At 70.7% G+C, this 57,671-nt stretch carries 50 protein-coding genes and 1 pseudogene (2 of these 51 cut by a window edge); 18 read left to right on the top strand and 33 right to left on the bottom strand.

Annotation, left to right across the window (positions count from 1 at the left end; all coding sequences use genetic code 11):
- Positions 1-301, top strand: the final stretch of a protein-coding gene (locus tag AB0B55_RS27025) for a class F sortase (protein WP_357174636.1). It extends 389 nt beyond the left edge of the window; only the last 301 of its 690 coding nucleotides appear in the window; its start codon lies beyond the left edge, outside the window; it ends in the stop codon at positions 299-301.
- Between the two features lie 71 nt (positions 302-372).
- Here AB0B55_RS27025 and AB0B55_RS27020 read toward each other — a convergent pair whose 3' ends face one another.
- Positions 373-5,454, bottom strand: a complete 5,082-nt coding sequence (locus AB0B55_RS27020; protein ID WP_357174634.1) for an NAD-glutamate dehydrogenase — start codon at positions 5,452-5,454, stop codon at positions 373-375.
- Positions 5,455-5,740: 286 nt separating this feature from the next.
- On the opposite strand from AB0B55_RS27020, the gene AB0B55_RS27015 reads away from it, so the two are divergent.
- Positions 5,741-7,705 (top strand): penicillin-binding transpeptidase domain-containing protein, encoded by a 1,965-nt coding sequence (locus AB0B55_RS27015; RefSeq protein ID WP_357134207.1) that lies wholly within the window; start codon positions 5,741-5,743, stop codon positions 7,703-7,705.
- A 491-nt stretch (positions 7,706-8,196) separates the two neighbouring features.
- Here the strand turns inward: AB0B55_RS27015 and AB0B55_RS27010 are convergent.
- The 6 genes and pseudogenes from AB0B55_RS27010 to AB0B55_RS26985 all read right to left on the bottom strand — a co-directional run.
- Positions 8,197-9,366, bottom strand: a pseudogene (locus AB0B55_RS27010) (arginase family protein); the annotation flags it as partial.
- Between the two features lie 83 nt (positions 9,367-9,449).
- Complete coding sequence (locus AB0B55_RS27005; RefSeq protein ID WP_357174632.1) at positions 9,450-10,370, bottom strand: tetratricopeptide repeat protein; 921 nt, start codon at positions 10,368-10,370, stop codon at positions 9,450-9,452.
- A 202-nt stretch (positions 10,371-10,572) separates the two neighbouring features.
- Positions 10,573-12,261: a methylmalonyl-CoA mutase family protein gene (locus AB0B55_RS27000; RefSeq protein ID WP_357174630.1), complete on the bottom strand. Its 1,689-nt coding sequence runs from the start codon at positions 12,259-12,261 to the stop codon at positions 10,573-10,575.
- A 106-nt stretch (positions 12,262-12,367) separates the two neighbouring features.
- A complete protein-coding gene (locus AB0B55_RS26995) occupies positions 12,368-12,781 on the bottom strand; it encodes an Asp23/Gls24 family envelope stress response protein (RefSeq protein ID WP_357134201.1) in 414 nt (137 codons plus the stop codon).
- Positions 12,782-12,927: 146 nt separating this feature from the next.
- Positions 12,928-13,932 (bottom strand): methylmalonyl Co-A mutase-associated GTPase MeaB, encoded by a 1,005-nt coding sequence (gene meaB / locus AB0B55_RS26990; RefSeq protein ID WP_357134200.1) that lies wholly within the window; start codon positions 13,930-13,932, stop codon positions 12,928-12,930.
- Positions 13,929-15,113, bottom strand: coding sequence for an acetyl-CoA C-acetyltransferase (locus AB0B55_RS26985; protein ID WP_357134198.1), 1,185 nt, complete (start codon positions 15,111-15,113; stop codon positions 13,929-13,931). Before AB0B55_RS26985 ends, meaB begins: the two co-directional genes overlap by 4 nt.
- 63 nt (positions 15,114-15,176) lie before the next feature.
- Between AB0B55_RS26985 and mce the strand changes: the two genes are divergently transcribed.
- The 5 genes from mce (at position 15,177) to AB0B55_RS26960 (ending at position 22,923) form a co-directional block, all read left to right on the top strand.
- The gene (mce, locus tag AB0B55_RS26980) at positions 15,177-15,650 is read left to right on the top strand and encodes a methylmalonyl-CoA epimerase (protein ID WP_357134195.1); all 474 of its coding nucleotides are present in this window, start codon (positions 15,177-15,179) and stop codon (positions 15,648-15,650) included.
- 308 nt (positions 15,651-15,958) lie between these two features.
- On the top strand, positions 15,959-17,314 hold the full coding sequence (gene ccrA, locus AB0B55_RS26975) for a crotonyl-CoA carboxylase/reductase (protein WP_357134257.1): 1,356 nt from the start codon (positions 15,959-15,961) through the stop codon (positions 17,312-17,314).
- A 310-nt stretch (positions 17,315-17,624) separates the two neighbouring features.
- On the top strand, positions 17,625-18,890 hold the full coding sequence (locus AB0B55_RS26970) for a cell division protein DivIVA (protein WP_357134193.1): 1,266 nt from the start codon (positions 17,625-17,627) through the stop codon (positions 18,888-18,890).
- Positions 18,891-19,067: 177 nt separating this feature from the next.
- On the top strand, positions 19,068-21,311 hold the full coding sequence (locus AB0B55_RS26965) for a hypothetical protein (protein ID WP_357174627.1): 2,244 nt from the start codon (positions 19,068-19,070) through the stop codon (positions 21,309-21,311).
- A gap of 505 nt (positions 21,312-21,816) precedes the next feature.
- Positions 21,817-22,923 carry an AI-2E family transporter gene (locus tag AB0B55_RS26960; RefSeq protein ID WP_357174624.1) on the top strand — a complete coding sequence of 369 codons (1,107 nt, stop codon included), beginning with the start codon at positions 21,817-21,819 and terminating at the stop codon, positions 22,921-22,923.
- Between the two features lie 116 nt (positions 22,924-23,039).
- Here the strand turns inward: AB0B55_RS26960 and AB0B55_RS26955 are convergent, their stop codons facing one another.
- The 7 genes from AB0B55_RS26955 to AB0B55_RS26925 all read right to left on the bottom strand — a co-directional run bounded on the left by AB0B55_RS26955 (position 23,040) and on the right by AB0B55_RS26925 (position 29,397).
- Positions 23,040-23,837 (bottom strand): alpha/beta hydrolase, encoded by a 798-nt coding sequence (locus tag AB0B55_RS26955; protein ID WP_357174621.1) that lies wholly within the window; start codon positions 23,835-23,837, stop codon positions 23,040-23,042.
- 66 nt (positions 23,838-23,903) lie between these two features.
- Entirely contained in the window at positions 23,904-24,227 is a 324-nt protein-coding gene (locus tag AB0B55_RS26950) for a hypothetical protein (RefSeq protein ID WP_237747203.1), read from the bottom strand.
- 16 nt (positions 24,228-24,243) lie between these two features.
- Positions 24,244-25,395, bottom strand: coding sequence for a hypothetical protein (locus tag AB0B55_RS26945; protein ID WP_357174618.1), 1,152 nt, complete (start codon positions 25,393-25,395; stop codon positions 24,244-24,246).
- Positions 25,392-25,886: a SigE family RNA polymerase sigma factor gene (locus AB0B55_RS26940; protein WP_357134182.1), complete on the bottom strand. Its 495-nt coding sequence runs from the start codon at positions 25,884-25,886 to the stop codon at positions 25,392-25,394. Before AB0B55_RS26940 ends, AB0B55_RS26945 begins: the two co-directional genes overlap by 4 nt.
- Positions 25,887-25,926: 40 nt before the next feature.
- On the bottom strand, positions 25,927-27,717 hold the full coding sequence (locus tag AB0B55_RS26935) for a 3-hydroxybutyryl-CoA dehydrogenase (RefSeq protein ID WP_357134179.1): 1,791 nt from the start codon (positions 27,715-27,717) through the stop codon (positions 25,927-25,929).
- Positions 27,718-27,836: 119 nt separating this feature from the next.
- Complete coding sequence (locus AB0B55_RS26930) at positions 27,837-28,937, bottom strand: alpha/beta hydrolase (RefSeq protein ID WP_357174616.1); 1,101 nt, start codon at positions 28,935-28,937, stop codon at positions 27,837-27,839.
- 94 nt (positions 28,938-29,031) lie between these two features.
- Positions 29,032-29,397, bottom strand: a complete 366-nt coding sequence (locus AB0B55_RS26925; RefSeq protein ID WP_357174613.1) for an FHA domain-containing protein — start codon at positions 29,395-29,397, stop codon at positions 29,032-29,034.
- Between the two features lie 307 nt (positions 29,398-29,704).
- Here AB0B55_RS26925 and AB0B55_RS26920 point away from each other — a divergent pair, with 307 nt between their 5' ends.
- Both AB0B55_RS26920 and AB0B55_RS26915 read left to right on the top strand, forming a co-directional pair.
- Entirely contained in the window at positions 29,705-31,201 is a 1,497-nt protein-coding gene (locus AB0B55_RS26920; RefSeq protein ID WP_357174608.1) for an aldehyde dehydrogenase family protein, read from the top strand.
- 79 nt (positions 31,202-31,280) lie between these two features.
- Positions 31,281-31,940: a class I SAM-dependent methyltransferase gene (locus AB0B55_RS26915; RefSeq protein WP_357134171.1), complete on the top strand. Its 660-nt coding sequence runs from the start codon at positions 31,281-31,283 to the stop codon at positions 31,938-31,940.
- A gap of 6 nt (positions 31,941-31,946) precedes the next feature.
- Here the strand turns inward: AB0B55_RS26915 and nucS are convergent, their stop codons facing one another.
- Positions 31,947-32,606: an endonuclease NucS gene (nucS, locus tag AB0B55_RS26910; protein ID WP_357134169.1), complete on the bottom strand. Its 660-nt coding sequence runs from the start codon at positions 32,604-32,606 to the stop codon at positions 31,947-31,949.
- 71 nt (positions 32,607-32,677) lie between these two features.
- Here nucS and AB0B55_RS26905 point away from each other — a divergent pair, with 71 nt between their 5' ends.
- Positions 32,678-33,295: a DUF4126 domain-containing protein gene (locus AB0B55_RS26905; protein WP_357134167.1), complete on the top strand. Its 618-nt coding sequence runs from the start codon at positions 32,678-32,680 to the stop codon at positions 33,293-33,295.
- Between the two features lie 64 nt (positions 33,296-33,359).
- Here the strand turns inward: AB0B55_RS26905 and AB0B55_RS26900 are convergent, their stop codons facing one another.
- The gene (locus AB0B55_RS26900; RefSeq protein WP_357174605.1) at positions 33,360-33,920 is read right to left on the bottom strand and encodes a hypothetical protein; all 561 of its coding nucleotides are present in this window, start codon (positions 33,918-33,920) and stop codon (positions 33,360-33,362) included.
- A gap of 938 nt (positions 33,921-34,858) precedes the next feature.
- On the opposite strand from AB0B55_RS26900, the gene AB0B55_RS26895 reads away from it, so the two are divergent.
- Entirely contained in the window at positions 34,859-35,155 is a 297-nt protein-coding gene (locus AB0B55_RS26895; protein WP_355052875.1) for a DUF1540 domain-containing protein, read from the top strand.
- A gap of 16 nt (positions 35,156-35,171) precedes the next feature.
- On the opposite strand, the gene AB0B55_RS26890 is transcribed toward AB0B55_RS26895, so the two are convergent.
- Complete coding sequence (locus tag AB0B55_RS26890) at positions 35,172-37,172, bottom strand: protein meaA (protein ID WP_357174602.1); 2,001 nt, start codon at positions 37,170-37,172, stop codon at positions 35,172-35,174.
- A 150-nt stretch (positions 37,173-37,322) separates the two neighbouring features.
- Between AB0B55_RS26890 and AB0B55_RS26885 the strand changes: the two genes are divergently transcribed.
- A complete protein-coding gene (locus AB0B55_RS26885) occupies positions 37,323-38,174 on the top strand; it encodes an ABC transporter ATP-binding protein (RefSeq protein WP_357174599.1) in 852 nt (283 codons plus the stop codon).
- Positions 38,171-39,016: an ABC transporter permease gene (locus tag AB0B55_RS26880; RefSeq protein ID WP_357134019.1), complete on the top strand. Its 846-nt coding sequence runs from the start codon at positions 38,171-38,173 to the stop codon at positions 39,014-39,016. The genes AB0B55_RS26885 and AB0B55_RS26880 overlap by 4 nt, the downstream gene beginning before the upstream one ends.
- 44 nt (positions 39,017-39,060) lie before the next feature.
- Here AB0B55_RS26880 and AB0B55_RS26875 read toward each other — a convergent pair whose 3' ends face one another.
- The gene (locus AB0B55_RS26875) at positions 39,061-39,909 is read right to left on the bottom strand and encodes a 3-hydroxyacyl-CoA dehydrogenase family protein (protein WP_357134017.1); all 849 of its coding nucleotides are present in this window, start codon (positions 39,907-39,909) and stop codon (positions 39,061-39,063) included.
- 165 nt (positions 39,910-40,074) lie between these two features.
- Between AB0B55_RS26875 and AB0B55_RS26870 the strand changes: the two genes are divergently transcribed.
- Complete coding sequence (locus AB0B55_RS26870; protein WP_357174595.1) at positions 40,075-40,719, top strand: hypothetical protein; 645 nt, start codon at positions 40,075-40,077, stop codon at positions 40,717-40,719.
- Here the strand turns inward: AB0B55_RS26870 and AB0B55_RS26865 are convergent.
- Positions 40,710-42,155 carry a serine/threonine-protein kinase gene (locus tag AB0B55_RS26865; protein WP_357174592.1) on the bottom strand — a complete coding sequence of 482 codons (1,446 nt, stop codon included), beginning with the start codon at positions 42,153-42,155 and terminating at the stop codon, positions 40,710-40,712. The two genes, AB0B55_RS26870 and AB0B55_RS26865, sit on opposite strands and share 10 nt — an antisense overlap.
- A 44-nt stretch (positions 42,156-42,199) precedes the next feature.
- Between AB0B55_RS26865 and AB0B55_RS26860 the strand changes: the two genes are divergently transcribed.
- Positions 42,200-42,748 carry an RNA polymerase sigma factor gene (locus tag AB0B55_RS26860; protein WP_357174589.1) on the top strand — a complete coding sequence of 183 codons (549 nt, stop codon included), beginning with the start codon at positions 42,200-42,202 and terminating at the stop codon, positions 42,746-42,748.
- Between the two features lie 24 nt (positions 42,749-42,772).
- Here AB0B55_RS26860 and murA read toward each other — a convergent pair whose 3' ends face one another.
- The gene (gene murA / locus AB0B55_RS26855; RefSeq protein ID WP_357174585.1) at positions 42,773-44,215 is read right to left on the bottom strand and encodes a UDP-N-acetylglucosamine 1-carboxyvinyltransferase; all 1,443 of its coding nucleotides are present in this window, start codon (positions 44,213-44,215) and stop codon (positions 42,773-42,775) included.
- On the opposite strand from murA, the gene AB0B55_RS26850 reads away from it, so the two are divergent.
- Together AB0B55_RS26850 and AB0B55_RS26845 are read left to right on the top strand one after the other, a co-directional pair.
- A complete protein-coding gene (locus AB0B55_RS26850; protein ID WP_357133999.1) occupies positions 44,214-44,786 on the top strand; it encodes a cob(I)yrinic acid a,c-diamide adenosyltransferase in 573 nt (190 codons plus the stop codon). The genes murA and AB0B55_RS26850 overlap by 2 nt on opposite strands.
- 302 nt (positions 44,787-45,088) lie before the next feature.
- Positions 45,089-45,472, top strand: a complete 384-nt coding sequence (locus tag AB0B55_RS26845) for a peptidase inhibitor family I36 protein (protein WP_357174583.1) — start codon at positions 45,089-45,091, stop codon at positions 45,470-45,472.
- 89 nt (positions 45,473-45,561) lie between these two features.
- Here AB0B55_RS26845 and AB0B55_RS26840 read toward each other — a convergent pair whose 3' ends face one another.
- The 13 genes from AB0B55_RS26840 to glyA form a co-directional block, all read right to left on the bottom strand.
- On the bottom strand, positions 45,562-46,017 hold the full coding sequence (locus AB0B55_RS26840; RefSeq protein WP_357133993.1) for a DUF2550 domain-containing protein: 456 nt from the start codon (positions 46,015-46,017) through the stop codon (positions 45,562-45,564).
- 12 nt (positions 46,018-46,029) lie between these two features.
- Positions 46,030-46,311 carry a F0F1 ATP synthase subunit epsilon gene (locus tag AB0B55_RS26835; RefSeq protein WP_355052864.1) on the bottom strand — a complete coding sequence of 94 codons (282 nt, stop codon included), beginning with the start codon at positions 46,309-46,311 and terminating at the stop codon, positions 46,030-46,032.
- Between the two features lie 89 nt (positions 46,312-46,400).
- Positions 46,401-47,543, bottom strand: coding sequence for an LCP family protein (locus AB0B55_RS26830; RefSeq protein ID WP_357133989.1), 1,143 nt, complete (start codon positions 47,541-47,543; stop codon positions 46,401-46,403).
- A gap of 223 nt (positions 47,544-47,766) precedes the next feature.
- Positions 47,767-49,203, bottom strand: coding sequence for a F0F1 ATP synthase subunit beta (atpD, locus tag AB0B55_RS26825; RefSeq protein WP_357133986.1), 1,437 nt, complete (start codon positions 49,201-49,203; stop codon positions 47,767-47,769).
- Entirely contained in the window at positions 49,203-50,132 is a 930-nt protein-coding gene (locus tag AB0B55_RS26820) for a F0F1 ATP synthase subunit gamma (RefSeq protein WP_357133983.1), read from the bottom strand. Before AB0B55_RS26820 ends, atpD begins: the two co-directional genes overlap by 1 nt.
- Positions 50,133-50,136: 4 nt before the next feature.
- Complete coding sequence (gene atpA, locus AB0B55_RS26815; protein ID WP_357133980.1) at positions 50,137-51,789, bottom strand: F0F1 ATP synthase subunit alpha; 1,653 nt, start codon at positions 51,787-51,789, stop codon at positions 50,137-50,139.
- A gap of 141 nt (positions 51,790-51,930) precedes the next feature.
- The gene (locus tag AB0B55_RS26810; RefSeq protein WP_357133977.1) at positions 51,931-52,752 is read right to left on the bottom strand and encodes a F0F1 ATP synthase subunit delta; all 822 of its coding nucleotides are present in this window, start codon (positions 52,750-52,752) and stop codon (positions 51,931-51,933) included.
- Positions 52,752-53,291 (bottom strand): F0F1 ATP synthase subunit B, encoded by a 540-nt coding sequence (locus AB0B55_RS26805; protein WP_112584053.1) that lies wholly within the window; start codon positions 53,289-53,291, stop codon positions 52,752-52,754. The genes AB0B55_RS26810 and AB0B55_RS26805 overlap by 1 nt, the downstream gene beginning before the upstream one ends.
- A 33-nt stretch (positions 53,292-53,324) precedes the next feature.
- Positions 53,325-53,558 (bottom strand): ATP synthase F0 subunit C, encoded by a 234-nt coding sequence (locus AB0B55_RS26800; RefSeq protein ID WP_357133974.1) that lies wholly within the window; start codon positions 53,556-53,558, stop codon positions 53,325-53,327.
- A gap of 65 nt (positions 53,559-53,623) precedes the next feature.
- A complete protein-coding gene (gene atpB, locus AB0B55_RS26795; protein ID WP_357133971.1) occupies positions 53,624-54,421 on the bottom strand; it encodes a F0F1 ATP synthase subunit A in 798 nt (265 codons plus the stop codon).
- Between the two features lie 11 nt (positions 54,422-54,432).
- Complete coding sequence (locus tag AB0B55_RS26790) at positions 54,433-54,669, bottom strand: hypothetical protein (protein WP_355052858.1); 237 nt, start codon at positions 54,667-54,669, stop codon at positions 54,433-54,435.
- A 190-nt stretch (positions 54,670-54,859) separates the two neighbouring features.
- Entirely contained in the window at positions 54,860-55,282 is a 423-nt protein-coding gene (locus AB0B55_RS26785) for a hypothetical protein (protein ID WP_357133967.1), read from the bottom strand.
- Positions 55,275-56,564, bottom strand: a complete 1,290-nt coding sequence (glyA, locus tag AB0B55_RS26780) for a serine hydroxymethyltransferase (RefSeq protein WP_357133964.1) — start codon at positions 56,562-56,564, stop codon at positions 55,275-55,277. The genes AB0B55_RS26785 and glyA overlap by 8 nt, the downstream gene beginning before the upstream one ends.
- Positions 56,565-56,648: 84 nt before the next feature.
- Here glyA and AB0B55_RS26775 point away from each other — a divergent pair, with 84 nt between their 5' ends.
- A protein-coding gene (locus AB0B55_RS26775) for an SDR family oxidoreductase (RefSeq protein WP_357174580.1) crosses the window boundary here: on the top strand, positions 56,649-57,671 show its 5' portion. It continues 441 nt past the right edge of the window; only the first 1,023 of its 1,464 coding nucleotides appear in the window; it begins with the start codon at positions 56,649-56,651; its stop codon lies off the right edge, out of view.

Genomic DNA, 57,671 nt, shown 5'->3' with positions numbered 1-57,671 from the left:
GACCGGTAACGCGGTCATCGTCGGGCACGTGGACTCGGCGAAGCTCGGCCCGGCCGTCTTCTTCGATCTTGGCGCGCTCGTGCCCGGTGACACGATCACCGTGCGGCGGGCGGATGGCCGGCCGGCGACGTTCCGGGTCGACTCGGTGAAGTCGTACCCGAAGACGTCCTTCCCCACCGAGTTGGTCTACGGGCCGAACGACCGGCCCGGCCTGCGGGTGGTGACGTGCGGCGGCCAGTTCGACGAGACCGTGCGCAGCTACCCCGACAACGTGGTCGTCTTCGCCACCCTGGCGGCGTGACCAACCCGTACACGAAGCGGTCCGGCCGGTCGGGTCACCCCGACCGGCCGGACCGCGTCCGGCGTAGTGACTCAGGCGGCGGCGGAGGTCCGCACCAGGGTGCGGATCTGGCGCAGCAGCACGGACAGGGCAGCGAGATCCGCCCGCGACTCGTCGAACTCCCCCATCGCCTGGCGGGCCCGGTGGATCGACGTGGCGTTCGACTGCTCCCACTGCTGCACCCGCTCGTGCGGCGGCAACTCGTCCCCGGTGGAGTCGAGCACCTCGGCGGTGAGCGCGGCCAACGCCGCGTACAGGTCGTACCGCAGCGCCATCCGCGCGAGGGTCTGCCAGCGGTCCTCCCGCGGCAGCAGGGAGATCTTCGACAGCAGCGAGTCCACCCGGAACAGGTCGGAGAGCACGAAGTAGACCGAGGCCACCTCGCTGACGTCCCGCCCGCTGGCGTTCGCGGTCTCCACCACGTCCATCAGACCGAAGCTGTACATCAGCCGGGTCGCCCGCTCGGCCAGCTCGCGGGGCAGCCCGCGCTCGGTCATCGAGTCGATGTGCGCCGCGATGGCCTGCCGCTCGCCGCCGTAGAACAGCTCCTCCAGACCCGGCAGCAGCCGGGTGACCCCGTCGCGCAGTCGGGCGATCTCGACCGGCACGTCGATGGGCGAGCGCCGGTTGGAGACCAGCCAACGCACCGCCCGGTCGAGCAACCGGCGGGTGTCCAGGTAGACGCTGGTCTGCAACTCCGGCGCAACCTTGTTGTCCAGCGCCTCGACCGCGTCCCACAGGTCGCGCAGGCCGAACACCTCACTGACCACCACGTACGCACGGATCACGTCCGCGGCGCTGGCCGCCGTCTCCTCGACCACCCGGAAGATGAACGAGATGCCACCCCGGTTGATCGCCTCGTTGACCAGCACGGTGGTGACGATGTCCCGGCGCAGCCGGTGCCGGCCCATCCGGTCGGCGAACCGCTCACGCATGGGCGTCGGGAAGTAGTTGACCAGAACGTCGGTCGTCCACTCCTCGTCGGCCAGCCCCTCGGTGAGGATCTCCCGCTCAAGGACGATTTTCACGTACGCGAGCAGCACCGCGAACTCCGGCGCGGTCAGGCCGGATTCGCTCCGGACCGCCAACTCCTCGTCCGGCGGCAGCGCCTCCAACGCGCGGTCCAACCCGCCCGAACGTTCCAACTCGTTGATCATCCGGCGGTGCACCGGGAGCAGCGAGGCGGCCTGGGCCTGGGCGTTGTTGATCGCCCGAGCCTGGTCGTAGTTGTCGCGCAGCACCAGTTCGGCGACCTCGTCGGTCATCCCGGCCAACAGATCGTCCCGCTCGGCGGTGGTCAGCTCGCCGTCGGCCACCGCGGTGTTCAGCAGGATCTTGATGTTCACCTCGTGGTCGGAGGTGTCCACACCGGCCGCGTTGTCGATGAAGTCGGTGTAGATCCGGCCACCGGTCAACGCGTACTCGATCCGGCCGAGCTGGGTCCAGCCCAGGTTGCCGCCCTCGCCCGCCACCCGGCAGCGCAGGCTGCGCCCGTCCACCCGGATCGCGTCGTTGGACTTGTCGCCCACCTCCGCGTTGGTCTGGGTGGAGGCCTTGACGTACGTGCCGATGCCGCCGTTCCAGAACAGGTCCACCGGAGCGGTGACGATCGCCTTCATCAGCTCCTGTGGCGAGATCTGCGTGACGTCGTCGTCGAGGCCGATCGCCGCCCGGACCTGCGGCGTGATCGGAATCGACTTCGCGGTACGCGAGAAGATGCCGCCCCCGGCCGAGATCAGCTCCTCGTTGTAGTCCTCCCAGGAGGAGCGGGGCAGGTCGAACAGCCGCCGACGCTCCGCGTACGAGGTGGCGGCGTCCGGGTCCGGGTCCAGGAAGATGTGCCGGTGGTCGAACGCGGCCACCAGCCGGATGTGCTCGGAGAGCAGCATCCCGTTGCCGAACACGTCGCCGGACATGTCGCCGACGCCGACCACCGTGAAGTCCTGGGTCTGGGTGTCCAGGCCCAGCTCCCGGAAGTGCCGCTTCACGGACTCCCAGGCGCCACGGGCGGTGATGCCCATCTTCTTGTGGTCGTACCCGGCCGAACCGCCGGAGGCGAACGCGTCGCCCATCCAGAAGTTGTGCGCCAGCGAGATCTCGTTGGCGATGTCCGAGAACGTGGCCGTGCCCTTGTCCGCGGCGACCACCAGGTAGGGGTCGTCGCCGTCGTGCCGGACCACGTCGTCCGGCGGCACGATCTGCCCGCTGACGATGTTGTCGGTGACGTCGAGCATCGCGCCGACGAACTCCTGGTAGCAGGCGACCGCCTCGTCCCGGTCCCCCGGCTTCTGCTTCAGCACGAAGCCGCCCTTGGCGCCCACCGGCACGATCACCGTGTTCTTCACCATCTGCGCCTTGACCAGGCCCAGCACCTCGGTGCGGAAGTCCTCCCGACGGTCGGACCAGCGCAACCCGCCCCGGGCCACCGGCCCAAACCGCAGGTGCACACCCTCGAACCGGGGCGAGTACACGAAGATCTCGAACTTCGGCCGGGGCGCCGGCAGGTCCGGAATGGCCTGCGGGTCCAGCTTGAACGCCACGTACGCCTTCGGCCGCCCGCCGACCGGCTTCTGGTAGAAGCTGGTCCGCAGGGTCGCCTCGATCAGCGTCAGGTACGAGCGCAGGATCCGGTCCTGGTCGAGGCTGGCCACGTCGTCCAGCGCGCCCCGGATCGTCTCCACCAGCTCGCCGCTGCGCTGCCGCCGCTGCTCGGCGCTCAGGTCACCCGGCGCGAACCGGGTCTCGAACAGCTCCACCAGCAGGCTGGCGAGCTTCGGGTACGCGATGAAGGTCTGCTCCATGTAGTCCTGCGAGAAGACCGTGCCGGCCTGCCGCAGATACTTCGCGTACGCCCGCAGCACCACCACCTGCCGCCAGGTCAGTCCGGCGCGCAGCACCAGCTCGTTGAACCGGTCCACCTCGGCCTCGCCGCGCCAGGCCGCCGCGAACGCGTTCTCCACGTGCGGACGGACCTCGGCCAGCTCGTGGTGCCCCTCGGGCAGCATCAGGCCGAAGTCGTACAGGTAGACCCGACCGTCGATCCGGTCCACCTCGTACGGGTGCTCGTCGACCACCCGTACGCCGAGCGAGTGCAGCACGGGCAGCACGGCGGAGAGCATCATCGGCTCCCCGTACCGGTAGACCTTGAACCGCACGTTCATGTCGTCGGGCACGTCGGCGCCCGGCACGCGGGTGCCCGGCCGGGGCGCGAGCTGCTTGCGGAACAGGTGCATCTCGAGCTGGCCGGGCTCCTCCAGCAGCTCCAGCTTGGCCAGGTCCTTCATCGCCTCGTACGGCGTGTGCCCGTCCTTGTAGCCCTCCGGGAACGCGTCGGCGTACCGGGCGAACAGGTGCTTGGCCTGCTCGTCGCCGAGCTTGCGCTCCAGCACCAGCCGGTAGTCGTCGTCCCAGAGCCGGGTCGCGTCGGCCAGCTCCTCGGCCAACAGGTCGGCGTCGATCTCGCCGGGCGGCCGGGTCGGATCGGTACGGACGATGAAGTGGATCCGGGCGAGCATCGACTCGGTGACCCGGGTCGTGTAGTCCACCCCGACACCGTTCAGCTCGCGCAGCAGGATGTCCTGCATGCGCAGCCTGTTCTGCGTCGTGAACCGGTCGCGGGGCAGGTAGATCAGACAGGAGATGAACCGCCCGTACGCGTCACGGCGCAGGAACACCCGCAGCTGCCGGCGACCCGCCATCCGCAGCACGCCGATCACCGCGTGGTACAGGTCGTCGGTCTTGATCTGGAACAGCTCGTCGCGCGGGTAGGTCTCCAGGATCTGGAGCAGGTCCTTGCCGGAGTGGCTGCGCCGGCTCAGGCCGGAACGGTCGAGCACCTCGGCGACCTTGCGTCGCACCACCGGCAGCTCCCGGACGCTGGTCCGGTACGCGGCGGTGGAGAACAGCCCCAGGAAACGCCGCTCGCCGATGACCTCGCCGGCCTCGTTGAAGATCTTGAAGCCGATGTAGTCCAGGTACGCCGAGCGGTGCACGGTGGCCCGCGAGTTGGCCTTGGTGATGATGAGGAGGCGCTTCTCCAGCACCTTCTCGTGCGCCTCGGGCGTCATCGAGGCCAGCGACCGGGCGTCCGGGGAGTCCGAGCGCAGGATGCCCAGCCCGGTGCCGAGCACCGCTTCGAGGGCCTTGCCGTCCACCGGGTCCGCGGGGTTTCCGTCGGGGGCGTCGACCAGGCGGTACTCGCGGTAGCCGAGGAACGTGAAGTGGTCGTGCGCGAGCCAGCGCAGCAGCTCCACCGAGTCGGTGATGTCCTTCTCCGGCACCGGCGGGCGGTTGTCCGAGGTACGGGCCGAGGCCAGCTCGTCGGCGAGCGCGAGGGCCCGCTGACGCATCTTCGGCCAGTCCTCCACGGCCTCCCGTACGTCGGTGAGCACCCGTTGCAGCTCGTGCCGCAACCGGTCCCGCTCGGCCGCGTCCCGGACCGGGTCGATCTCGATCCGCATCCAGCTCTCGACGATGTCACCGGCGATCGCGTCGTCCGGCTCCACGTCCGCCGAAACCTCGGTGAGCTGGCCCAGCGGCTCGCGCCGGACCACCACCAGCGGGTGCACCAGCAGGTGTACGTCGAGGTGGTACGAGTTGAGCAGCGCGGTCACCGAGTCGACCAGGAACGGCATGTCGTCGGTGACGATCTCGACGACGGTGTGGTGCTGGTCGGCGTGCGGCTCGTGGATGCGCAGCTTCAACTCGCCGGGCACCCGCTGCTGCGCGAGGTCCCGGTGCGCCCGGGCCGCGTCGAGCATCTCCTCCGCCGTGAAGCCGACCAGCTCCTCGTCCGGGGCGAACCGCCAGAAACGGCCGACCAGGGTCGCCGCGTCATGGTCGTCCCCGGCGAGCGCGACGGCCTGGGCCACCAGCCGCTCCGCGTTGGGTACGGGTTCGTCGAGCTCGGCGTCCTCCACGTCGTCGGCCAACGCCTCGCTCGGCAGACCCAGATCGTAGATGGTGTCGATGCTCGACCCGGTCAGCCCTGTGACGCCGGTGTCGAGCCGGCCGTAGCCGTCCCCGTCGGTCGCCGAATCGAAGCTGTCCTCGTCCCGCCCGGAGTTATCCGGTCGGAGGTCGGGTTCCGGTTTGATCGCCGGACGCCGGTCCATCGGTGCCACTCCCCTCGACCCACCGCGTTGTGGGTCACTCTGCCGCCCAGCCTAGGCCTGCCGTTTGCCGCCTTCGTCGGCGGACCACTGGCAGGGCGTCCGGATCGGGACTTCGTCCTTTCACCCGTTGCGGGTCCGAGGTTGGCCGGTTGCGGGATACCCCGCCGCGCGATGTTCATCACACCGGCTCGGTCCGTCTTTCCGCACGTCGAGGACTTCCCGGGGCGTTGGGGACAGCGTTCGCGTACTACCGTGCAGAGCAGCACGAGATCGGAAGGACCGCTTCATGACCTTGTCCTACCCCCGCCCAAACCGGTCGAACCGCGCGCGCCGGGTGGCCGCGCTCACCGCGTCCCTGCTCACCGCCGGTGTGCTGGCGGCGTGCTCCGGAGACGACGGGCCGGAGCGCAGCGCCGACGCCTTCCTCGCCGGTTGGCGCAGCGGCGACCTGCAGGCAGTCGCCATGGTCGACTCGACCGGCGCGAAGACGCCGGCGGCCGAGGTGAGCAAGGAGATCAAGGAGCTGTCCGGCGAGCTGGCCAGCACCCCGCCCACGCTGACCCGGCAGGGCGATCCGAAGATCACGAAGAACATCGCGACCACCACCATCCGGGTGGACTGGACGCTGCCGGGCCAGACCCACTGGACGTACGACCGGGAGCTGCGGCTCATCCAGGGCGACGACGACCAGTGGCGGGTGATGTGGGAGCCGCGGGTCCTCCACGAGCAGCTCACCAGGGGCGACCGGCTGGCGCTGCGCCGCGACGCCGGCCCGCGTGCCGGCGTGCTGGACGCGGCGGGCACGCCGATCGTGTCACCGCGCCCGATCGTGCGGGTGGGCGTGCAGCCCAACCAGGTCACCGACATCAAGAAGCTGGTCAAGGATCTCGACGCCGCCTTCAAGGCGATCCGTCCGGCTCTGGTCCCCGGCGTCGACCTGGCCGACCTTCCCAAGCGGGTCGCCGAGGCCGATCCGGGTGCGTTCGTCGAGGTGGTGACCCTGCGCGAGGACGCGTACAAGCAGATCAAACCTCGCATCTACGACCTGCCCGGCACCAAGTTCATCTCCGACAAGCTCGACCTCGCACCCACCCGCGAGTTCGCCCGCGCGCTACTCGGCAGTGTCGACCAGGCGCAGGCCGACGACCTCACTGCCCACCCCGACAGGTACGTCGCCGGCGACCTCGTCGGACACGGTGGCCTGCAGGGCCGCTACGACGAGCGGTTGCGCGGCGCCCCCGGGCTGACCGTCCTGGTCGAACGGCCCACCGAGGACGGCAAGCTCGCGCCCACCGGCACCGAGCTGTTCCGCCGCGATCCCCAGCCGGGCCAGGCGCTGAAGACCACCCTGGACGTGGCCACCCAGAACGCGGCCGACGGGGCACTGCGCGCGGAGCCGCTCCGCTCCGCCCTGGTCGCGGTACGGGTCAGCGACGGCGCGGTACTCGCCGCCGCCAACGGTCCCGGCCCGGCCGGCGAGAACCTGGCGTTCAGCGCACAGGTACCGCCGGGCTCCACCTTCAAGATGGTGAGCGCGCTGGGCCTGCTGGACCGGGGCGCGGTCACTCTGGACGGCCCGGTGGAGTGCAAGAAGACCTTCACCGTCGACGGCCGGTCCTTCAAGAACTCGGACAACTTCGAGTTGGGCTCGGTGCCGTTCCGCACCGACTTCGCGAAGTCCTGCAACACGGCCTTCGCTTCGCTGGCGCCGAAGCTCGGCGGCGACGGGCTGGCCGCCGCCGGCCGGTCCCTGGGGCTGGAGGGGCAGTGGGACCTCGGCGTGGATGTCTTCACCGGCAAGGTCTCCACCGGCGGCAGCCCCGCCGAGCAGGCCGCCGCGTCGTTCGGCCAGGGCACCACGCTGGTCAGCCCCCTGGCCATGGCGGGTGCCACGGCGGCCGTCGCCCGGGGCCGCTTCGAGCAGCCGAAACTGCTGGTCGACCCGGCGCCGGCCAAGCCGGCCCCGCCCGGTGGGCAGCTCAAGCCGGAGTCCGTCACGGCGCTGCGCACGATGATGCGCGAGGTGGTCACCGCCGGCACCGCCAGCGCGCTCAAGGACGTCCCGGGCGGCGAGGTGTACGGCAAGACCGGCACCGCCGAGTTCGACGACAACCCGGCCCACACGCACGCCTGGTTCGTGGGCTGGCGGGGTGACGTCGCATTCGCCGTGTTCGTGGAGAAGGGCGGCGCCAGCACCGCCTCGGCCGTCCCGATCGCCGAACGCTTCCTCCGCGCCCTGCCTACCCCCTGACCCACCCGACCCTTGATCCACTCGGTTTCACTGAAACCGGGGCGTCCAAGCCGTCCGGACACCCCGGTTTCGCTGATACCGAGTGGATCACGAGTCGGGTGGCCGCGAGCGGGTCAGGCGGTGTCGGTCTGGGGCCGTTCGGGTGCGTTCTGGGCCGGCGGGGAGGGCCGCCGCAGCAGACCCGGGCCGGCCGACGCGGGCGGACCGACCGGTTCGCGCTCGACCGTGGCCGCGATCTGCGCCGCGAGCCCCGACGGCTCGACCGTCGCCGCGAGGCCCGACGGCTCGACCGTCGCCGCGAGGCCCGACGGCTCGACCGTGGCCGCGATCTGCGCCGCGAGCCCCGACGGCTCGACCGTCGCCGCGATCTGCGCCGCGAGGCCGGAAGGCTCGGACGGGGACCGGTCGCGGATCACGGATGGCTCGGCCTCCGCCGCGACCTCGTCGGCCGCCTCACTCCTCGACACCGGGAGGCGGGAGGAGCCGAGGCCGGGAGAGGCTGCGCCGGACGTGTCGTCCTCGTCGAGGCCCTCGCCGTCGAACTCATCGAACCGGGCAGCGTCGGCGACGGTGCCCGCACCGCGATCAGGGCTGGCAGAGCCCGGCACCCCCGCGGCACGAGCAAGCCCGGCGGGCCCGCCGTGGCGCTCGGCGCGGTCGGACCGGCCGGCGGCCGTCGTCCGTTCGGTGGCACGTCTCGCGGCGGTCGTGGGCCGGGGCGACAGCAGCCGCGGCGGCATCGCCTCCGGGGCAGTGACGGGAGCCAGACCGGCGACCACGGTGTTGACGATCTCGGCGGCGTACGAGCCGTCCGGGTCGTAGTCGGGGTCGAAGACGGTCAGTTCAACGCCGAGGCAGTGTGGCGTGTCGACCAGGCCGGCGAGCAGGATCTCCAGCTCGGCGAAGGCGATGCCGCCCGGGTCGGGGGCGTCGACGGCCGGCATCACCGCCGGGTCGAGGACGTCGACGTCGATGTGCACCCAGTAGCCCGCGCAGTCGGCGAGCTGCTCGTGTGCCCACTGGGCGGTCCGGGCGGCGCCCTCGGCGCGCAGCGCGGGGACCGGGCGGGTGGTGATGCCGGCGGCCTGGAGGTCGAGGCGGTACTCGTCCTGCGCACGGATGCCGAGCACCACCACGTCGATGTCGCGGAAGTAGGGCCGGCGACCCTCCAGGGCGGCCAGGTCGGCCTGCCCGCGCCCGGTGACCAGGGCCAGGTCCTCCCCGGCGGCCGCGCCGACGTAGGAGGCGTTGCCGGGGTGCCGGAAGTCGGAGTGCCCGTCGACGAAGACCAGTCCGATCCGCCCGCCGACCGCCTCACCGAGGCGGTGCATGGCGAGCGCGGAACCGAGCAGCACGGAACAGTCGCCACCCAGCACCACCGGGAACTCACCCCGGTCGATGATCGAGCCGATCCGCTCGGCGAGCGCGAGCGAGTAGTCGGCGATCTCCCGGGCGTGGCACACGCCGTCCCCGGGCCGCCAGTCACCGGGGTCGTACCGGGGTGGGGTGAGGCACCCGGCGTCGCGGGCCCGCAGCCGGGCCAGCAGGTCGTGGTCGCGCAGCGCGCCGGGCGCCTTGGCGCAGCCCGGCACGGAGGTGGACGTCGGCGGTCGCAGGCCGAGGTTTGTCGGCGCGTCGAGGACGGCGATCCGGCGCATCATGAGCTCCCGTCCCCGGTGGTCGGGCGGGCCGGCGAACGCCGGCCCGCGCTGGCGTACTACGCACTCACAGTCGTGCTGCGGACTCAGAACAGGGCGCTGGCCAGTGCCCTACGGGCCGAGGCGACCGCCGGATCGTCCGGGCCGGCGATGGAGAAGAGCGACACCAGGTGCTGGCGGACCGTCTCGCGGTCCTCACCGGCGGTGCGCCGGACCAGGCCGACGAGGCGGGCGTACGCCTGCTCGGCCAGCCCGCTGAGCACCTCGATGTCGGCGGCCAGCAGTTGGGCCGCGACGTCGTCGGGGGCGCTCTCGGCGGCGGCCAGCGCGGTGGCCGGGTCGGCGCCCGCCACCCGGCGTGCCACGCCGACCTGGGCGAGGCCCGCCGTGGCCGCGGCGTCCGCGGGGGCGTCGGCGAGAATCTTGCGGTACGCCTGCTCGGCGGCGTCCAGGTCGCCGCTCATGAGCGCGTCGTCCGCCTCGTCGAGGCGCGGGTCCTCCGGCTCGGCGACGGTCACGCCGCCGGCCTTGAGAACGGCCTGGATCCACTGGCGGAGCTGGGCCTCGGGCACCACACCGGAGAAGGCGTCGATCGGCTGGCCGCCGACGACCGCGTAGACCGTCGGGACGCCCTGGACCCGGAACATCTGGGCGATCCGCGGGTTTTCCTGCACGTCGACCCGGGCCAGCAACCAGGCGCCGCCGCCCTCGACCGCCAGCCGCTCGAGCACCGGGGCGAACTCGTCGCTCTCGGGGAAGCCAGCCGCGCCGAAGAAGACGATGACGGGCATGGCCATCGACTGCTCGAGCACCGCGGACTGGATGGTCGCTTCGGTGACGTCGACGATGGGGGCGTTGTCGGCGGTCGGTGCGCCCGGTGTGCCGGCGGACGGGCCGCCCTGCGGGGGTGCGCCGGGGCGGGTACCGGCTGGTGCGGGGCCACGCAGCGTGCTGAGGTCGACCGCGCCGCGGGTAAAGATCGACGAGGTGATCCGTGGGTCGCTCATGGTTACCTAGTCTCGCACGTGGGCCCGCATTCCCGGCTCACCCACAACTCCAACGTCGCAACTCTCACGCCTATCGGACAACGCGAAACGGCCCCCCGTTCCCAGCCCCGTCGATCTTGCGCTTTCGGTTGCCGCTACGTCGCTTTTGCGGCTTATGCCGCCACAGAAACCGCAAGATCGACGGGGCTGAGGGGCCGGGGGGTCAGAAGCGGGCGGGTTCGCGGTAGGTGCCCCACTCGGCTCGCAGGGCGTCGCAGATCTCGCCGAGCGTGGCCTCGGCACGGACAGCGTCGAGCATGGCGGGGATCATGTTCCCGTCGGTGCGGCTGACCTCGACCATCCGGGTCACCGCCGCGCGCACCACGGCCTCGTCCCGCGCGCTCTTGCGCTCGGCGAGCACCCGGCGCTGCTCCAGCTCCACCTCGTGCGAGATGCGCAGGATCTCCAGTTCCTTGGCGACCGTGCCGGTGTGGCGGTTGACGCCGACGATCTTCTTGTCGCCCTTCTCCAGGGCCTGCTGGTAGACGAACGCCGACTCGGCGATGTGCCCGGTGAACCAGCCGTCCTCGATGCCACGCAGGATGCCCGAGGTCATCGGACCGATCTGGTGCGGCCCCTCCCCGCCGAGCTGGCGGATGCGGGCGAAGATCTCCTCCGCCTCGGCCTCGATCTTGTCGGTCAGCGCCTCGACGTACCAGGAGCCGCCGAGCGGGTCGGCCACGTTGACCACGCCGGTCTCCTCCATCAGCACCTGCTGCGTCCGCAGGGCGATCTCGGCGGACTCGTCGGTGGGCAGCGCGAGGGTCTCGTCGAGCGCGTTGGTGTGCAGCGAGTTGGTGCCGCCGAGCACCGCGGCGAGCGCCTCGACGGCCGTCCGCACGACGTTGTTGACCGGTTGCTGCGCGGTCAGCGACACGCCGGCGGTCTGGGTGTGAAAGCGCAGCCAGAGCGCCTTCTCGCTGGTCGCGCCGTAGACGTCGCGCAGCCAGCGGGCCCAGATCCGGCGGGCGGCGCGGAACTTGGCGATCTCTTCGAAGAAGTCGAGGTGCGAGTCGAAGAAGAAGCTCAGTCCGGGCGCGAACACGTTCACGTCGAGTCCGCGCGAGAGACCCAGCTCGACGTAGCCGAAGCCGTCGGCGAGGGTGTACGCCAGCTCCTGCGCGGCGGTCGAGCCGGCCTCGCGGATGTGGTAGCCGGAGACCGACAGCGGCTTGTAGCGCGGGATCTCGGCCGCGCAGTACTCCATCAGGTCGCCGATCAGGCGCAGGTGCGGCTCGGGGTCGAACAGCCACTCCTTCTGCGCGATGTACTCCTTGAAGATGTCGGTCTGCAACGTGCCGTCCAGCGTGGACAGGTCGGCGCCCTGCCGCTCGGCGGCGACCAGGTACATGCAGAACACCGGCACGGCCGGGCCGGAGATCGTCATGGAGGTGGTGACGCCGGCCAGGTCGATGCCGTCGAAGAGCGCCTCCATGTCGGTGGCGGTGTCGATGGCGACGCCGCAGTGCCCGACCTCGCCGAGCGACTGCGGGTCGTCCGAGTCGCGGCCCATCAGCGTCGGCATGTCGAACGCGACCGAGAGGCCGCCGCCGCCGGCGCCGAGGATCATCTTGTAACGCTCGTTGGTCTGCCGCGCGTTGCCGAAGCCGGCGAACTGCCGGATCGTCCAGGTCCGACCGCGATAGCCGGTGGGATACAGACCCCGGGTGTACGGGTACTCGCCCGGCCAGCCGATGCGCTCGAAGCCCGGGTAGGAGGTGCCCTCGGGCGGCCCGTAGACCGGGTCGACGGTCATCCCGGAGAGCGTGGTGAAGTCGGCGTCCCGCTTGCGCGCGGAGTCGTACCGGGCCTGCCAGCGTGCCCGTCCGGCGGCGATCTCGTCGGCGTCCATGCGCGGGGCTCCTCCTCGGTTGCTCGACCAGCACACCGAGTGTAGAGCCCTTGCCTGAACGATCGCTAAGTCAGGCCATACCGGCGGGTAACCAGACGAGCCACGATCAACCGGCGGCGCCCGGCTGGTTCAGCTCGATGTCGTCCACCGTGACGTTGACCTGCGTGACCGACAGGCCGTACTTCTCCACCGCCTCGATGACCGCGGCCCGCACCGCCTCGGTCACGTCGGCCACGACGGAACCGGCGTCGATCACCAGAACCACGTTGACGACGGCCGAGGTGCCCTTCACGTCGGCCGAGACGCCCCGGCGGGCGTCGCCCACCTCGTCCAGGCCGACCTTGTCGAGCACGCTGTTGAAGAACCGGGCCACGTCACCGCCGAGGTCGGCGACACCGGGAACCGCGCGAGCGGCCGCACCGGCGATCTTCTCCACCACCTCGTCGGACACCGACGTCACACCCCGGGCCGCGCCCGTCGTCGGCTGCGTCGTGCCGGCGTTCTCCACCGCGTCCGTCATGCTCACGTCTCCCCTGGTCCCGGTGCACTGTGGACCGACCTAATCGTCGGTCCGCCGCGTGGCAGGTCGCTGCCGGCCGCGAGCCTACTAAAACCGGAGGGCGCTTCGCGTCCAGGCGCGCGCATCGCGCGGCCGTTGACGCCGGGTCAGTTCGCGAGTTGGGCGAGCAGCTCGTCCGCAGCCGCGTACGGGTCGAGGTCACCGGCAGCGACGGAGGCGGCGAGCGTGCTCAACTCCGTACCGTCGCGCAGTGAGCCGATCCTGGCGCGGAGGGCGCCGAGCGCGATGGCCTCGATCTCGGCGGCGGCCCGCGCCTCCTGCCGGCGACGCAGCTCGCCGTGCTCGACCAGCCAACCGCGGTGCTTGTCGAGGGCGGCGGCGATGTCGTCGATGCCCTCGCCCCGGGCCGCGACCGAGCGGACCACCTGCGGCCGCCACTGCCCCGGCCCGCGCTCGCCGAGCGCGATCATGCCCTGGATGTCGCGGACCGTGGCGTCGACGCCGTCCCGGTCGGCCTTGTTGACCACGAACACGTCGGCGATCTCCAGGATGCCGGCCTTGACGGCCTGGATCGCGTCGCCCATGCCCGGGGCGAGCAGCACCAGCGTGGTGTCGGCCAGCGAGGCCACCTCCACCTCGGCCTGCCCGACGCCGACGGTCTCCACCAGCACCACGTCGCAGCCGGCGCCCTCCAGCACCCGGACCGCCTGCGGCGTCGCCGCCGCCAGCCCGCCGAGATGCCCCCGACTGGACATCGACCGGATGTAGACACCCGGGTCGGTGGCGTGGTCCTGCATCCGCACCCGGTCGCCGAGGATCGCCCCGCCGGTGAACGGGCTGGACGGATCGACCGCCAACACGCCGACCCGATGGCCCCGCGCCCGCAGCGCGCGGACCAGCTCGTTGGTGGTGGTCGACTTGCCCACCCCGGGCGAGCCGGTCAGCCCGACCACCTGGGCTTGACCGGCGTACGGCGCCAGCGCGGCGGCGATCGCCGGCAGCAGCGCGTCGCCGTTCTCCACGAGGGTGATCAGGCGGGCCACCGCCCGGGGGTCACCGGCGCGGGCCCGCTCGACCAGCAGCGGTACGTCCCGGCTACGGCGCACCGACGTGGCTCCCGCCGCCGGAGCGTGCCCGGTCGTCTCGCTCACTGTGCCGGAACGTGGATGATCAGCGCGTCACCCTGGCCACCGCCGCCACACAGCGCCGCCGCGCCGGTGCCACCGCCGCGACGCTTCAGCTCCAGGGCGAGAGTGAGTACGAGACGCGCGCCGGACATGCCGATCGGGTGGCCCAGGGCGATCGCGCCGCCGTTGACGTTGACCTTGTCGGGGCTGATGCCGAGGTCACGCGTGGACTGGATGCCGACCTGAGCGAAGGCCTCGTTGATCTCGATGAGGTCCAGGTCCTCGACGCTCAGGCCGCCCTTCTTGAGGGCGTGGTTGATCGCGTTGGACGGCTGCGAGTGCAGGGAGTTGTCCGGGCCGGCCACGTTGCCGTGCGCGCCGACCTCCGCCAGCCAGGTCAGGCCCAGCTCGGTGGCCTTGGCCTTGCTCATCACGACCACCGCGGCGGCGCCGTCGGAGATCGGCGAGGAACTGCCGGCGGTGATGGTGCCGTCCTTGGCGAAGGCGGGCCGCAGCTTGGCCAGCGACTCCGCGGTGGTGTCCGGCCGGATGCCCTCGTCGTCGCTGATCACCAACGGGTCACCCTTGCGCTGCGGGATCAGCACCGGGGTGATCTCCTCGGCGAAGTGGCCGTTCTTCTGCGCGGCGGCGGCCCGCTGGTGGCTGGTCGCGGCGAACGCGTCCTGCTCCTCGCGGGTGATGCCGTGCCGCGCGCCGAGCCGCTCGGTCGACTCGCCCATCGAACAGCAGTCCCAGGCGTCGCTGAGCCCGTCGTGCGCCATGTGGTCCTTGACCACCACGTCGCCGTACTTGTAGCCGGTGCGCTGACCCATCAGCAGGTGCGGCGCGTTGGTCATCGACTCCATCCCGCCGGCCACCACGATGTCGAACTCGCCGGCCCGGATGAGCTGGTCGGCGAGGGCGATCGCGTCCAGGCCGGACAGGCAGACCTTGTTGATGGTCAACGCCGGCACCGACATCGGCACGCCGGCCTCGACCGCCGCCTGCCGGGCCGGGATCTGACCGGCACCGGCCTGGAGAACCTGACCCATGATCACGTACTGGACCTGGTCGGGGCTGACACCCGCCCGCTCCAGGGCCGCCTTGATGGCGATCCCGCCGAGCTTGGTGGCCGGGAGATCCTTGAGGTTGCCCAGCAGCCGGCCCATGGGGGTCCGCGCGCCGCTGACGATCACCGAAGCCATGCCTGCCTCCGAGGGGGGGTGCCGAGCTGTACGCCTGAACGATGGTTCGGCCAGACTAGCGCCATGACAGAGAACTCCCCCGTCGAGCCCGGTGCGGACTACGTCACAGACATCGGACTTCGCAAGATCGACCACGTCGGCATCGCCGTCGCCGACCTGGACGCCGCGATCGACTTCTACCAGCGGACCTTCGGGATGCGCTGCGTACACGTCGAGACCAACGCCGAACAGGGCGTACGGGAAGCGATGCTGGCCGTCGGGCCGACCGCCGAGGGCGGCTGCGTGCAGTTGCTCGCCCCGCTCACCGCGGAGTCGACGATCGCGAAGTTCCTGGATCGCAACGGGCCGGGCGTGCAGCAGGTCGCGTACACCGTGGCGGACATCGACGTGGCCTGCGCGGCGCTGCGTGAGCGGGGGATGCGGCTGCTCTACGACGAGCCGCGACGCGGCACCGCGGACAGCCGGATCAACTTCGTCCACCCCAAGGACGCCGGCGGCGTCCTGATCGAACTGGTCCAACCCGCCGCCACGCATTGACGGCTTGAAGGAAGGGCCCTTTGTTAACGCCTCGCGTATAGCAGGGGGCCCTTCCTAACGCCTGGCGAGGGCGCGCTCACACGCACGTCCGTGCGCGCTTCTCGCGCTGGTCGGGCAGCTTCACGCATCGGCGGATGCAGTTTTTCACAGAGGACTTCCGGCTTTAGCTACCGTTCAGTAACGTCCCGCCCCACAGGAGCGCGGCCGGTGCCGGATGTGTCGAATGCCGACATGGCGGTCGCGTCCCACCGGCGCCGACGATGGCAGCACCCGGGCCCGCGCGGGTGTGGGACGAACCGGAGGTCACCGTGCAGGACATCCTCGAAGCGATCATGGCGGCGGAGGAATCCAACGACCCGGACCGGGAACTGGCCGGCGTCGCCGGACTTCCCGTACCGGAGAGTTACCGGGGCGTGGTCGTCCGCGCCGAGGAGTCCCGGATGTTCGACGGCATGTCCACCCGGGACAAGGACCCCCGCAAGGCGCTGCACGTGCAGGAGGTGCCGACGCCGGAACTCGGACCGGGCGAGGCGCTGATCGCCGTGATGGCCAGCGCGATCAACTACAACACGGTGTGGACCAGCATCTTCGAACCCGTATCCACTTTCCGGTTCCTCGAGCGCTACGGCCGGGTCTCCGAGCTGACCCGTCGGCACGACCTGCCGTACCACGTGGTCGGTTCGGACGCGGCCGGCGTGGTGCTGCGTACCGGTCCCGGGGTGACCCGGTGGGTGGCCGGTGACGAGGTCGTCGCGCACTGCCTCTCGGTCGAACTGGAGGACGCCGCCGGGCACGACGACACGATGCTCGACCCGCAGCAGCGGATCTGGGGCTTCGAGACCAACTTCGGCGGGCTGGCCGAGCTCGCCGTGGTCAAGGCCAACCAGCTCATGCCCAAGCCGCGCCACCTCAGCTGGGAGGAGGCCGCCAGCCCGGGGCTGGTCAACTCGACCGCGTACCGGCAGTTGGTCTCCCACCACGGCGCCAACATGAAGCAGGGCGACGTGGTGCTGATCTGGGGCGCGTCCGGTGGCCTCGGCGGGTACGCCACCCAGATGGCCCTCAACGGCGGCGCGATCCCGGTCTGCGTCGTCTCCTCGCCCGAGAAGGCCGAGCTGTGCCGCAGCATGGGCGCGGAGCTGGTCATCGACCGGGCCGCCGAGGACTTCCGGTTCTGGAGGGACGACCAGACCCAGGACCCGGACGAGTGGCGGCGGTTCGGTGAGCGGATCCGCGAACTCACCGGTGGAGAGGACCCGGACATCGTCTTTGAGCACCCCGGCCGGGAGACGTTCGGCGCGAGCGTCTACGTGGCCCGGCGCGGCGGCACCATCGTCACCTGCGCGTCCACGAGCGGCTTCCAGCACCAGTACGACAACCGCTACCTCTGGATGCATCTCAAGCGGATCGTGGGCAGCCACTTCGCCAACTACCACGAGGCGTGGCAGGCCAACCGGCTGGTCGCGCTCGGCAAGGTGCACCCGACGGTGTCCCGCACCTACTCCCTCGAACAGACCGGTCAGGCCGCGTACGAGGTGCACCGCAACGCGCACCAGGGCAAGGTCGGCGTGCGCTGCCTCGCGCCGTCGGACGGGCTGGGTGTCCGGGACGGGGAGCTGCGGGCCCGGCACGAAGCGGCGATCAACCGGTTCCGGGGGCACTGAGCGGGACACTTCCGGGGGCACTGAGCGGGACACCGGCCGGACGGATGAGCACCCGATGGCCAATGCGGTGATCGGCCATTGTTCTTCCACCCCCATTAGCCCGAACCCATGCGGGTCGAACAAAGGGTCACGGGAGACACCCCGTGGCCCTTTTTCGCGTCACGCTGCGTGGCGTCCGTCCGGCCCGGGACCTGCCAAGATCGCCGATTGGTCCGGCCCCGGGGGCCAGGGCAGTTGACCATGTAAAGAGGAGACGAAAGCTGCGTACCGCTCTTGCGAAGCACCCTGGGGCGTCTGCCAGTATGTCCCAATGCCCCAGCAGCAGTCCTCCCCTCTCGCGTTCTTCGATAACGCGAACTCGCAGCCAGATTTCACCGTTGGCCTGCGCGGATACAACACTCACCAGGTCGATGACTTCATCGGCCGGATGACCGCCGCGCTGACCCAGTCCGAGCAGGCCCGTGCCGAGGCCGAGCAGCGGATGAACGACGCCCAGCGTCGCCTCCGCCAGGCCGAGCAGCGCATGAGTGCGCTGGAGCAGAAGCTCACCGACACCAACAAGCAGCTCGAAGAGAACAGCCGGCCCACCCTCTCCGGGCTCGGCACCCGCGTCGAGCAGATCCTCCGGCTCGCCGAGGAGCAGGCCAACGACCACCGCAACGAGGCCAAGCGCGAGTCGGAGGGCATCCTCTCCGCCGCCCGCCTCGAGGCGCGGGAGATCACGGACAAGGCCCGCGCCGAGGCCGCCGCGATGAAGGCCACTGCGGAACGCGAGGCGGGCAACCTGCGTACCGCCGCCGAGCGGGAGGCCGCCGAGGTCCGGGTGCAGGCCCGCCGCGAGGCCGACACGCTGCGCGCCGACGCTGACCGCGAGACCAAGCAGCTCCGGACGGTCACGGCACACGAGGTGGCCGAGCTGAAGTCGACCGTGGAGCGGGAGGTGGCCACCCTGCGCGCCACCGCCGAGCGGGAGATCACCCAGCAGCGGGCCAAGGCCGCCCGCGAGGCCGAGGAGAAGCGCGCCGAGGCCACCAAGCTGCTGACCGACGCGCGGGACAAGCGCGACAAGGACCTCCAGGCCCTGGAGCTGCAACTCGCCGAGCGGCGCGAGAAGGCCGAGCGCGAGGAGTCCGAGCGGCACGCCGCCCAGGTGGCGCAGACCCAGAAGATGGTCAGCGAGGCCGAGCAGCGCGCCCGCGCCGCCCAGGAGCGCGCCAAGGAGATCGAGCAGCGCGCCGAGGCCCGTCGCGTCGAGTCGGAGCGCAACGCCGCCGAGACGGTCGACAAGGCCAAGGCCCAGTCCGACAAGATGCTCAACGAGGCCAAGGCCGAGTCGCAGCGTCTACTCACCGAGGCCCGCACCGAGGCCGAGCTGACCACGCAGGCCGCCCGCCGCGAGGTCGAGGACCTCACCCGGCAGAAGGACGCGGTCACCTCGCAGCTCGGGCAGATGCTCTCCGGGCTCGCCGGCATCGTGCCCGGCGTTCCCTCGTCGCCGCCCGCCGCGGCGGCGAAGCCCGAGACGAAGAAGACCGACGGCGCTCAGGAGCGGGTCACCGCGGAGACCGCCGGCTGACGCGAGGCGTCAGGTTGGGGCATCGACGGCGCGAGGTGACACCGGGTAACCGGTGTGACCTCGCGCCGTGTGCGTTTCCCAACCCTTGGTGTGGTGCCCTCGCCACGGAGTGAAGTAGGTCCCACAAGCGGCGTCCGTATCGCCCCAGCCGCGGGCGATGCGTGTGAGGATGGGGGCATGTCGCACGGCGAGGAACTGTTCGCTCTCGGCGGGGACGTGACCACGGAGCCCAGCTTCGAGTCCGCTCTCCGGGGGTACGAGAAGAAACAGGTTGACCGGTACGTCGCACGTGCCGAGCACGAGATCGCGACCCTCGCCGCCGAACGGGAACAGGCCTATACACAGATCCACAAGCTCGCCGGCCAGGTCGAGGTGCTGCAGCGGGATCTGACCCAGGTCCGCAAGCAGATGAACGTGGTCGACCGGGCTTCCTTCCGGCATCTGGGTCCCCGGGTCGAGTCGATCCTCACCCTCGCCGAGGAGCAGGCCGAGCAGATCCTGTCCGCGGCCAACGAGGAGATCGACGCCCGTCGGGCCGCCGCCGAGCACATCATCGAGGAAGCCCGCGAGCAGGCCGCCCGGGCCTTGAAGGACTTCGAGATCGCTCTCGCCGCCCGGCGCCAGGAGGAGGAGCGGCACAGCGCCTCCCGCCGCGCGGAGGCGGACGCGACCCTGCGCTCGGCCAAGGACGAGTCGGCAAAGCTGCGCAAGGCAGCGCAGGACGAGCTGGCCAAGGCCCAGCAGGAGGCCACCCAGCTGCGGGACGCCGCCAAGGAGATTCACACCCGGGCCCAGCAGGAGGCCACCAAGCTGCGCGAGGAGGCCCGCGAGGCGCTGGCCACCGCCCGCCAGGAGGCGGCGGAGCTGCGCGAGGCGGCCAAGGAAGTGCACGTCAAGGCCCAGCAGGAGGCCAAGCGGCTCACCGACACCGCGACCGAGGCGGGCCGGGCGACCCACGCCAAGGCCCAGCAGGAGGCCAAGCAGATCATCGACGACGCGTCGATGGCCGGCCGGGCCACCCGGGCCAAGGCCCAGCAGGAGGCGGAGCGGCTCACCACGCAGGCGTCCGAGGCGTCCAAGCGCAGCCGGGCCGAGACCGAGGCGTACGTGCAGCGCATGCGCGGCGAGACCGAGGCGTACGTGCAGCAGTCCCGGGCGCAGACGCAGCAGGAACTCGGCGCCTGGCGGGCGGGCGTGGAGCAGGAGGTCAACTCGCGGCGCGAGGCGGCCGATCGGGAGCTGGCCCAGCGCCGGTCCACCGCCGAGCAGGAGTTCGCCAAGCGCCGCGACGAGCTGGACAAGCAGCACGAGTCCCGCCAGCAGGAGTTGGAGTCGGGCTGGACCGCGCGCCGCGACGAGCTGGAGACCGAGTACACCGCGCGCCGCGACGAGCTGGAGACCGAGTACACCAGCCGCAAGAACGAGATCGAGCAGGGCGCGGACGCCATCCGGCAGGCGGCCGAGGCGGACGCGGCGACCCTGCGCCAGCGCGCCGAAACCGAGGCCGCCGAGATGCTGAGCCGCGCCGAGACCGAGGCAGGCGACAAGCGGCGCAAGGCCGACGAGCACGTCGCGGCCTCACGCCGCCAGTTCGAGGAGTACGCGGCCACCACCCAGCAGCATCTCGCGACCACGCAGCAGCACCTGGCGGCGACGCAGCAGGAGGCGGCGGCGGGTCGGCAGCAGCTCGCTCAGGTGATGTTGGAGATCGCGCAGGCCCAGCAGCAGCTCGCCGACCTGCGGCAGGAGACCTGGAAGGCCCGGCAGGAGTCCGACGAGATCGAGCGCCAGATGGCCGAGCTGCGGCTGCGCACCATCACCGGCCCGGTCGACGGTCCGACGTCGCCGGCGACCGGCGACCGCCCCGACGCGCCGGCCAGTGCCGCGACCGTGGCGGCCAACGGCAGTGCCGCGACCGTGACGGCGGGCAGCGGGACCGGTCCGGGCGACAGCGACGGTTCCGCCGTGCCGGCCAAGGCCGCGACCGTGTCGGCCAGCGGGGGCAGCGGCCCGGGCGACAGTGACGACGCCACTGCCGGTGACGGTACGGCCGGTAGCGGCGCGGCGGGTGACGGTACGGCCGGTAGCGGAGCGGCGGGTGACGGTGCTGGCGGTAGCGATGCGGCGGGTGGCCTCAAGGCCGCGCCCGCCGACGTCCGGCAGCCGGCGAACGCCAGCGCCGATGAGGCCGGGCAGGCCGGCACTCGACCGGTGGCCGAGCCGATGACGACTGTCGACGGCGGCACGGCCAGCGCCGGGGTGGACGGCGAGCCGACGGTGGCCGCCGTTCCGGGCGAGGGTGGCCGGGGCGCCAAACCAACCAAGATCACCAGTACGGGTGAGAACGGCAAGCGGCCCACCAAGCCGACCACCGACGAGCGCAGCGCCAAGCCCAGCAAGGTCACCATCGAGAAGGACTGACGGGACGCCTCCGACAGATTCGTGATCGACTCGACATCGCTGATGTCGGGCTGTCCCGCTGCCCAAGACACCCCGACATCAGGGATCTGGAGTGGACCATTGCCGTTCACCGGAAAGAGGGTGGGTCGCTGAGCGGCCGACGACACGAGTGGAGCACCATTGACGGTGTTGTGGTCGACAGCGACCACCGCACCGCCACTGCCGTCGCCCGTTCCCACCGCCCGACCGGGAGGTCCTGGTGCCGCAGCACGATCCGTCGGCCGAGGATCCGGACCTGAGCGCATACCGCCCGCCGGCCGAGAGCCCGTCCGGCGACGACCCGGCCATGCCCCCTGGTCCCCCGTCCGCGAAACCGCCACCGCCGGCGGAGACGCCACCAGCGGAGACGCCACCACCAGCGGGGACACCTCCACCGGCGAGAACGCCACCGCCGGCGGAGACGCCACCAGCGGAGACGCCACCAGCGGAGACGCCACCACCAGCGGAGACGCCACCGCCGGTCCCGGTGCCAGCCCCGGGATTCGACCCGGACGAGCCTCCAGCGGTCCCGTCGGGGAAGTTCGGCACGCCGGGGCGTCCGCTACGGCGCAGCAGTTTCCTGATCGGCTTCACCGGCGCGCTGGGCGTGCTGCTGGCGTACACCCTCTATCTGGGGATCCGGAATGCCGGCGGCATTCTGGTGCTGGTGGTGATCGCGCTCTTCCTGGCGGTGGGCCTCAACCCGGCGGTGGTGCGCCTGCGCACCTGGGGTGTGCCCCACGGCTTGGCGGTGGCGGTGGTGGCGCTGACCGTGGTGCTGCTGCTCTGCGGCGGCATCGTGGCGCTGGTCCCGCCGATCGTGACGCAGTCCGGGCAGTTCATCGACCAGATCCCGAGCCTGCTCGACGAGTTGCGTCGCAATCCCACGGTCAACGACCTGGTGGAGCGGTACGACGTGGTGGAGCGGGTGCAGGGCGCGGCCAACGCCGACACCATCGGCCGGGCCCTCGGCGGGGTCCTCGGCGGGGTCCTCGGCGGCGCCCAATTGATCTTCGGCACGGTGTTCCGGACGCTGACCGTGCTGGTGCTGACCATCTACTTCCTGGCCTACTTCAACCGGCTGCGTTCCCTGGGCTACGCGCTGCTGCCCCGGTCCCGCCGCGAACGGGCGGAGTTGATCGGTGACGAGATCCTGGCCAAGGTGGGCGCGTACATGGTCGGCGCGTTGAGCATCGCGGTCCTGGCCGGCGCGACCACGTTCGTCTTCGCGCTGATCGTCGGCCTGCCGTACCCGTTCGCGCTGGCCGTGGTCGTCGCCGTCACCGATCTGATCCCGCAGATCGGCGCGACCCTGGGCGCGGTGATCGTGAGCCTGGTCGGCTTCGCCGCCGACCTACCCACCGGCATCGCCTGCGCGGTGTTCTTCCTTATCTACCAGCAGATCGAGAACTACCTGATCTACCCGAAGGTGATGCGGCGCTCGGTCGAGGTCAACGAGGTCGCCGCCCTGCTGGCGGCACTGCTCGGCGTGGCGCTGCTGGGCGTGGTGGGCGCGCTGATCGCCATTCCCACGGTGGCCGCGCTGCAACTGATCCTGCGTGAGGTGGTGCTCCCCCGCCAGGAGCGCAACTGACGCCGCCGGAACGCAACTGACGCCGCCCGGAGCGGAACGCAACTGACGCCGCCCGAAGCGGGACCGACGCCGCCCGAAGCGGGACCGACGCCGCCCGAAAGCGGAACTGCGCGGAATCAGTCGGCCGGGCGGGGTACGGGCGTGTCGGCGAAGGCGGCCACCGTCCGGTCGGCGTACGCGCTGACGTCGCCGGTCTCCATCGGCCCGTCCCAGGTCGTCGGCAGGGGCACGTCGACCCCGGGGTTGACCCGCTTGACGATCTCGTCGAGCACCGTCTCCGCGTCGCCCACCCAGAGGTGCTTCGCACCGGGCACCCCGACCACCTCGGCCTGCGGCACCGCCGCGAACCGCTCCCGCGCCTCGACCGGACGCAGGTAGTCGTCGAACTCGGGCACCAGCGCCACCAGCGGCCGACCGGACGTGCTCCAGGTCACCAGGTCGTCCGGCGTCGAGAAGCGCAGCGGCGGGGAGAGCAGGATCGCTCCGGCCACGGCCGGGTCGCAGCCGTACTTGAGGGCCAGGTCGGTGCCGAACGACCACCCGACCAGCCAGATGTTGGGCAGTTCGGCGAACTCCGCGTACTCGATAGCGGCGGCCACGTCGTACCGCTCGCCCACCGCGCCGTCGAAGGCGCCCTCGCTGGTGCCGCGCACGCTGCTGGTGCCCCGGGTGTTGAACCGCAGCACGGCCAGGTCGGCCAGCGCCGGCAGCCGCCAGGCCGCCTTGCGGAACACGTGGCTGTCCATCATCCCGCCGTGCGTGGGCAGCGGATGCAGGCAGACCAGGGTGCCCACCGGGGGCCGGTCGGCCGGCAGAGCCAGCTCGCCGACCAGCCGCAGCCCGTCGGCGGTGTGTAGCTCGATGTCCTCCCGGCGGCCGGGCAGGATCGACGACGCGCGGATCGCTGTGCTCACCGCCCAAGTCTGTCGCGAAGTCGCCGCCGCCGCCCACCGAGGCACGAACAGGGTGATCCAGATCGCTCAGTAGCGCGGCGTGCCCCGGCCGCGCTGCACCGCCGGCCCGCGCCGTTCCCGGGCACGCCAGCAGCCGCTGTGCCAGTGCCGACGGTCGGTCAGGTCACCCAGGCCGTCGGCCGGCCAGGCCACCAGGTGCGCCACCCCGGGGCGGATCTCCTGGTCACAACCGGGGCAGCGGTACGTCTTGACCGACGCGCCCGCCCCGATCCCGCGTACCTGCCAGGCGCCGTCGGTCCACTGCTGCACCGAGGCGACACCCTGGCGAGCCCGGTCGGCGTCCAGGTTGGCGTTCTCGTCCCGGCGAGGGCGATTGCGACGGGGGCTCACGCACCCAAGGTTACGGTCACTCCCAGCTGGCCGGCTCGCCAAGGTCCTCGGCCACCCGGAGCCCACCGATCACCGTGCTGACCTCCGCGTCCGTGGGGGACCGCTCCCAGCGGTTCTCGTACCCCATCGACAGCAGCGTGTTGGGGATGCCGAGCACGTGCCAGAAGTCGCCCATGTCGAACACCGGCCTGCCGGCGATCTCGCGGTTGGCTTTCCCTCGGTCGCCGGAGGGCGGACGGGGTGAGTAGTACAGCCGTACGGGCAGGGTGGCCTTGCCGTCGAGCTTGACGATCAACGCCACCTCGGTCTGGTCCGAAACGCCTCCCGGCATCTGCGTAGGAGTTGTGGTTCCGGTCACGTTCGCAGTGCGTGGCCAGGCCAGCCGCCGTACCGACACGTCGCACTCGCTGATCCGGGCGCCCTGCGGCAGAGCGGTCAACCGGATGGGCGCGACACAGCGACGGGCCTCGTCGAACCGAAGCGCCGCCGCCGTCCGGCGGATCTCGGCGTCGGTGTCCCCGAGTGCCGAGACCCGGGCGTACAGGCCCGGGGCGGGCTGCCAGCGCAGGACCCAACCCCGCGCGGGCTGGTCCAGCCGACGTATCACCCCGTTGTACCTCGAACCGGGGTCGGACCGGCCGGTCCGGTCAGGATCCGTGTCACTGGTGGAGTCGCCCGTCCGGTCGGGGCCGATGTCATGAAGCTGGCTCGGGTCGCCGATCTCGGCCGACTGCGGGTCGGCGGCCACGATCGCCATGGCCTGCACGCCACCCCCCAGGTCCAGTCGCATGCTCTCGGCCTGGCCCGCCGAGCGCCAGGCAACCGGCTTCGCGACCGTCGGGTCGATGCCGAAGTGCAGCAGCCCCGGGTCCGTGCCAACCAGGTCAGGACGCGTCGCTGCCCCGGGGACCCCCGGCGCCAGCGGTGGCGTCACCACGACGGGACTGGGCGTGACGGTCGGCTGTGGCGGTGCGGCCGAGGGGATGCGTAGTGCCACGCCGGTCCCGAGTACCACCGCGACGCCAAGCCCGGCCCCGATGACGGCACGTCGCCGCCGTCGACGGGCCCGTCCCCCGTTCACCGCCGCCGTCATCAGGCGATCGGTGTCCACGGGCCCGTCGGCGTGCTCCCGCAGTGCCCGTGCGATCCACTCGTCGAGGTCGGTCACGGCCGGCTCCCGTTCGTCGTGGAAACGCCGTGGCGCTCCCGCAGCTGACTGAGCGCCCGCATCGCATGAGTGCGGACGGTGACCGGTGAACAGCCGAGGATCTGGGCGATGGTGAGGTCGTCGAGGTCCTCGTAGTACCGCAGCACGAGCACCGCACGCTGCCGGTCCGGCAGACCGAGGATCAGTCTCCACATCTCGTCCCGGTCGGCCGAGTCGCTGCTGAAGTCGCCGCGCCCCGGCCGGTCGGCGAACTCCGCCGTGGCCATCTCGTGGCTGGATCGGCGACGCCACCAGGAGGTGTTGGCGTTGACCATCATCCGGCGCACGTAGACGTCCGGGCGGTCAGCACGGGAGATCCTCCGCCAGTGCACGTACGCCCGGGACAGCACCTCCTGGGTAAGGTCGTCGGCCCGGTGCTCGTCACCGGTCAGCAGTCGAGCCAGCCGGACGAGCGCTGGCCCGCGACTGCTGACGTACTCCTCGAAGGTCACATCACTCAGACGCCGTCGCCGGTGCCCGGCGTTGACGCGGTCAGCGGTGCGAGTGGTCGCGGAAGCCGCGACGGGTCTTGCGACCCAGGTAGCCGGCGGTGACCAGGTGCTCCAGCAACGGCGCGGGCGCGAAGCCCGGCTCGCGCAGCTCCAGGTACAGCTCCCGCTGGATCGCCAGCGAGACGTCCAACCCCACCACGTCGAGCAGCTCGAACGGGCCCATCGGGTAGCCGCAGCCCAGCTTCATGGCGTGGTCGATGTCGTCGGCCGTGGAGTAGCTGGCCTCCAGCATCTTGACCGCGTCGTTCAGGTACGGGAAGAGCAGCGCGTTGACGATGAAGCCGGACCGGTCGCCGCAGACCACGCCGGTCTTGCCGAGCGCCGCGCAGACGGCCCGCGCGGTCGCGGTGGTCTCCGGTGAGGTACGGATGGTCCGGACCACCTCGACCAGCGGCATGACCGGCGCCGGGTTGAAGAAGTGCAGGCCCACCACGTCGGCCGGGCGCTGGGTGGCCATCGCCACGTCGATCACGGGCAGGGACGAGGTGGTGGTGGCCAGCACCACGCCCGGCTTGCAGATCTCGTCGAGGCTGGCGAAGAGCGCCTTCTTGACGCTCAGCTCCTCGACGACCGCCTCGACGACCAGGTCGACGTCGGCAAGATGGTCGAGGGTCGCCGTCCAGGTGATGCGGCCCAGCGCCGCGTCCCGGTCGGCCTCGGCGAGCTTGCCCCGGACCACGCCCTTGTTCAGCGACGTCTTCACGGCCTCGCAGACCGACGCGGACTTCTCCGCGCCCCGGGTCACCGAGACGACCTCGTACCCGGCCCTGGCGAACACCTCGACGATCCCGGTGGCCATCGTCCCGGAACCCACGACGCCCACCTTGGTGATGGCGCGCGCGCCGTCGGCGAGCGCGGCGTCCGCCGCCGGCGGCGTCGTTTCATCGGGTACGACCTTCGGCGAACCGGGCCGCTCGTAGGTGTAGAAACCCCGTCCGGACTTGCGGCCCAGCAGCCCCGCCGTGACCATCTGCTTGAGCAGCGGCACCGGGGCGTGTCGGCGGTCCCGGCCGCCCCGCCGGTACATGGTGTCCAGGATTTCGTACGCGGTGTCCAGGCCGATCAGGTCCATCAGCGCCAGTGGGCCCATCGGCAGCCCGCAGCCGAGCTTCATCGCGGCGTCGATGTCCTCCCGGGTCGCGTAGTGCGACTCGAACATCCCGACCGCGTGGTTGAGGTAGCCGAAGAGCAGCGCGTTGGCGATGAAGCCGGCCCGGTCGTTGATGGTGACGTCGACCTTGCCGAGCCGGGCGCACAGCGCCTCGACGTCGGCCACGACCTCGGGGGCGGTGACGACCGTGCGGACCACCTCGACCAGCTTCATCACCGGGGCGGGGTTGAAGAAGTGGATGCCGATCACCTGGTTGGGCCGGCTGGTGGCCACCGAGATCTCGGTGACGCTCAGCGACGAGGTGTTGGTGGCGAGGATGGCCTCCGGCTTGCAGACCCGGTCCAACTCAGCGAAGATCCGCTGCTTGAGGTCCAGGTGCTCGGGCACCGCCTCGATGACCAGGTCCACCGAGTGCAGCGCGTCCAGTCCGACCGCGAAGCGCACCCGCTCGTGTAGGGCGTCGCGGTCCGCCTCGGCGAGCTTGCCCTTGGCGACCGCCCGGTCGGTGGAGCCCTTCAGGGTGGCCCGACCGCGCTCCAGCGCCGGCTCGGCGATCTCGACCGCGAGGACGTCGATGCCGTTGCGGGCGAAGACCTCGACGATGCCGGCACCCATGGTGCCCAGCCCCACGACACCGACGGTGCTGAACTCCCGCGCCACGACCGGCCTCCCCAGACACTCCGCACGGCCACTGAACGGCCGCTAAGGTATGCGCGCGAGTCTGCCACGTGCCGCAGGGTTGTCGAGACGCCGTGGGATATTTCACCCACGACGCGGCCCTACCCGGCCTGCCCGTCGGTCAGCGCCAGCAGCTCCGCCACGAACTCCCCCGGGCGCTCCAGGTGCGGGCTGTGCCCGCAGCCGGGCAACACCACCTCACGGTACGCGCCGCCGGCCGCCGCGTACCGCTCCAGCACCGCCCGGGTCTGGCCGACCATCGGTTGCGGCGGGCAGTCCTGCGCCCCCGGCCATCCGGCCACGACACCCAGCGAACCGAGGTACGCCAGGTCCAACAGCGACGTGTCCGAGACGATCACGTCGGCGTCGCCGCGTACCCAGGTGACCGGAGGTTTCTCGGCGACGGCCACCAGCTCGTCGGCGACCCGGAACCAGGTCGGCGCGAGCGCGTTCAGCACGCCCCGCTTCCCGGGCACGGTGCCGGGCCAGTTCTCCGACTCCGCCGACGTGCCCGGGTAGTTGTCCTCGCCGATCGCCGTGGAGAGCACACTGTCGAGCAGCAGCTCCTCGTCGACGCCGAGCGAGGCCGAATCGGCCACGTACGTCGCCCGCAGCACCTCACGCGGACTGGCCGGGCCCTCGGTGCCCCGATCGCCTGCGGCGAGCCGGGCCACGAAGTCCCGGTTGGCGGTGCCGGCACCGGTACCGGCGAAGTCGGGCGTGGTCGGCGTACCGCTCAGGTCGCGCGTGCCACCGAAGCCGTACGGCGACACGGGCGCGGCCAGCAGTAGCGCCCCCACCCGGTGCGGATGGTCGACCAGCAGCCGCATGGCAACTCCCCCACCGAGGGAGTGCCCGACCACGACCGGCCGGACCCCACCGCCGGTGTCAGCGCCGCTGCCGTCGACGTCGGGGAAGAGCGTCGGGTCGTCCAGCAGGGCGGCGACGTCGTCGGCGAAGTCCCGCAGGCCGCGGGTGGCGTCCACCGGGGCGGTCGCCGAGTCGCCGAACCCGCGCAGGTCGGGAGCGACGACCCGCAGCGTCGGTGGCAGCCGTCGGATCAACGGCTCCCAGAACAGCGATGAGGAGCAGTTGCCGTGGACCAGCAGCAACGGAGTTCCGTCCGGCGGACCGGCCACCCGTACCGCCTGGCGTATACCGTTCGCCGTCACGACCCGCTGCTCGGTCTCCATCCGCGGCATGCTGCCACGTCGGTCCACGGGGGTCCAGGTGTCGGACAGCCACCCGGCGGCACCGCCGGAGTGTGGCCGACGGCCAGTGGCCGCCCCGGCGGGGTCAGCGGCGGGCGCCCGGTGGCGAAGCCAGCGGCAGTGGCAGCGTCGGTCGGATATCGCGTCGGGACACCCCGAAGCTGAGCCCAACCGGATCCGTGTGGGCGACCCCCGGATCGAACAGGCGCAGCTCGGTGCGGCCGAGCCGGATCACGTCGCCGTCGCTGAGGCGCTCCACCTCGGTGATCCGGCGGTCGTTGAGCCAGGTGCCGTTGGTCGAGCCCAGGTCGCGCAGCGACGCGCCCTCGGGAGCCAGCCACACCTCGGCGTGCCGGCGACTCAGATGCGGGTCGCTGATGACCACGTGGCCGGTCGGCGCCCGGCCGATCACCTGCGGCTCACCCCGCAGGCGAAAGCTTGCTCCGCGCATCGGCCCACCTGCGACCGTCAACAACGGCATCAGTTCCGGATGTTCCTCCATGGACAGTCAGCCCTCCACCCCACACCGTTACTCCGCGCGTCAGCCTGCCATCAGACGGTAATCGTCAATACCGACCGGCCGGTCAGCTCCTCGTCACCTCCCGGTCACCCGCTGTTCGACGATTCGGATGGTCACCCTTCGGCAACCGGGTCCTGACCTGCACTGATCAACGAGCGGGTGGGTGGACGCGACTCCCGCCCCGGCACCCCGAGATCGCGGCCTACCGGTGAGTAATCTTCGGGTCTAGACTTCCGCCATGACGGCTGTGCATGTCCCCGGCACCCCCCTCATCGAGGCGCACCAGCTGGTCTCCACCAGTCCGGCCACCGGCGTCGAGGCCGGCCGCCTCCCCGTCGCCAGCGACGCGGACGTACGGCAGGCCGTCGAGCGCGCGCGTTCCGCCGCCGAGTGGTGGGTCGGTCTGGGCTTCGCCGGCCGTCGCCAGCGGATGCTGCGCTGGCGGGCGCTGCTCGCCAAGCGGGTCGAGCAGCTCGCCGAGTTGATGCACGTCGAGGGCGGCAAACCGGCCGCCGACGCCATCGTCGAGATCGCCAGCGCGATCGAACACGTCGACTGGGCCGCCCGCAACGCGCGCCGGGTGCTCGGCCCACGCCGGGTACGGTCCCGGCTCGTCCTCGCCGAGTTCTCCGCGCACCTGGAATACCAACCGCACGGCGTGGTGGGTGTGATCGGGCCGTGGAACTATCCGGTCCTCACCCCGCTCGGCTCCGCCGCGTACGCCCTGGCCGCCGGCAACGCCGTCGTGCTCAAGCCCAGCGAGTACACGCCCGTCGTCGGCCAGTGGCTGGTGGACACGTTCGCGGAGGTGGTCCCCGAGCAGCCGGTGTTCACCGCCGTACACGGGCTCGGCGACGTCGGTGCCGCGCTGTGCCGTTCCGGGGTCGACAAGGTGGCCTTCACCGGCTCGACCGCGACCGCCCGCAAGGTGATGTCCGCCTGCGCCGAGACGCTGACGCCGGTGCTGATCGAGGGCGGCGGCAAGGACGCCATGATCGTCGACAGCGACGCCGACCTGGACGCCGCCGCCGAGGCGTGCGTCTGGGGCGCCATGACCAACGCCGGCCAGACCTGCATCGGCATCGAGCGCGTCTACGCCGTCGACACGGTCTTCGACGCCTTCGTCGACAAGGTCGTCGCCCGCGCCGGCCGGCTGACCGTCGGCCCCGACGGCGCGGACATCGGCCCGATCACCATGCCCGGCCAGATCGACGTGATCCGCCGCCACATCGAGGCCGCGGTCAGCTCCGGCGGTCGCGCCCTGGTCGGCGGCCCGGACGCGGTGCAGCCACCGTACGTGCATCCGACCGTGCTGGTGGACGTACCGGAGGAGTCGGCCGCCGTCCGCGAGGAGACCTTCGGTCCGACGGTGACCATCAGCCGGGTCCGCGACGTCGACGAGGCCGTCGCCCGCGCCAACGCCGTGTCGTACGGCCTGGGGGGTTCGGTCTTCGGCCGGCAGCGTGCCGTGAGCATCGCGCGACGCCTGCGCTCGGGGATGACCTCGGTCAACTCCGCGCTGACCTTCGCCGGGATGTCCACGCTGCCGTTCGGCGGCGTCGGCGACTCCGGCTTCGGGCGGATCCACGGCGAGGACGGCCTCCGCGAGTTCGCCCGCGCCAAGGCCATCACCCGGCGTCGAGCGCGCTCACTGCTGCCGTCGATGACGTTCGACCGCACCCCGACCGACGTGGCACGTCTCGTCAAAGCCATCAAGGTGATGTACGGCAGGTGAGTGTCGGATAGCCGATCTGCGCCGTGATCGGCGTATCCACATGTTTATACGTTGTAGGCACGGCGGTACATTGCGTTAAATGGGCCACAATCGATTGCGACACAGCCTTGTCGACAGTGACCAGTCGTGGAGCGCTCGGCAGCGGCGTCGTCGTTCGGAGTGGCTGGCGCGCACCTTCCCCGACATTGGCGACATGCACGTCGTCGACCTCGGCGGCCGGCTCGGCACCTGGCACCGCGCCACCGTCCGGCCGGCCCGCGTCACCGTGGTCAACCTGGAACAGCCGCCCGCAGCCGTACCCGAGTGGGCCCACGTCGAGCAGGCCGACGCCTGCGACCTGCCACCCCGTGTCACCAAGGGCGCCTACGACCTGGTCTTCTCCAACTCCGTGCTGGAACACGTCGGTGGGCACGAGCGCCGACTTCGGTTCGCCGCCGCGGCCCGTTCGCTGGCCGATCGGCACTGGGTGCAGACGCCCTACCGCTACTTTCCCATCGAGCCGCACTGGATCGCGCCCGGCATGCAGTTCCTACCGATCCGGATGCGCACGGCGCTCGCTCGCCGTTGGCCCCTCGGCCACAAACCGACCCGCAGCCACGAAGCCGCCATCCACCAGGTGCTCTGGACCGAACTGCTGGACCGTTCGCAGATGCGCCACTACTTTCCCGACTCGACAATGCTCGTCGAGCGGGTCTTCGGCCTGCCGAAGTCGTTGATCGCCGTACGGACCGGGCGGTGAGCCGGGTCAGAAGAGGGTCAGCTCGTCCTTCTCGATGCCCCGCAGCCGGTCGTAGTTGACGACGACGCACCGGATGCCCCGGTCGGCGGCGAGCACCCGGGCCTGCGGCTTGATCTCCTGCGCGGCGAACACGCCGGTGACCGGGCTGAGCAGCGGGTCACGGTTCATGAGTTCGAGGTAGCGGGTCAACTGCTCCACGCCGTCGATCTCGCCACGCCGCTTGATCTCGACGGCCACGGCGCCGGAGTTCGCGTCCCGGCAGAGCAGGTCCACCGGGCCGATCGCCGTCATGTACTCGCGGCGCACCAACGTGAACCCCTCGCCCAGCACGGTCGGGTTGGCCGCCAGCAACTCCTGCAGGTGTGCCTCCACCCCGTCCTTGCGCAGGCCGGGATCGACACCCAGCTCGTACGAGGTGTCCTGGAAGACCTCCTCCAGGGTGATCCGCAACTCCTCGCCGGCCTTGTTGACCACCCGCCACACGCCGGGGGCCTCCTCCAGCCGGCACGGCGGGCTCATCCAGTTCAGCGGCTTGTACGCACGGTCGTCGGCGTGAATCGACACCGACCCGTCCGCCTTCACCATCAACAGCCGAGTCGCCGGCGGCAGGTGAGCCGAGAGCCGTCCGACGTAGTCCACCGAGCACTTCGCAATGACCAACCGCACCCGACGAGGGTAGCCGAGCAGTCCGCCACCGCCACCGAGCGGCACTGGCGCGTCGGTGCGATGCTGAGACCGTGTTCGAAGTTCTCACCGGCACCGGCCTCGCCGCCTCGGCAGGGCTGAACGCCTACATACCCCTGCTCGTCCTCGGCCTGCTCGGCCGCTACACCAACCTGATCGACCTGCCCAGCGGCTGGACGTGGCTCGGCAACGGCTGGGTCATCGTCATCCTTGCCGTCCTGCTCGCCGTCGAGATGGTGGCGGACAAGGTGCCGGTCGTCGACCACGTCAACGACGTGGTGCAGACCGTCGTCCGGCCCACCGCCGGTGGCCTCGCCTTCGGGGCCGGCTCGTCGTCGGAGACCGTGACCGTCAGCGACCCGGGGAGCTTCTTCTCCAGCCACCAGTGGGTGCCGGTCGCCACCGGCGTACTCCTCGCCTTCGGTGTACACCTGCTCAAGTCCGCCGCACGCCCGGTGATCAACGCGACCACCGCCGGGTTTGGCGCCCCGGTGGCCAGCACCGCCGAGGACGCGACGAGCGTGGTCATGTCCCTGGTCGCGGTCATCCTGCCGGTGCTCGTACTCGCCTTCCTGGTGGGGTTGGTCGGCTTCGTCTACTGGTTCCTGCGTCGACGCTCCGAACGCCGCCGAGAACGTCAGGCGGCCCGCGCCGCTGGCTTCCGCGTCTGACCGGCAATCCGAAGGTACGGCGATGGCCGGCACCCGTTGTCGGGGTGCCGGCCATCTGTGTGTCTTAGCTGTTCCAGTTGTGGGCGACCAGGTCGGTGGCCTGCTGCTCCCACTGCGCGTACGCGTCCGGGTACGCCGAGACCTGGACGGTCTGGGCGGCGTCGGTCAGGGGCATGTCCTGCCAGCCATCGACCTGCTTGAGGCCCTTGAGGAACGCGGTGGTGGAGTACTCGGGGTTGGTGATCTGCTCCGGGGTGCCCCAACCGGAGGAGGGGCGCTGCTGGAACAGACCCAGCGAGTCGTGGTCGTTCATGTCGCCGAGGTGACCCAGGTTCTCCAGCTTCGACTCCTGCAGGCTCGTCGCGATCGAGATGACCGCGGCCCGTTCGGGCAGGCCGGCCTTCTTGGTGGCGGCGATGATGGCCTTGGCGTTGGCGGTCTGCTCGCCGTTGAGGTCGATGTGCGACTGGTCGCCCTGCGGCTTGGGTGCGGTGGTCTGCACCGCTGCGGCGGCGGGCTTGGCGTCGACCGGGTTGGCGTGGGCGGCGATGGGGCCGGCGAAGACGCCACCGGCGAACGCGAGACCGGCGATGGACAGCATGCTCTTGCGGAAGATCGTGTTCATGTGGGTTGCTCCTTCGGGGGTAGGAAACATCCACCTGTCACCAGTGCGGGGGATCGGTGACGGGGGTGTCAGCACCTCGTCCGGGCGCTCAAAGTCTGGGGGCGGCCTGCGAGCGGGGGGGGGGCTCGTGGCGGCCGGTCCGTGTGTAACGACCCGGGGGGCGGGGCCATTCCCGGGGGCTGACGATCCGCGGTGAGCGGGGCTCGTCGTGCCGGGACCGGGTGTAACGACCTGCGGTCCGGGGTCATTCCCGGGGGCTGACGATCCGCGGGGAGCGGGGCTCGCCGTGCCGGGACCGGGTGTAACGACCTGCGGCCCGGGGCCATTCCCGCAGACCGGCAGGCCCGCGAACGGGCGGGGCCCGTCGCGCCGAGTCCGGGTCCAACGACCTGCGGCCCGGGGTCATTCCCGGGGGGCGATGATCCGGGTCTTGCGCACGAGGCCACCTCGCGCAGAGTCCAAAACGGGAGATAACCCCGGCCGGCAGCGCGGCCGGCGGGGGCGCAGGGGCCAGCGCGATCGGCGCGGCCAGCGATCGCCGCGGCCAGCGGGGGCGGCGGGGCCGGCGGGGACCGGCGGGGGCGCATCCGAGCGATGATCGACTCGACATCGCCGAAGTCGGGGTATCCGGGGCCGGTTGACACCGCGGTATCGGTGATCTCGTGTCGATCATGCCAGCATCGCCGATCACACCGACCTCGCCGATCACGCCCGCATCGCCGATCACACCGACCTCGCCGATCACGCCCGCATCGCCGATCACACTACCTCGCCGATCACGCCCGCATCGCCGATCACACCGACCTCGCCGATCACGCCCGCATCGCCGATCACGCCGGGCATCGCCGATCACGCGCCGGGGTGGCCAGACGGGCATATCGGGTGAGCGCAGGCTGGCAAATGCCTAATATCGGGGCAGGAGCCTAGAGGAGGTTGGCATGACCACTGCAATGGAGATGCCCCGAGTCCAGGAATGCGTCGTCGCGGCATGCGCGTACAACCAGGGCGGTGACTGCCACGCCTTCGCCATCACCATCGGCAGCATGGACCACGCGCACTGCCACACCTTCGTCGAGTCGCCCGTGCGGGGCGGGGTGGACGGCCTCACCGCGCAGGTGGGCGCCTGCCAGCGTTCCGACTGCCGACACAACGAGCAGTTGGAGTGCCACGCCTCGTCGATCAAGGTGGGGCCGGACAACGACCTGGCCGACTGCATGACGTACGCCGGTCGCTGACTCCGACGGGACCGGGTCAGGGCAGGTCGTTGGCCCGCCGGATGACCGTCACCAGGTCGTCGATGATCCCGGTGAGGGCGAAGTCCTTCGGGGTGAAGACCCGGGCCACCCCGGCGGCGAGCAGGGTGTCGGCGTCACCGACGGGGATGATGCCGCCCACCACCACGGGCAGGTCCGCCCGGCCGGCGGCCCGCAGCCCGTCGAGCACCGCGGGCACGGCCGCCAGGTGTGAGCCGGACAGCACGGACAGCCCGACCAGGTCGACGTCCTCCTCGACGGCGGCGGCGACGATCTGGCCGGCGGTCAGCCGGATGCCCTGGTAGACGACCTCGAAGCCGGCGTCGCGGGCGCGTACCGCGATTTGCTCGGCGCCGTTCGAGTGCCCATCCAGGCCGGGCTTGCCGACCAGCAACCGCAGCCGTCCGCTGCCCAGCTCGCGGGCGGTGGCGGCCACCCGCTCGCGGACCGCCGCGAGACCCGCGTCGCCGCCGCTGCCGGTGGCGCCGGACAGGCCGGTCGGCGCCCGGTACTCACCGAAGACGTCGCGCAGCGCGCCGGCCCACTCCCCGGTGGTCACCCCGACCCGTACACACTCCAGGGTCGCCGGCATCAGGTTGGCGGTGGTCGCGGCGTCCGCGCGGAGCCGGGCCAGTGCCGCGTCGACCGCCGCGCCGTCCCGCCCGGCACGCCACTCGCGTACGGAGGCGACGGCGACCGCCTCGACCATGGGATCGACCTGTTCGACGGCCTCGGCGCCCGCCGCCGTCAACGGGGATGGTTCGGTCTCGGCGAAGCGGTTGACGCCGACCACCACGTCGAGTCCGGACTCCATCCGGCGACGGCGTTCGGCCAGCGAGGCGACCAGCGCGCTCTTGAGATAGCCCGTCTCCACGGCGGCCACCACACCGCCCATCTCCAACACGGCGTCCAGCTCCACGCGCGCCCCGCTGACGATCTCGTCGACGAGTGCGGTCATCACGTGCGAACCGGCGAAGAGGTCGGGGTATTCGAGCAGGTCCGACTCGTACGCCAGAACCTGCTGCATCCGGAGCGACCACTGCTGGTCCCAGGGCCGGGGCAGGCCGAGCGCCTCGTTCCAGGCCGGCAGTTGCACGGCACGGGCTCGGGCGTCGCGGGACATCGTCACGCCGAGCATCTCCAGCACGATGCGCTGGATGTTGTTCTCCGGCTGTGCCTCGGTGAGGCCGAGCGAGTTGACCTGTACGCCGTAGCGGAACCGCCGCTGCCGGGCCTCGGTGACGCCGTACCGCTCCCGGGTGATCCCGTCCCACAGCACGCCGAACGCGCGCATCTTGGCGATCTCCTCGACGAAACGCACCCCGGCGTTGACGAAGAACGAGACCCGCTGCACCACGTCACCCATCCGCTCGGCGGGCACCTGACCGGAGTCGCGGACCGCGTCGAGGACGGCGACGGCGGTGGCCAGCGCGAAGCCGACCTCCTGCACGGGTGTCGCGCCAGCTTCCTGAAGGTGGTACGAGCAGATGTTGACCGGGTTCCACCTCGGCATCGTCGTCAGGGTGTGCGCGATGACGTCCGCCGTCAGCCGCAGCGAGGCCGCCGGCGGGAAGATGTACGTCCCCCGGGACAGGTACTCCTTGATGATGTCGTTCTGGGTGGTGCCGGCGAGCAGGTCGGCGCTCGACCCCTGCTCGGCGGCCACGGCCGCGTAGAGGGCGAGCAGCCACATCGCCGGCGCGTTGATGGTCATCGAGGTGTTCGTCCCGGCGAGCGGGATGCCGTCGAAGAGCGCCCGCATGTCGCCGAGGTGGGCCACCGGCACGCCGACCCGGCCCACCTCACCGGCGGCCAGCTCGTGGTCGGGGTCGTAGCCGGTCTGGGTGGGCAGGTCGAAGGCGACCGACAGGCCGGTCTGCCCCTTGGCGAGGTTGCGGCGGAAGAGCGCGTTGGTCGCGGCGGCCGACGAGTGGCCGGCGTACGTGCGCATGACCCACGGGCGGTCCCGCTCGGGCAGCCGGGTCGGCGTCTCATCCATGGCCGGAGTCTAAGTTACCGTTCAGTAGAAGACGTTGTGGAAAACCACACAGGTCCATGTCGAGGACGGCCGGGTGCGAAGCGCCCGCCGTGGCCGGCACCGCCACACCCCGGGCGTCGACCGGTGGCCACCAGGACGCACACTGGACGCATGGATGACGAGCTGGCCATCTCCGTCCGAGGGCTGCGCAAGGCGTACGGCGACAACGTGGCGGTGGCGGGCGTGGACCTCGACGTCCACCGGGGCGAGGTGTTCGCGTTGCTCGGCCCGAACGGCGCGGGCAAGACCACGACCGTGGAGATCCTGGAGGGCTACCGGCACCGGGACGCCGGTGAGGTGTCCGTGCTCGGCGCGGACCCGGCCCGACCGGACGCCGGATGGCGCTCCCGGGTCGGCATCGTGCTCCAGGGCACCGGCGAGTTCGACGAGCTGACCGTGGCCGAGGTGGTCCGGCACTTCTCCGGGTTCTATCCGGACGCGGACGACCCCGCCAAGGTGATCGAACGGGTCGGGCTGGCGGCGAAGGCGAAGGCTCGTACGCACACCCTCTCCGGCGGGCAGAAGCGCCGGCTCGACGTGGCGCTGGGCATCATCGGCCGCCCCGAGCTGCTCTTCCTCGACGAGCCGACCACCGGCTTCGACCCGGAGGCCCGCCGCGAGTTCTGGGAGCTGATCCGCGACCTCGCCGCAGCCGGCACCACGATCGTGCTCACCACCCACTACCTGGACGAGGCGGAGGCGCTCGCCGACCGGGTCGGCGTGATTGCCGGCGGCCGGCTGGTCGAGGTGGCCGCGCCCAACCGGCTGGGCAACCGCCAGGATGCGCTCGCGACGGTCTCCTGGCGTACCCCGGAAGGGACGTGGGAGAGAGCGCAGAGCGCGACGCCGACGGCCCTCGTGGCTGACCTGGCCGCGCGCTACGGCGGCGAGGTCCCCGGGCTCACGGTGACCCGGCCGACCCTGGAGGACGTCTACCTCACGATGATCGGACATTCGCGATGACGACCACGACGAAGCCGGCGACGCCGGTCGCCGCGACCCCGGGCCGACGGCCGGGCGTCGGCACGCTGGCCCTGCGCCAGGGCCGACTGGAGATCACCCAGTTCCTGCGCAGCCGGGAGTCCGTGGTCTTCACGATGGGCTTCCCCATCATCATGATCCTGATCTTCGCGTCGATCTTCCACGGGACGATCGGCGGCGGGGTCCGGTTCACCCAGTACTTCATCACCGGCATGATCGCCACCGGCCTGATGACGGTGAGCTTCCAGAACCTGGGCATCTGGATCCCGATCGAGCGGGACCGGGGGGTGCTCAAGCGCTACCGGGGCACGCCGATGCCGAAGTGGGTCTGGTTCGCCGGCAAGGTGATCATGGTGGTGGCGATCGGGATCGCCGAGACCGCGCTGCTGCTGGCCGTCGCGGTGGCGCTGTTCGACCTGAACCTGCCCGGCACCGCCGGGAAGTGGTTCACCTTCGGCTGGGTCTCCGTGCTCGGGGTGACCGCCTGCACCCTGTGCGGCATCGCCATCTCGTCGCTGGCCCGCACCGCCCGCAGCGGTTCGGCGGTGGTGACTCCGGTCGCGCTGGTGCTCCAGTTCATCTCCGGGGTGTTCTTCGTCTTCACCGACCTGCCCACCTGGATGCAGCAGGTCGCCGCGTTCTTCCCGCTCAAGTGGATGTGCCAGGGCCTGCGGTCGGTGTTCCTGCCGGAGAGCTTCGGGGCGCAGGAGCCGGGCGGCTCGTTCGAGCTGGGGCGGGTCGCGCTGGTCCTGGCCCTGTGGTGTGTGATCGGGCTCGTGCTCTGCCTGACCACCTTCCGCTGGACCACCAAGCGCGACGGCTGAGCGGGCCGACCGGGGCGGGCAGCCCCGCCCCGGTCGTCACCCGCTCAGTACGTGTAGAAGCCCTTGCCGGTCTTGCGGCCCAGGTCACCGGCGGTGACCATGCGCTGGAGCAGCTCCGGCGGGAAGAACTTCTCGTCGGCCGTGTCGGTGTAGATGTTCTTCGAGGCGTGCAGCAGCACGTCCACGCCGGTCAGGTCGGTGGTGGCCAGCGGACCCATGGCGTGCCCGAAGCCGAGCCGGCAGGCGGTGTCCAGGTCCTCGGCGGACACCACGCCCGACTCGACCAGCTTGACCGCCTCCATGACCAGGGCGGAGATCAGCCGCGTGGTGACGAAGCCGGCGATGTCGCGGTTGACCACGACGACGGTCTTGCCGATCTCCTCGGCGAAGGCTCGCGCCGTGTCGAGCGTGGCGTCGCTGGTCTTGTAGCCGCGCACCAGCTCGCAGAGCTGCATCATCGGCACCGGGGAGAAGAAGTGGGTGCCGACGACGGCCTCCGGCCGCTCGGTGACCGCCGCGATCTGGGTGACCGGAATGGCCGACGTGTTGGTGGCGAGCACCGCGTCGGACTTGCAGATCTTGTCCAGCGCCCGGAACACCTCGTGCTTGATCTCCAGCCGCTCGAAGACCGCCTCGACCACGATGTCCGCGTCCGCCGCCGCCTCCAGGTCGGTGGTCGGGGTGATCCGCGCGAGGGTCGCCTCGACGTCGGACGCCTCGATCTTGCCCTTCTCGGCGAACTTCTCCAGCGACTTCCGGATGCCGCCGAGCCCCCGGGTGGTGGCCGCGTCGTCCAGGTCGCGCAGCGTCACCTGCCAGCCCGCCTGCGCCGCCACCTGGGCGATGCCGGAGCCCATCAGCCCGGCCCCGACGACCGCGAGTCGACCCGCCATCTGCTTCTCCCTCACTGCGATTGAGTGCCTGCCTGCACCCTAGTCGGCGAGCCTGAACGATGACTAAGGGCAGGTGACGAATTCGCGACTCGCCGGAGCGAACAAACTCCCGAGTGGGTGCATCGAACCCTACGACAACCAACAAGTGGCAACAGCCTGGAGCTCATGATGCGCGCAACGTCCATGGTCGGAACCCTCACCTGCCTCCTGCTCGTCGCGGCGTGCTCGTCGCCCGCACACCAGGACGGCAACGCCGCGCCGGCCGGCTCGCCCGAACCGACGACCAGCGCGGTCACCACCGGCAGCCCCATCCCGCCGCCTATCTCTCCCTCCTCGACCTCTCCCTCCTCGACGCCGTCCGCCCGGCCGTCCAGCACCGCGACCCGCCCCACGTCGCTCGTCCTGGGTCCGAACGGCATCGGTTCACTCAAGCTCGGCATGACCCGCCAGCAGGCCACCGGGACGGGACTGCTGCGGGCGTTCGCCAGCAACACGGGCGGCTGCACGCCGTCGTACCTGCGCGCCGCCCGCAGCGAGGAGGGGGCCGTCCTTCTCTCGTCGACGCTGGGTATCGCGACCATCGACGCGTACGAGGGGATCAAGACGCCCGAGGGAGCACGCATCGGCATGTCGAGCGCCGAGATGCTGCGGATCTACCCGGCCTGGACGGCGGCCGACGGAGACGCGACGAACGGTCGTGGCTTCGCGAAGACCCCCGGCAACAGCAAGGCCGTCTACCGCATCGAGACGGTCAAGGGCAAGGTCGTCCAGTTGACCCTCCAGTACGCGAACCAGGACTGCTACGAGTAGACCGACTCGAAACGGCCGGCCTGTGGCGCCAGCGCGCTGGACAACCGCAGGCCGGCCAGGATCTCGTCGGTCAGGTCCGCGTCGTCGACCTGCTTGATCTGCAGGTAGACGCCATAGCGGCGCTGCGGCACCGGGATCACGATTTCGCTGAACGACACCGAGGCGCCGCACGAGGTCCACCGCCGTACCAGCGCCCGGTCCCCGCCCACATCCACGGTCCGGTCGGGCTGCTGGACACAGGAGGCGTGGCTGGGTAACGCCGGCGCCGGGTCGCCGCCGAGCAGTGCCCGGCTCACCCCGACGAACACACCGGGCATCCCACTCGCCGGGTCCGACCAGGCGGCGAGATCCGGGGCGACCACGAGACCCGGCGCCTGGCCGGCCGCGAGGCGCAGCACCGAAGGATCCCAGCCGGCGTCCTTCAGCTGGCCGGCCCAGCTCGCCGGCACCGCGACCGAGAGAGCGCCGGAGGCATCGCGTACCCGAACCCACCCTGGCCGTTCCGACAGTGTGGAGCTGGAACCGGTCGTCGCCAGCAGGGCGCTCAGGGCGACCGCGACGCCGACGACCCTCCCCAACTGCCGCACGAGGCGACCACGGCCCGCCTCCCGCTCCGTCGACGCGATGACCCGCTGGAGTTCCCCGAGCATCACCGCGGCGGACGCCCAGCGTTGCCGCGGGTCGGGATGCAGCGCACGCCGCACCAGGTCGTCCACTTCGGTGGGAACTCCGGGCCGGAGCTGGGACGGACGGGGGAGAGAACGTCCGGCCCGGCCCGATCGGCTGCCAGCGGACCATGCCGGGTCGGGCGGGCGGCCGGTCACCATGTGGTAGGTCGTCGCGCCGATCGCGTACACGTCCGCGCGGATGTCCAGACCGCCACCGGCGGTGGCCTGCTCGGGCGGCATGTAGCCGGGTGTGCCGGCCGCGATCGTGAAGCCGGACGCGTTGGCGAGCGCCTTGGCCAGGCCAAGATCGGCGACGAGCACCCGATCCCGGCCCGCCGCCGGCTGAAACAACACATTGGACGGCTTGAGATCCCGGTGCAGCACGCCGGCCTCGTGCAGCACCATGACGGCGCGGGTGATGTCGGCCGCGACGAGCAGCGCCTCCCGGACCGGCATCGGTCCCGAGGCGAGTCGATCCGCGAGAGTGCCACCGGCCGCGTACGGCATCACCAGGTACGGGCGTCCGTCCGGCAGCTCGCCGACGTCGAGCACACGCACGAGCAGGCTCGAATCCGTCCGTCGCATGATCCGCGCCTCCTGCTCGAACCGCTCCCGCAGATCGGAGTGGTACGACCAGTTGTCGGCCAACACCTTGATCGCGACGGAGGCGTCCAGAGCGTCGTCGGCGCCGAGCCACACGGTGGCGAAAGCTCCGGATCCGATACGCCCCACAACGCGGTATCGGCCGATCTTGCCGGGTACTGACACGCCCGTATTATGGCCGACTAAACGCTGAGGAACGGGGCCCGATCATGCCAGACGATCTTGATGTCGAAGAGCTGGCTGATCGTGCCGCCAAGGGGGACGCCGCCGCCCTCGACGCGTTGCTGATCAGGATCGGTCCGCAGGTCATGCGGCAGTGTCTACGCCTCCTCCCCTGCCGGCAGGACGCCGAGGAGGCGTGCCAGGATGCGCTTCTGCAGGTCGCCCGCAAGATTGACAGCTTCGCCGGCCGGTCGAAGTTCTCCACCTGGCTGCACATCGTCACCGCCAACTGCGCCCGGCAGACGTATCGGAGCCTCAAGCGTCGGGCCGAGGAGCAGTCCACGCCCCAGCTCCCGCTCGACACCGCTGACCCCCGCACCACGAGCGTGATCGCCGGTTCCCGGCTCGACCTGCTCGACGCGCTGGAACGGCTGGAGGCGCACCGACCCGAACTGGTCGCCCCGCTCGTACTGCGCGACCTGTGCCAGTTGACCTACGACCAGATCGCCGACCACCTCTCCATCCCGGTCGGCACCCTGAAGTCACGCATCCACGACGCCCGACGGCACGTGCGCGCCTCGCTGCAGGCCACCTGAGACCGCGAGAGGCGCAGCGGGGTCTCAGATCTCCAGCGACGGCTCCTCGGGCGCGGTGCCCCGCTCCACCGCCACGCCGAGCGCGCGCAGGTCGGCCACGAAGTCCGGGTAACCCCGGTCGACGTGGTGCACGTGCGAGACCTCGGTGGGTCCGTCCGCGCAGAGTCCGGCGATGATCAGCCCGGCGCCGGCGCGGATGTCGGTGGCGCGTACCGGCGCCCCGGACAGCCGCTCGCGACCGCGGACCACGGCGTGGTGCCCGTCGGTCTTGATGTCCGCGCCGAGCCGCATCATCTCGTTGGCGAACATGAACCGGCCGTCGAAGATGTTCTCCGTGATCAGGGATGCGCCGTCGCTGACCGAGGCCAGCCCGATCGCCATCGGCAGCAGATCGGTGGCGAAGCCGGGGTACGGCAGGGTCACCACGTCCACCGCGCGGGGCCGGTCGTCCATGCGTACCCGGAAGCCGTCGCCCCGCGTCTCGACCAGGCCGCCGGCCGCGACGACCTTGTCCAGCGCGACCTCCAGGTAGGCCGGGTCCAGGCCGGTGACCGTCACGTCGCCACGCGTCATCGCGGCGCCGAACGCCCAGGTGCCGGCGACGATCCGGTCCCCCACGGTGGCGTGCCGCACCGGCTGCAGGCCGGGCACGCCGGTGATCCGCAGGGTGGACGTGCCGGCGCCGGAGATCCGCGCGCCCATCTGGTTGAGCATCGTGCAGATGTCGACGATCTCCGGCTCCCGGGCCGCGTTGTCGATCGTCGTGGCGCCCTGGGCCAGCACCGCTGCCATGACCAGGTTCTCGGTCGCCCCCACGCTCGGGAAGTCCAGCACGATGTCGGCGCCGCGCAGCCCGTGCGGGGCCTCGGCGATGACGAACCCGTGCTCACCGGAGATCTCCGCGCCCATCCGGGTCAGCCCGGAGATGTGCATGTCCAGGCCACGTGAGCCGATCGCGTCGCCGCCCGGGTGGGCCACCCGCACGTAGCCACGACGGGCCAGCAGGGGGCCGAGCACGCAGATCGACGCGCGCAGCCGCCGGACCAGGTCGTAGTCGGCCTCCGCGCCCGGCTGCTCGGGTACGTCGATGGTGACCGAGCGGGACCGGGCGACGCCGCCCCGCGCCACCATCGGATCGACGGGGTGGTCCGTGTCGAACCGGACGTCACAGCCCAGCCGCCGCAGGACCTCCCCCATGATCGCGATATCGGTGATCCGCGGAACGTTGGTGATCACGCTGCGGCCGGGAGCGAGCAGCGCGGCGGCCATCAACTTCAGTGCCGAGTTCTTGGCGCCGACGACGTGCACGGTGCCCGCCAGCCGGGCCGCACCGCAGACCCGGATGACGTCGACGTCGTTGACCGCCGTGTCACCGGCGTGGCCCGGACCCACCACCGCTGGCCAGCCGGCTGTCGTGTCCGGCCGAGCGGGGATCGTCAGTTCCGGTATCCGTAGGCTGTGCGTCATGGCCGTCCACCTCACGCGCATCTACACCAAGGCCGGCGACGCCGGCATGACCAGGCTGAGCAACAACGAGCAGGTCCCGAAGACCGATCCACGGATCGCCGCGTACGCGGATGTCGACGAGTGCAACGCGGCGATCGGGGTCGCACTCGCCCTGGGCCAGCTCGACGAGGAGCTGCGGGCCGTCCTGGCGTCGGTACAGAACGACCTGTTCGATGTCGGCGCCGACCTGTCCACGCCCGTCGAGCCGGAGCCGAAGTACCCGCCGCTGCGGGTAACCGAGGAGTACGTCGAGCGCCTGGAGGGCTGGTGCGACGAGTACAACGCGCGCCTGAGCAAGCTCGACTCCTTCATCCTCCCCGGCGGCACCGCCGGCGCGGCGCTGCTGCACGTGGCGCGGACCATCGCCCGGCGCGCCGAGCGGGCAGCGTGGGCGCTGGTCAGCCACGATCCGGACCGGACCAGCCCGCTCCCGGCAAAGTATCTCAACCGGCTCTCCGATCTGCTCTTTATCCTGTCAAGAACGGCAAATCCGGCGGGCGATGTGCTATGGGTGCCGGGCGGCAACCGCTGACCGTCTGCGTCGTACGGGTGTGGGGTTCCCGATCTCGCGGCTACCACGCGTGGTCCCGGCGAATTCCCAACCAGCCCCCTCCCACCCGGCCCGCCACCGTCGTCGGCACGCCGACCGCACGCCGGCCGACTTGCCGACGTCGGGGCGGTTCTCTCACTCCCACCTCGACCGGCCAGGCGTGGAATCACGCCCGGTTCGCTTCGCCGTCACTCGATATTTATCGACGTCCAACTGTCCTATGTATAGGGTCTGGGGGGCGGCATCGATCGGCTGCCGCGAACTGCCGATGAACGGGGAGATTTGTGAGGATCGCACGCAGGCTCGTCGCCACGCTCGGAATGATGTCGCTACTCGTCTTCGGAATGGCCCTGCCGGCACAGGCAGCCGCCACGTGCCCGGTCGGGGACTTCTGCGTCTGGAGCGGCAGCAACGCCACCGGCTCGATGTGTAGCTGGAGCAACGCAGACAATGACTGGTTCAACGCGCCCGTCGTGTGTTCCTGGGCGGACAACCAGGTGGTCCGCTCGGCCGAGAACCGGGGCCGGAGCACGAGCTACCGGTCCGTGTACTTCTACTCCGGCGCGAACTACACCGGCACGTACGGATGCCTCGGACAGAACGACCAGTTCATGAACGACATCTACGAGAACCTGCGATCGCACCGCTGGCGGACCTCGAGCTGCTAGTCACGCAGCAAAAAATTGGGCCACGGCTTGCCGTGGCCCAATTTTCATTCCGGGATCCATTCGAGCGGGACACCGACAGCCGGCACGGCTCAGGCAGCCGGCCAGTCCTGGGAGGCCAGACGCGGCGAGACCGCCCCCGGAGGGGCGGCCTCGAGCCAGGAGAGGAAACCGGTCACGGTCGATCGCGCCATGGCGATCTCCACCGGTGCGTGGTGACTCGTACAGCGGAGGATCACCCAGTCGGCCGGCATGGAGAGCCGTTCCTGCCCTTCGGGCAACCGTCGGCGCTCGACCGCGAGATCCTTGCGGGAGAGAACCCGCTTGGGGCGGATCGCGAAGCTGAACATTCGATACCAGCGCAGCTCGTCAGCGGCGAACCGGCCGAAGCCGGGCGACCAGCCACGCCCGTCGAGCACGGTGGTGACCCGGACGCTGAGCCGGATGATGCCACCGCTGCGGGTCACGAGGGCCCGCCGGACGAAGAGCACGAGAAGCGCGACGAGGATGACGGCGACGCCGACCCCGATCCCTTCGACGATCTCCATCCCCGGTGTGACTCAGCGGCTCTGCGCGGAAACCGGGGTCGCGCTCTCGGCCAGCACGGTGACGCCCTCGGCGCTCACCGAGAGGAAGCCGCCGGCCACCTCGTACGAGACCTGCTCGCCGCCGGCCAGCTTGATGCGGACCTGACCGGGCTCGGCGAGCTGGCCGAGCAGCGGCGCGTGACCCGGCAGGACACCGAGCTCGCCCTCGGTGGTCCGGGCGACGACCATCTCGGCCTCACCGGACCAGACCTTCTCCTCGACGGCGACGAGCTCGACGTGAAGCTGCTTTGCCACGCTGTCTCCTTGCTGCGGCGGCGGATTGCCGAAAGTCTAGTCGTGCCGCCGCGCCGCCCCCAACGCGGGTGGCGAGAGCTGCGCCACGGCTACTTGGTCTTGTTCTGGAATTCCGGGTGCTCGAGCAGGAACGGGTCCAGTTGTTCATTGTGCAGGGCGGTGAAGAAGTCCGGGACGCCTGCCTGGAACTGCTCACCCTTGTAGGTCTTGCCCTCGAAGAGCCCACCACCGGGAAGCTTGATCATCTGGATGGTGTTCGGGCGGATGTTCTTGAGGGCGAGCCCGAAGTCGACAACGCTGTTGCCCCGACCGTTGAAGATCAGGGACTGGCCGGCGGCGCGCAGCACCTTGTCCAGCTTGATCGGGTTGGCGACCACGTCGGCGCTGAACGCCTGCCCGACCATCGCCTTGACGAACTGCTGCTGGTGCCGCTGCCGGCCGTAGTCGGCGTCCGGGACACCGTTGCGCTCGTAGCGCTGCCGGACGTAGTCCAGAGCCTGCCACCCGCTGAGGTGGTGGTTGCCCTTCTTGTAGACCGCCTGCGGGCCGATGTAGCCGTAGCCGTGCGGGTTGCCCGGCCGGGGCTTGCCGTCCGGCTGCTTGTGCTCCGACTTCACGTCCCGCTCGACGTACATGTCGACGCCGCCCATCGCGTCGACGATCTTTTGGAAGCCGGTGAAGTTGATGATGGCACCCGCGTCGAACCGCTTGATGCCGGTCACGTTCTGCACCGTCGTGGCCAGCAGCTCGAACCCCCGCGCCGCGTCGGGGTTCTTGCCGGGCACCTGACTGCCGAACGACATGGCTGCGTTGATCTTCGTCGACTCGCCGTTGAAATTGGCCTTCTTGAAGGCCGGAATGTCGACGTAGAGGTCCCGCGGCAGCGAGAAGAGGTAGGCCCGGTCCATCGACGCCGGGACGTGCAGCACCATGATCGAGTCGGCCAGCGGCGCCGCCGTCGGCGTACGCGGGTCGATGCCGACCAGCAGGAGGTTGAGCGGGCCCTTGATGTCGCTCTTCTTCTCCTTGGCGCCCGCCGCCTGGTCACCGAAGAGGTCGGCCTTGCCGACGGCGCCCTCGTAGCGGGCCATCAGCACCTCGGTGCCGACCAGCACACCGCCGCTGAGCATGGTCAGCACCAGGCCGAACACGGTGCACACCTTGGCCCAGCGCGGCACGCCCCGCCACATGGACGACTTGCGGCCCTTCTTGCCGGCCTTACCCACACTCATCTCCGTTCGCTACGCCCACGCAGAGGAGACGGGCTCACGTCGTCGAAAGGTTGCACTCGTCCGCGCTCGTGATGGCGAACGCGCGGACCGACCGTATCTCGGCTGCCACGTGAGTGACGACCACGAGTAACGGACCGCGACGATGGTAAGACGTGAAGATGAACAAAAGACTGCCCCGACATTGCCGGGGCAGTCTTTTGCGGTACAGGTACGACGAGGGCTGTCAGGCCTTCATCAGCTCCTCAGCCTTGGCTTCCAGGTCCTCGAGACCGCCGCACATGAAGAACGCCTGCTCGGGGAAGTGATCGTACTCACCCTCGCTGATCTTGCGGAACGCCTCGATGGTCTCCTTGATCGGGACCGTCGAGCCCGGCACGCCGGTGAACTGCTCCGCCGCGTAGGTGTTCTGCGAGAGGAAGCGCTCGATCCGCCGGGCCCGGGCCACGGTGATCTTGTCTTCCTCGGAGAGCTCCTCGATACCGAGGATGGCGATGATGTCCTGCAGGTCCTTGTAGCGCTGCAGGATCCGCTTCACCTCGGTGGCGACCTGGAAGTGCTCCTGGCCGACGAACTCCGGGGCGAGGATCCGGGACGAGGACGCCAGCGGGTCCACGGCCGGGTAGATGCCCTTGTCGGAGATCGACCGCTCCAGGTTGGTGGTCGCGTCGAGGTGGGCGAACGTGGTGGCCGGGGCGGGGTCGGTGTAGTCGTCCGCCGGCACGTAGATCGCCTGCATCGAGGTGATGGCCTGGCCCCGGACGGAGGTGATCCGCTCCTGGAGCTCGCCCATCTCGTCGGCCAGGGTCGGCTGGTAACCCACGGCACTCGGCATCCGGCCGAGCAGGGTGGAGACCTCCGAACCCGCCTGCGTGAAGCGGAAGATGTTGTCGATGAAGAGCAGCACCTCCTGCTTCTTCACGTCGCGGAAGTACTCCGCCATGGTGAGCGCGGAGAGCGCGACCCGCAGACGCGTGCCCGGCGGCTCGTCCATCTGGCCGTAGACCAGCGCGGTCTTGTCGATGACGCCGGACTCGGTCATCTCGGCGATCAGGTCGTTGCCCTCACGGGTGCGCTCACCCACGCCGGCGAAGACCGAGGTACCACCGAAGTTACGGGCAACCCGGGTGATCATCTCCTGGATGAGCACCGTCTTGCCCACGCCCGCGCCGCCGAACAGACCGATCTTGCCGCCCTTGACGTACGGGGCGAGCAGGTCGATGACCTTGATGCCGGTCTCCAGCATCTCGGTCTTCGGCTCCAGGTCCGCGAAGGCCGGGGCCTTGCGGTGGATACCCCAGTGGTCGTCCGGGTTGAGGGTCTCGCCCTCCTTGAGGTTGAGCACCTCGCCGATCGCGTTGAACACGTGGCCCTTGACCGCGTCGCCCACCGGAACGGTGATCGGCTTACCGGAGTCACGAACCTCGGCGCCGCGAACCAGACCGTCCGTCGGCTGCATCGAGATCGCGCGGACCAGGTTGTCACCCAGGTGCTGGGCGACCTCCAGGGTCAGCGTCTTCTCACCGCCGGACAGGCTCACGGTGACGTTCAGGGCGTTGAACAGGGCCGGCATGCCGTCGCGCGGGAACTCGGCGTCGACGACCGGGCCGATGACCCGGACCACGCGACCCGTGGCCGTCTTGGTCTCTACTGGTGCAGTCATCACACTTCACTTCCCGACGCGGCAAGCGCGTTGGCGCCGCCGACGATCTCGCTGATCTCCTGGGTGATCCCGGCCTGACGGGCCGAGTTCATCTCACGCGTGTACTTCTCGATCATCTCTTCGGCGTTGTCGGTGGCGCTCTTCATCGCCCGCCGCCGTGCCGCCGACTCACTCGCCGCCGACTCCAGCAACGCCGCGTAGATCCGCGTGTTGATGTACCTCGGCAGGAGCGCGTCGAGCAGCGCCTCCGCCTCCGGCTCGAACTCGTACGCCGGCAGCAGCCCCTCGGAGCGCGGCCGGTCCTCGACCTGCATCGGACCGATGACCTTGGTAACCGGGTTCTGCGTCATCAGTGAGTGGAACTCGGTGTAGACGATGTGCAACTCGTCCACGCCCCGCACCCCGTCCGCGCCAGCGCCACCGTCGACGTCGTCCGCGCCGGCCGTGAACGCCTTGATCAGCGTCTCACCCACGGCGCGGGCGTCCTCGAACGACGGCTGCTCGCTGAACCCGGTCCAGTTCGCCTCGATCGGCCGGTCGCGGAACCGGTAGAACCCGACACCCTTACGTCCGATGACGTAGAGCACCGGCTCCTTGCCGTCCGCCCTGAGGCGGGCGATCAGCGACTCGGCCATCCTGATCGCGTTGGAGCTGTAACCGCCGGCCAGGCCACGGTCGCTGGTGACCAACAGGACGCCCGCCCGCCGCACCCGCTCGCGCGGGGTGAGCAGCGGGTGGTCGATCCGCGCGTTGGACGCCAGCGCCGTGAGCACACCGGTGATGGCCTCGGCGTACGGCAGGGACGCCTGCACCCGCGCCTGGGCCTTGGCGATCCGGCTCGTCGCCACGAGCTCCATCGCCTTGGTGATCTTCTTCATCGACTTCGCCGAGCGGATTCGTTGACGAAGAACGCGTACCTGGGCCGCCATCAGATCAGCTCTCGGCCGGGCGGTCGGTCGCGCCGTCGCGGAAGCGGGTCACCGTCTCGCGGTTCTCGTCACCCTCGAGCGGAGCGGCCGGCGCGTCGTTGACCTTGCGCTCGTCCTCCTTGTTGAGGAAGACCTGCTTGAACTCGCCGATCGCGGTGTCCAGGGAGTTGATGATGTCATCGCCCCACTGGTTGTCGGCGATCGACGCGAGGACACCCTCGTGCTTGTGCCGCAGGTACTGGAGGAACTCCGCCTCGAAGCGCCGCACCTCGCCGACCGGGATGTCGTCGAGCTTGCCCTCGACGCCGGACCAGACCGAGACGACCTCTTCCTGCACCGGGTACGGCGAGTAGTTCGGCTGCTTGAGCAGCTCCACCAGACGCGAACCCCGGTTCAGCTGGTTCTGCGAGGCCTTGTCCAGGTCGGAGGCGAAGGCGGCGAACGCCTCCAGCTCGCGGTACTGGGCCAGGTTGAGCCGCAGCGAGCCGGCGACCTTGCGCATCGGCTTCACCTGGGCGGCGCCGCCGACCCGGGAGACCGAGGTGCCGACGTTGATCGCCGGACGAACGCCCTGGTTGAACAGGTCGGTCTCCAGGAAGATCTGGCCGTCGGTGATCGAGATGACGTTGGTCGGGATGAAGGCCGAGATGTCGTTGGCCTTCGTCTCGATGATCGGCAGACCGGTCATCGAGCCGCCGCCCAGCTCGTCGGAGAGCTTCGCGCAGCGCTCCAGCAGGCGGGAGTGCAGGTAGAAGACGTCACCCGGGTACGCCTCACGGCCCGGCGGGCGACGCAGCAGCAGCGACACGGCACGGTACGCCTCGGCCTGCTTGCTCAGGTCGTCGAAGACGATCAGAACGTGCTTGCCGCCGTACATCCAGTGCTGTCCGATGGACGAGCCGGTGTACGGGGCGAGGTACTTGAAGCCGGCCGGGTCGGACGCCGGCGAGGCGACGATGGTGGTGTATTCCAGCGCGCCCGCCTCCTCCAGCTGCCCCTTGATCGAGGCGATGGTGGAGGCCTTCTGGCCGATGGCGACGTAGATGCAGCGGACCTGCTTCTTCGGGTCGCCGGTGCGCCAGTTGTCGCGCTGGTTGAGGATGGCGTCCAGCGCGACGGTGGTCTTGCCGGTCTTGCGGTCACCGATGATCAGCTGCCGCTGGCCCCGACCGATCGGGGTCATCGCGTCGATCGCCTTGATGCCGGTCTGCAGCGGCTCGAACACCGACTGCCGGGACATCACGTTCGGAGCCTGCAGCTCCAGCTCGCGGTAGCCCTCGTCGGCGATGTCGCCGAGGCCGTCGATCGGCTGGCCGAGCGCGTTGACCACGCGGCCGAGGAACGCGTCGCCGACCGGAACCGAGAGCACGCGGTCGGTGCGCTTGACCCGCTGCCCCTCCTCCAGCTTGGCGGAGTCACCGAGGACGACCACGCCGATCTCCCGCACGTCGAGGTTCAACGCCACGCCGAGCGTGCCGTCCTCGAACTCCAGGAGCTCGTTGGTCTTGGTCGAGGGCAGGCCCTCGACGTGGGCGATGCCGTCGCCGGTGTCGGCGACGGTGCCGACCTCCTCGCGGGAGACGTCGGACGAGTAGGAGGAGACGTAGCGCTCCAGGGCGCCGCGGATCTCCTCCGTCGAGATGGTCAGCTCGGCCATCCTCTGCTTCCTTAAAATTCAGGGGCCCGGGATACCTAGTACCAACCGGTCCGAATGGCGTCTGTCAATCCAGGCGCTGCGGCGGCGGAGCCGCCCCAACGGTGAGGCGGCGGAACCACCGCATTGCTGGCGGTGAGCCGTTCAGCGCTTCGCGAGCGCGTTGCGTGTCTCGTTGAGGCGGCGCAGGATGGTGCCGTCGTACAGGTCGGAACCGACCCGGACGCTCACGCCACCGAGAACGGCGGGGTCGACCGTCTGCTTGACGGACACCTCCCGACCGTATATCGCGGCGAGGCTCGCACCCAGTCGACGCTCGTCCTCGTCACTCAACGGGGCCGCGACGGTCACGTACGCCACCTGCCGGTCACGCCGGTCGGCGGCCAGCTCGACCAGCCGGGTGAGCGCTCCGGTGAAGGAACGCCCGCCGAAGCCGGCGAGCGCAGCCTCGACGAGGCTGACGGTGACCGGCCGGGCCTTGCCGGCGAGCAGCTCGCGAGCCAGGGTGGCCCGCTGCTCGACCGGGGCGACCGGGTCGGCGAGAGCGTTGCTCAGCGCCGACTGACCGGACACGACCTGACCGAAGCGGAACAGCTCGTCCTCCACCTCGCCCAGCTCACCGGCGGAGTCGGCGCTGGCCAGCAGCGCCTCCACGCCGAGGCGCTCGGTGCCGTCGAGCAACTCCGACGGTGCCGACCAGCGGCCCGAGACCAGCGTGACGAGCAGGTCGAGCGCGTCCGCGCCGATCCGCCCACCCAGCATGTCGCCGAGCAGCGCGCCGCGGTCCGCGCCGGAACGAGCCGGGTCGGACAGCGCCCGACGCAGCCGCGGCTCACGCCGCAGCAGGGTCGCCACGGAGAGGATGGCGTCGGCGGTGGAGGCCACCGCCGACGGCTCCGCGCCGCGGACGTACGCGTCGAGGCCCTCGGCCGCGACCTTGTACGACTCCCGGCTGGCGGCCTGCATCAGCGGGCCCCCGTGCTCTCGAGGCCGCTCAGGAACCGGTCGACGGTGCCCTTGCGCCGCGCCTCGTCGGCCAGCGACTCGCCGACGATCTTGCTGGCCAGGTCCACCGCGATGGTGCCGACCTCCGCGCGCAGCTCGCGCACGATGGTGGCCCGCTCGGCGGCGAGCGCGTCCTTGCCGGCCTGGATGACCCGGTCGGACTCTTCCCGCGCCTTGGCGAGGATGTCCTGCCGGATGCCCTCGGCGTCGGCCCGCGCGTCGTCACGGATCTTGGCGGCGTCGGTCCGCGCCTCGGCGAGCTGGGCGCGGTACTGCTCAAGCAGCTGGTTCGCCTCGGCCTGGGCGGCCTCGGCGCGCTTGATGCCGCCCTCGATCGCGTCGACCCGAGCCTGGAACGTCTGCTCCATACGCGGGAAGACGAACTTCATCAGCACGAAGCAGAGCACGGCGAAGGCGACCGTGCCGACCACGATCTCCTGCCAGATCGGAATGATCGGGTTGTGGTCTGACTCACCACCCTCGGCGGCGAGGAGGAACAACATGGGTGACCTCCCGGTCGGAAGGGGCGGGTACTACTTGGCCCAGATGAAGCCGAAGGCGATGCCGAACAGGGCGAGCGCCTCGATGACGGCGAAGCCGATCCAGACGTACGGCAGGGTCATGCGCGACGACTCGGGCTGCCGGGCGGTCGACTGGATGTAGGCGGCGAAGACCAGGCCAACGCCGATGCCCGGGCCGATGGCCGCGAGGCCGTAGCCGATGGCGGCGGTGCTGCCGTTGACCGCGGCGAGAACGCTAACGTCCATTGGTGTGGTTCCTCCTGGTTATCACGCGTGACTCTCACGCGGGACGACAACGGGTGGTGCGTGGATCAGTGCTCTTCGGCGAGAGCGCCCTGGATGTAGCTGGCGCTCAGGACCGTGAAGACGTAGGCCTGCAGGACGATGACGAGCGCCTCGAGGAGGGTCAGCGCCACGGTCATCACCCAGGAGACCACCGAGACCGGCGCCAACCAGGCGTTGGCGTTGAGCATCGCGAAGCCGCCGAGCGTGAAGACCAGCAGGAGCATGTGGCCGGCGAACATGTTCGCGAAGAGACGAACGGCCAGCGAGAACGGCCGAATGATGAAGGTCGAGAACGCCTCGATCGGGATCAGCAGCGGCAGGATGTACCAGGGTGCCGGCGGGATCAGGGCGTGCTTGAAGTACTTGCCGAAGCCGTGGTGCCGGATGCCGATGTAGTTGAACAGCACGTAGCTGATCACCGCGAGGATCGCCGGGAAGGCGATGTGCGAGTTCGGCGAGATCTGGAAGAACGGGATGATCGCGAAGGCGTTCGTCACCAGCACGAAGCAGAACAGCGTCGTGAAGTACGGGGCGAACCGCACGCCCTGGTGCCCGATCATGTCGACCGAGATGTTGTTGCGCACGAAGCCGTAGATCGACTCGGCGAACCACTGCTTCTTGGTCGGCACCAGCTTCGGGTTCCGGTAGGTCGCCAGGAAGAAGATGATCAAGGCGCCGACCGCGATCCAGATCATCAAGGTGAACTTGGTGAACCACGGAGCGTTCTCCGCGCCCCAGGGCACGATCGCGGGCAGGTAGAAGTCCTCCACACTGGGTGGGAATGCCGCCTGGCCCGCTGCCAGGACGTTCGCCTGTCCGAACACCGCGTCCCTTCCTAAGTAGGCGTGCCGAGTCGGCGGATGACCAGGATGACGCCCCCAGCCATGCCGAGCACGAAGCCGATCCCGGTGGCGACGCCACCGGTGTCGAGCCACTGGTCGACCAGCCAGCCGATGAAACCCCACACGAGCATGCCTCCGATGAGGTAGCTGAGCGCGGTCCAACCCTGACCGGCGCCGGACGGATAGTCGTCCGGTTGACCGGCGGGACGGGGGGTTTGGTCATCAGCCATGACGGGGCGAACGATATCAGCCGGGAAGACGAGGCTGTGCCTCACCCCCCGCACAACCGTCGTTGTGTGGGCTTCTCGTGGGCGCCGTCGTCTGTGGGCACGCTACTCCCCTTCCGCCCGTCGGAAAATGACCGGAGGCCGACACATTGCCGCGCGTCCGCTAGGTGGGACACCCGTGTCGACGACCAGGTCAGCCGGAGCGGCGGGCGTGCACCGTGGTCAGCCACCAGAGGTGCGCCGCTGTCCACACTGCCACCCCGGCGACGATGCCGAGGCAGAGCGGGACCAACCCCGCCCAACCGGTCGACGCCACCGCCACCAGGACGACACCCAACAGGGTGAACTTCAGCACGTACAGCCCCAGCCCGAGCGGCAGCAGCAACTGCGGGTTGACCTGGTCGGCCCGCGCCAGCACCACCGTCGTGAGGGTGTAGCTGAGCACCGTCACGCCCACCCCGGCCGCCGCGCCGAGCGCGCCCGTCGCGCCACCGGTCACCCCGCCCACCACGGCCGCGACCACGGCCAGCGCCGCCGACGCGGCCAGCAGCACCGGCAGGTGCCGCAGCCGCCACCGCCCGTCGCTCGCGGGCTCGACCACCCCGGGCTCAGCCACGGGGGTACGCCGGGAAAGCCGCGACCAGTTCGGCCACCTCGGCGCCGATCGTGCTCAGCGCGTCGGCGCCACCCGGTTCACCCGGGTTCGTGCGTACCGCGCGGGCGATCAGGGCGGCCACCTGCCGCAGCTCACCCTCGCGCAGGCCCTGCGTGGTGACGCTCGGCGTGCCCACCCGGATACCCGAGGCCACCAACGGCGGCTGCGGATCGTACGGAATGGCGTTCTTGTTCAGGGTGATCGAGGCGGCGTCGCAGCGGGCCTCGGCCTCCGCGCCGGTCACCCCCAGCTCCCGCAGGTCGATCAGCGCGAGGTGGGTGTCGGTGCCACCGGACACCGGGCGCATGCCCTCGTCGGCCAGCCCGGCGGCGAGCGCCTGCGCGTTGCGCACCACCTGGGCGGCGTACGTCTGGAACTCGGGCTGGGCCGCCTCACGCAGCGCGACCGCCTTGGCCGCGACCGCGTGCATCAGCGGGCCGCCCTGGGTGAACGGGAAGACCGCCTTGTCGATCCGCTGGGCCAGCGACTCGCGGCAGAGGATCATGCCGCCCCGGGGGCCGCGCAGCACCTTGTGGGTGGTGGCGCAGACGACGTCGGCGTACGGCACCGGCGACGGGATGGCCCGACCGGCCACCAGGCCGATGAAGTGCGCGGCGTCCACCATCAGGTACGCCCCGACCTCGTCGGCGATCTCCCGGAACCGGGCGAAGTCGATCAGCCGGGGGTACGCGGTGGCCCCACAGATGATCAGCTTGGGCCGGTGCGCGCGGGCCAGATCGCGTACCTCGTCGTAGTCGATCAGCTCGGTGTCCGGCCGGACCGGGTAGCCCACCGGGTGGAACCACTTGCCGGAGAAGTTCACCCGGCTGCCGTGGGTGAGGTGCCCGCCGTGCGGCAGGTCCATCGCCAGCACCGTGTCCCCCGGCTGCACCAGCGCGGCGTACGCGGCCAGGTTGGCGCTCGCCCCGGAGTGCGGCTGGAGGTTGGCGTGCTCGGCCCCGAACAGCTCCTTGGCCCGGGCGATGCCGATCTCCTCGGCCCGGTCCACCTCGGCGCAGCCGCCGTAGTAGCGCCGACCCGGGTACCCCTCGGCGTACTTGTTGGTCAACGTCGAGCCGAGCGCGGCCAGCACCGCCGGCGAGGTCAGGTTCTCGCTCGCGATCAGTTGCAGGCCACCCCGCAACCGGTCCAGCTCACCGAGGACCACCCCGGCGATCTCCGGATCGGTGGCCCTGAGCTGGGCGAAATCCGGCCCCCAGAAGGTGCTCGTCTCGGTCTCCACAGCGAACGAGTCTAGGGCCTGTCGCACAAGGGCGGCCGGCCAGTTCCTGTGCGACGGGCCCTCCGGGGCCGCACACTGGGACCCGTGAGATGCCTCGTCACCGGAGCCACCGGATACATCGGCGGGCGACTGACGCCGCTGCTACTCGCCGACGGGCACACCGTGCGCTGCCTCGCCCGCAAGGCCGTACGCCTGCGCGATGTTCCGTGGGCGGCGGCGGCCGAGATCGTCGAGGGTGACCTGAGCCGGCCGGAGACACTGCCCGCCGCCTTCGCCGACGTGGACGTCGCGTACTTCCTGGTGCACTCGCTCGGCCGGGCGGACTTCGAGGCGGCCGACCGGACGGCGGCGACGAACTTCGCGGCGGCGGCCCGCGCGGCCGGCGTACGCCGGATCGTCTACCTCGGTGGTCCGGAGCCGGCGGCCGACGCGGAGGTCCCGTCGCCGCACCTGCGGTCCCGGGCCGAAGTGGGCCGGATCCTGCTCGCCAGCGGCGTGCCCACGGCGGTGCTCCGCGCCGCAGTGATCATCGGCTCCGGCTCGGCGTCGTTCGAGATGCTGCGATACCTGACCGAGCGGCTGCCCGCCATGGTCACGCCACGGTGGGTCCGCAACCGGATCCAGCCGATCGCGGTCCGCGACGTGCTGCGCTACCTGGCCGGCTGCGCCACCCTGCCGCCCGAGGTCAACCGCGGCTTCGACATCGGCGGACCGGACGTGCTGACCTTCCGCGACATGATGGACCGCTACGCCCGGGTGGCCGGGTTACGACGACGGATCATCGTGCCGGTCCGGCCCCTCACCCCGTCGCTCTCGTCGCACTGGGTCGGCCTCATCACCCCGGTACCGAACAAGATCGCCCGGCCGCTGGTGGAGAGCCTGATCCACGAGGCCGTGGCCCACGAACACGACATCGCCCGGTACGTGCCCGATCCGCCCGGCGGCCTCACCGGCTTCGACGACGCCGTGCGGCTGGCGCTGGCCAAGGTGCGCGACGCCCAGGTGGAGACGCGCTGGTCCACCGCGAGCGGCACCGACGCGCCCGCCGAGCCGCTGCCCAGCGACCCGGACTGGTCCGGCGGAACGGTGTACACGGACGTACGGGAA

This window comes from Micromonospora sp. NPDC049107, from assembly GCF_040648595.1.
Taxonomy (GTDB): Bacteria; Actinomycetota; Actinomycetes; order Mycobacteriales; family Micromonosporaceae; genus Micromonospora.
The sequence above is the reverse complement of the archived record's forward strand: the minus strand, read 5'-3'. Positions and strand labels throughout refer to the sequence as shown.

Bases quoted from the DNA above. Each gene is read 5' to 3' on its own strand.
- AB0B55_RS26995 (WP_357134201.1), bottom strand. From the start codon at position 12,781: ATGACGGACGCGGTGGAGAACGCCGGCACGACGCAGCCGACGACGGGC.
- AB0B55_RS26820 (WP_357133983.1), bottom strand. From the start codon at position 50,132: ATGGCGGCCCAGGTACGCGTTCTTCGTCAACGAATCCGCTCGGCGAAG.
- AB0B55_RS26900 (WP_357174605.1), bottom strand. From the start codon at position 33,920: ATGAACACGATCTTCCGCAAGAGCATGCTGTCCATCGCCGGTCTCGCG.
- AB0B55_RS26930 (WP_357174616.1), bottom strand. From the start codon at position 28,937: ATGCCGCGGATGGAGACCGAGCAGCGGGTCGTGACGGCGAACGGTATA.
- AB0B55_RS26840 (WP_357133993.1), bottom strand. From the start codon at position 46,017: ATGGAGATCGTCGAAGGGATCGGGGTCGGCGTCGCCGTCATCCTCGTC.
- atpD (WP_357133986.1), bottom strand. From the start codon at position 49,203: ATGACTGCACCAGTAGAGACCAAGACGGCCACGGGTCGCGTGGTCCGG.
- AB0B55_RS26885 (WP_357174599.1), top strand. From the start codon at position 37,323: ATGGATGACGAGCTGGCCATCTCCGTCCGAGGGCTGCGCAAGGCGTAC.
- AB0B55_RS26965 (WP_357174627.1), top strand. From the start codon at position 19,068: ATGTCGCACGGCGAGGAACTGTTCGCTCTCGGCGGGGACGTGACCACG.
- AB0B55_RS27020 (WP_357174634.1), bottom strand. From the start codon at position 5,454: ATGGACCGGCGTCCGGCGATCAAACCGGAACCCGACCTCCGACCGGAT.
- AB0B55_RS26860 (WP_357174589.1), top strand. From the start codon at position 42,200: ATGCCAGACGATCTTGATGTCGAAGAGCTGGCTGATCGTGCCGCCAAG.
- AB0B55_RS26790 (WP_355052858.1), bottom strand. From the start codon at position 54,669: ATGGCTGATGACCAAACCCCCCGTCCCGCCGGTCAACCGGACGACTAT.
- murA (WP_357174585.1), bottom strand. From the start codon at position 44,215: ATGACGCACAGCCTACGGATACCGGAACTGACGATCCCCGCTCGGCCG.
- AB0B55_RS26800 (WP_357133974.1), bottom strand. From the start codon at position 53,558: ATGGACGTTAGCGTTCTCGCCGCGGTCAACGGCAGCACCGCCGCCATC.
- AB0B55_RS26895 (WP_355052875.1), top strand. From the start codon at position 34,859: ATGACCACTGCAATGGAGATGCCCCGAGTCCAGGAATGCGTCGTCGCG.
- AB0B55_RS26880 (WP_357134019.1), top strand. From the start codon at position 38,171: ATGACGACCACGACGAAGCCGGCGACGCCGGTCGCCGCGACCCCGGGC.
- AB0B55_RS27005 (WP_357174632.1), bottom strand. From the start codon at position 10,370: ATGAGCGACCCACGGATCACCTCGTCGATCTTTACCCGCGGCGCGGTC.
- AB0B55_RS27015 (WP_357134207.1), top strand. From the start codon at position 5,741: ATGACCTTGTCCTACCCCCGCCCAAACCGGTCGAACCGCGCGCGCCGG.
- AB0B55_RS26850 (WP_357133999.1), top strand. From the start codon at position 44,214: ATGGCCGTCCACCTCACGCGCATCTACACCAAGGCCGGCGACGCCGGC.
- AB0B55_RS26985 (WP_357134198.1), bottom strand. From the start codon at position 15,113: ATGGCTTCGGTGATCGTCAGCGGCGCGCGGACCCCCATGGGCCGGCTG.
- AB0B55_RS26875 (WP_357134017.1), bottom strand. From the start codon at position 39,909: ATGGCGGGTCGACTCGCGGTCGTCGGGGCCGGGCTGATGGGCTCCGGC.
- AB0B55_RS26920 (WP_357174608.1), top strand. From the start codon at position 29,705: ATGACGGCTGTGCATGTCCCCGGCACCCCCCTCATCGAGGCGCACCAG.
- AB0B55_RS26890 (WP_357174602.1), bottom strand. From the start codon at position 37,172: ATGGATGAGACGCCGACCCGGCTGCCCGAGCGGGACCGCCCGTGGGTC.
- AB0B55_RS26925 (WP_357174613.1), bottom strand. From the start codon at position 29,397: ATGCGCGGAGCAAGCTTTCGCCTGCGGGGTGAGCCGCAGGTGATCGGC.
- AB0B55_RS27000 (WP_357174630.1), bottom strand. From the start codon at position 12,261: ATGGACGCCGACGAGATCGCCGCCGGACGGGCACGCTGGCAGGCCCGG.
- AB0B55_RS26970 (WP_357134193.1), top strand. From the start codon at position 17,625: ATGCCCCAGCAGCAGTCCTCCCCTCTCGCGTTCTTCGATAACGCGAAC.
- mce (WP_357134195.1), top strand. From the start codon at position 15,177: ATGACAGAGAACTCCCCCGTCGAGCCCGGTGCGGACTACGTCACAGAC.
- AB0B55_RS26810 (WP_357133977.1), bottom strand. From the start codon at position 52,752: ATGCAGGCCGCCAGCCGGGAGTCGTACAAGGTCGCGGCCGAGGGCCTC.
- AB0B55_RS26915 (WP_357134171.1), top strand. From the start codon at position 31,281: ATGGGCCACAATCGATTGCGACACAGCCTTGTCGACAGTGACCAGTCG.
- AB0B55_RS26830 (WP_357133989.1), bottom strand. From the start codon at position 47,543: ATGAGTGTGGGTAAGGCCGGCAAGAAGGGCCGCAAGTCGTCCATGTGG.
- AB0B55_RS26870 (WP_357174595.1), top strand. From the start codon at position 40,075: ATGATGCGCGCAACGTCCATGGTCGGAACCCTCACCTGCCTCCTGCTC.
- atpA (WP_357133980.1), bottom strand. From the start codon at position 51,789: ATGGCCGAGCTGACCATCTCGACGGAGGAGATCCGCGGCGCCCTGGAG.